Annotated in this window: 48 protein-coding genes and 1 pseudogene (2 of these 49 cut by a window edge); 21 read left to right on the forward strand and 28 right to left on the reverse strand. The window is 72.6% G+C overall.

The annotated features are described in order from the left end of the window. The 3 genes in view from ACH4J0_RS09235 to pdhA are tightly spaced (at most 15 nt apart) and all read right to left on the reverse strand, a layout consistent with a single transcriptional unit that may run on beyond the window. Positions 1 to 1,383, reverse strand: the 5' portion of a protein-coding gene (locus tag ACH4J0_RS09235; RefSeq protein WP_396237860.1) for a dihydrolipoamide acetyltransferase family protein. Its footprint begins 54 nt before the window's first position; 1,383 of the gene's 1,437 nt are visible here — the first part of the coding sequence; the start codon lies at positions 1,381 to 1,383; its stop codon lies beyond the left edge, outside the window. 15 nt (positions 1,384 to 1,398) lie between these two features. Next, complete coding sequence (locus ACH4J0_RS09240; protein ID WP_396237862.1) at positions 1,399 to 2,373, reverse strand: alpha-ketoacid dehydrogenase subunit beta; 975 nt, start codon at positions 2,371 to 2,373, stop codon at positions 1,399 to 1,401. Further along, on the reverse strand, positions 2,373 to 3,527 hold the full coding sequence (pdhA, locus tag ACH4J0_RS09245) for a pyruvate dehydrogenase (acetyl-transferring) E1 component subunit alpha (protein WP_396237864.1): 1,155 nt from the start codon (positions 3,525 to 3,527) through the stop codon (positions 2,373 to 2,375). The genes ACH4J0_RS09240 and pdhA overlap by 1 nt, the downstream gene beginning before the upstream one ends. Positions 3,528 to 3,952: 425 nt before the next feature. Here pdhA and ACH4J0_RS09250 point away from each other — a divergent pair, with 425 nt between their 5' ends. Together ACH4J0_RS09250 and ACH4J0_RS09255 are read left to right on the forward strand one after the other, a co-directional pair. Then, positions 3,953 to 4,612 carry a response regulator gene (locus ACH4J0_RS09250; protein WP_396237866.1) on the forward strand — a complete coding sequence of 220 codons (660 nt, stop codon included), beginning with the start codon at positions 3,953 to 3,955 and terminating at the stop codon, positions 4,610 to 4,612. Between the two features lie 66 nt (positions 4,613 to 4,678). Beyond that, positions 4,679 to 5,779: a phosphotransferase gene (locus ACH4J0_RS09255; RefSeq protein ID WP_396237868.1), complete on the forward strand. Its 1,101-nt coding sequence runs from the start codon at positions 4,679 to 4,681 to the stop codon at positions 5,777 to 5,779. A 4-nt stretch (positions 5,780 to 5,783) separates the two neighbouring features. Here ACH4J0_RS09255 and ACH4J0_RS09260 read toward each other — a convergent pair whose 3' ends face one another. The 11 genes and pseudogenes from ACH4J0_RS09260 to ACH4J0_RS09310 form a co-directional block, all read right to left on the reverse strand. Continuing rightward, positions 5,784 to 7,493 carry a protein kinase gene (locus ACH4J0_RS09260; protein ID WP_396237870.1) on the reverse strand — a complete coding sequence of 570 codons (1,710 nt, stop codon included), beginning with the start codon at positions 7,491 to 7,493 and terminating at the stop codon, positions 5,784 to 5,786. Between the two features lie 112 nt (positions 7,494 to 7,605). Further along, positions 7,606 to 9,048, reverse strand: a complete 1,443-nt coding sequence (locus ACH4J0_RS09265) for a protein kinase (protein ID WP_396237872.1) — start codon at positions 9,046 to 9,048, stop codon at positions 7,606 to 7,608. A 268-nt stretch (positions 9,049 to 9,316) separates the two neighbouring features. After that, positions 9,317 to 9,931, reverse strand: a complete 615-nt coding sequence (locus ACH4J0_RS09270; protein WP_396237874.1) for a bacterial proteasome activator family protein — start codon at positions 9,929 to 9,931, stop codon at positions 9,317 to 9,319. A 373-nt stretch (positions 9,932 to 10,304) separates the two neighbouring features. Further along, positions 10,305 to 11,066, reverse strand: coding sequence for a hypothetical protein (locus ACH4J0_RS09275; RefSeq protein ID WP_396237876.1), 762 nt, complete (start codon positions 11,064 to 11,066; stop codon positions 10,305 to 10,307). A 117-nt stretch (positions 11,067 to 11,183) separates the two neighbouring features. After that, positions 11,184 to 12,161 carry an NAD(P)H-quinone oxidoreductase gene (locus ACH4J0_RS09280; protein ID WP_396237878.1) on the reverse strand — a complete coding sequence of 326 codons (978 nt, stop codon included), beginning with the start codon at positions 12,159 to 12,161 and terminating at the stop codon, positions 11,184 to 11,186. Positions 12,162 to 12,197: 36 nt separating this feature from the next. Next, entirely contained in the window at positions 12,198 to 13,256 is a 1,059-nt protein-coding gene (locus ACH4J0_RS09285; protein WP_396237880.1) for a potassium channel family protein, read from the reverse strand. Positions 13,257 to 13,329: 73 nt separating this feature from the next. Further along, positions 13,330 to 14,538, reverse strand: coding sequence for a molybdopterin molybdotransferase MoeA (locus ACH4J0_RS09290; RefSeq protein ID WP_396237882.1), 1,209 nt, complete (start codon positions 14,536 to 14,538; stop codon positions 13,330 to 13,332). Continuing rightward, positions 14,535 to 14,799 (reverse strand): annotated as a pseudogene (locus tag ACH4J0_RS09295) (DUF6457 domain-containing protein); the annotation flags it as partial. The gene ACH4J0_RS09290 and the pseudogene ACH4J0_RS09295, both read right to left, overlap by 4 nt. Positions 14,800 to 15,029: 230 nt before the next feature. Then, the gene (locus ACH4J0_RS09300) at positions 15,030 to 15,614 is read right to left on the reverse strand and encodes a molybdenum cofactor guanylyltransferase (protein WP_396237884.1); all 585 of its coding nucleotides are present in this window, start codon (positions 15,612 to 15,614) and stop codon (positions 15,030 to 15,032) included. A 17-nt stretch (positions 15,615 to 15,631) separates the two neighbouring features. Beyond that, positions 15,632 to 16,645 carry an MBL fold metallo-hydrolase gene (locus ACH4J0_RS09305; RefSeq protein ID WP_396237886.1) on the reverse strand — a complete coding sequence of 338 codons (1,014 nt, stop codon included), beginning with the start codon at positions 16,643 to 16,645 and terminating at the stop codon, positions 15,632 to 15,634. A 156-nt stretch (positions 16,646 to 16,801) separates the two neighbouring features. Then, positions 16,802 to 17,449: an FMN-dependent NADH-azoreductase gene (locus tag ACH4J0_RS09310; RefSeq protein WP_396237888.1), complete on the reverse strand. Its 648-nt coding sequence runs from the start codon at positions 17,447 to 17,449 to the stop codon at positions 16,802 to 16,804. Positions 17,450 to 17,556: 107 nt separating this feature from the next. On the opposite strand from ACH4J0_RS09310, the gene ACH4J0_RS09315 reads away from it, so the two are divergent. Further along, positions 17,557 to 17,967, forward strand: coding sequence for a winged helix-turn-helix transcriptional regulator (locus ACH4J0_RS09315; protein ID WP_396237890.1), 411 nt, complete (start codon positions 17,557 to 17,559; stop codon positions 17,965 to 17,967). Positions 17,968 to 18,046: 79 nt separating this feature from the next. On the opposite strand, the gene ACH4J0_RS09320 is transcribed toward ACH4J0_RS09315, so the two are convergent. Further along, entirely contained in the window at positions 18,047 to 18,814 is a 768-nt protein-coding gene (locus ACH4J0_RS09320) for a polyprenol monophosphomannose synthase (RefSeq protein ID WP_396237892.1), read from the reverse strand. Between the two features lie 344 nt (positions 18,815 to 19,158). Between ACH4J0_RS09320 and manA the strand changes: the two genes are divergently transcribed. Continuing rightward, complete coding sequence (manA, locus tag ACH4J0_RS09325) at positions 19,159 to 20,379, forward strand: mannose-6-phosphate isomerase, class I (protein WP_396237894.1); 1,221 nt, start codon at positions 19,159 to 19,161, stop codon at positions 20,377 to 20,379. On the opposite strand, the gene ACH4J0_RS09330 is transcribed toward manA, so the two are convergent. Beyond that, positions 20,369 to 21,763 carry an acyltransferase family protein gene (locus ACH4J0_RS09330; protein WP_396237896.1) on the reverse strand — a complete coding sequence of 465 codons (1,395 nt, stop codon included), beginning with the start codon at positions 21,761 to 21,763 and terminating at the stop codon, positions 20,369 to 20,371. The genes manA and ACH4J0_RS09330 overlap by 11 nt on opposite strands. A 149-nt stretch (positions 21,764 to 21,912) precedes the next feature. Between ACH4J0_RS09330 and ACH4J0_RS09335 the strand changes: the two genes are divergently transcribed. Then, positions 21,913 to 23,121: a GNAT family N-acetyltransferase gene (locus ACH4J0_RS09335; RefSeq protein ID WP_396237898.1), complete on the forward strand. Its 1,209-nt coding sequence runs from the start codon at positions 21,913 to 21,915 to the stop codon at positions 23,119 to 23,121. 48 nt (positions 23,122 to 23,169) lie between these two features. Here ACH4J0_RS09335 and dnaB read toward each other — a convergent pair whose 3' ends face one another. Beyond that, on the reverse strand, positions 23,170 to 24,774 hold the full coding sequence (gene dnaB, locus ACH4J0_RS09340) for a replicative DNA helicase (protein WP_396237900.1): 1,605 nt from the start codon (positions 24,772 to 24,774) through the stop codon (positions 23,170 to 23,172). 451 nt (positions 24,775 to 25,225) lie between these two features. Here dnaB and ACH4J0_RS09345 point away from each other — a divergent pair, with 451 nt between their 5' ends. After that, positions 25,226 to 26,560, forward strand: coding sequence for an MATE family efflux transporter (locus tag ACH4J0_RS09345; RefSeq protein ID WP_396237902.1), 1,335 nt, complete (start codon positions 25,226 to 25,228; stop codon positions 26,558 to 26,560). A gap of 76 nt (positions 26,561 to 26,636) precedes the next feature. On the opposite strand, the gene rplI is transcribed toward ACH4J0_RS09345, so the two are convergent. From rplI to rpsF, 4 genes are all read right to left on the reverse strand, one after another. Next, a complete protein-coding gene (gene rplI / locus ACH4J0_RS09350; protein WP_030278278.1) occupies positions 26,637 to 27,083 on the reverse strand; it encodes a 50S ribosomal protein L9 in 447 nt (148 codons plus the stop codon). Between the two features lie 17 nt (positions 27,084 to 27,100). Next, positions 27,101 to 27,337 (reverse strand): 30S ribosomal protein S18, encoded by a 237-nt coding sequence (gene rpsR, locus ACH4J0_RS09355; protein WP_030059640.1) that lies wholly within the window; start codon positions 27,335 to 27,337, stop codon positions 27,101 to 27,103. 78 nt (positions 27,338 to 27,415) lie between these two features. Continuing rightward, positions 27,416 to 28,018: a single-stranded DNA-binding protein gene (locus tag ACH4J0_RS09360; protein ID WP_380419872.1), complete on the reverse strand. Its 603-nt coding sequence runs from the start codon at positions 28,016 to 28,018 to the stop codon at positions 27,416 to 27,418. Between the two features lie 96 nt (positions 28,019 to 28,114). Then, on the reverse strand, positions 28,115 to 28,405 hold the full coding sequence (rpsF, locus tag ACH4J0_RS09365; protein WP_188298654.1) for a 30S ribosomal protein S6: 291 nt from the start codon (positions 28,403 to 28,405) through the stop codon (positions 28,115 to 28,117). A gap of 321 nt (positions 28,406 to 28,726) precedes the next feature. Between rpsF and ACH4J0_RS09370 the strand changes: the two genes are divergently transcribed. From ACH4J0_RS09370 to ACH4J0_RS09380, 3 genes are all read left to right on the forward strand, one after another. Then, positions 28,727 to 29,026, forward strand: a complete 300-nt coding sequence (locus ACH4J0_RS09370; RefSeq protein ID WP_396237905.1) for a hypothetical protein — start codon at positions 28,727 to 28,729, stop codon at positions 29,024 to 29,026. A 167-nt stretch (positions 29,027 to 29,193) separates the two neighbouring features. Beyond that, complete coding sequence (locus tag ACH4J0_RS09375) at positions 29,194 to 30,312, forward strand: lipid II:glycine glycyltransferase FemX (protein ID WP_396237907.1); 1,119 nt, start codon at positions 29,194 to 29,196, stop codon at positions 30,310 to 30,312. 13 nt (positions 30,313 to 30,325) lie between these two features. Beyond that, positions 30,326 to 31,360 (forward strand): alanine racemase, encoded by a 1,035-nt coding sequence (locus tag ACH4J0_RS09380; RefSeq protein WP_396237909.1) that lies wholly within the window; start codon positions 30,326 to 30,328, stop codon positions 31,358 to 31,360. Between the two features lie 7 nt (positions 31,361 to 31,367). Here the strand turns inward: ACH4J0_RS09380 and ACH4J0_RS09385 are convergent, their stop codons facing one another. Together ACH4J0_RS09385 and ACH4J0_RS09390 are read right to left on the reverse strand one after the other, a co-directional pair. Further along, entirely contained in the window at positions 31,368 to 32,951 is a 1,584-nt protein-coding gene (locus tag ACH4J0_RS09385) for a glycosyltransferase family 87 protein (protein ID WP_396237911.1), read from the reverse strand. 168 nt (positions 32,952 to 33,119) lie between these two features. Then, positions 33,120 to 35,747, reverse strand: a complete 2,628-nt coding sequence (locus tag ACH4J0_RS09390; protein ID WP_396237914.1) for a transglycosylase domain-containing protein — start codon at positions 35,745 to 35,747, stop codon at positions 33,120 to 33,122. 353 nt (positions 35,748 to 36,100) lie between these two features. Here ACH4J0_RS09390 and ACH4J0_RS09395 point away from each other — a divergent pair, with 353 nt between their 5' ends. From ACH4J0_RS09395 to ACH4J0_RS09415, 5 genes are all read left to right on the forward strand, one after another. Continuing rightward, a complete protein-coding gene (locus tag ACH4J0_RS09395; protein ID WP_396237916.1) occupies positions 36,101 to 36,817 on the forward strand; it encodes a PadR family transcriptional regulator in 717 nt (238 codons plus the stop codon). Positions 36,818 to 36,944: 127 nt separating this feature from the next. Next, positions 36,945 to 38,027: an inositol-3-phosphate synthase gene (locus tag ACH4J0_RS09400; protein ID WP_030278269.1), complete on the forward strand. Its 1,083-nt coding sequence runs from the start codon at positions 36,945 to 36,947 to the stop codon at positions 38,025 to 38,027. A 194-nt stretch (positions 38,028 to 38,221) separates the two neighbouring features. Beyond that, complete coding sequence (locus ACH4J0_RS09405) at positions 38,222 to 39,556, forward strand: MFS transporter (RefSeq protein ID WP_396237918.1); 1,335 nt, start codon at positions 38,222 to 38,224, stop codon at positions 39,554 to 39,556. Between the two features lie 134 nt (positions 39,557 to 39,690). Beyond that, entirely contained in the window at positions 39,691 to 40,299 is a 609-nt protein-coding gene (locus ACH4J0_RS09410) for a hypothetical protein (RefSeq protein WP_396237920.1), read from the forward strand. A gap of 36 nt (positions 40,300 to 40,335) precedes the next feature. Beyond that, positions 40,336 to 41,337: a hypothetical protein gene (locus ACH4J0_RS09415; RefSeq protein ID WP_396237922.1), complete on the forward strand. Its 1,002-nt coding sequence runs from the start codon at positions 40,336 to 40,338 to the stop codon at positions 41,335 to 41,337. A gap of 68 nt (positions 41,338 to 41,405) precedes the next feature. Here the strand turns inward: ACH4J0_RS09415 and ACH4J0_RS09420 are convergent, their stop codons facing one another. Next, positions 41,406 to 42,830 (reverse strand): CCA tRNA nucleotidyltransferase, encoded by a 1,425-nt coding sequence (locus ACH4J0_RS09420; RefSeq protein WP_396238271.1) that lies wholly within the window; start codon positions 42,828 to 42,830, stop codon positions 41,406 to 41,408. Between the two features lie 364 nt (positions 42,831 to 43,194). Here ACH4J0_RS09420 and ACH4J0_RS09425 point away from each other — a divergent pair, with 364 nt between their 5' ends. The 7 genes from ACH4J0_RS09425 to trxA all read left to right on the forward strand — a co-directional run bounded on the left by ACH4J0_RS09425 (position 43,195) and on the right by trxA (position 54,113). Continuing rightward, the gene (locus ACH4J0_RS09425; protein WP_396237924.1) at positions 43,195 to 45,720 is read left to right on the forward strand and encodes a DUF6049 family protein; all 2,526 of its coding nucleotides are present in this window, start codon (positions 43,195 to 43,197) and stop codon (positions 45,718 to 45,720) included. Between the two features lie 57 nt (positions 45,721 to 45,777). Continuing rightward, the gene (gene murJ / locus ACH4J0_RS09430) at positions 45,778 to 48,258 is read left to right on the forward strand and encodes a murein biosynthesis integral membrane protein MurJ (protein WP_396237926.1); all 2,481 of its coding nucleotides are present in this window, start codon (positions 45,778 to 45,780) and stop codon (positions 48,256 to 48,258) included. Positions 48,259 to 48,562: 304 nt separating this feature from the next. After that, a complete protein-coding gene (locus ACH4J0_RS09435; RefSeq protein ID WP_396237928.1) occupies positions 48,563 to 50,683 on the forward strand; it encodes a serine/threonine protein kinase in 2,121 nt (706 codons plus the stop codon). Positions 50,684 to 50,726: 43 nt separating this feature from the next. Further along, on the forward strand, positions 50,727 to 51,497 hold the full coding sequence (gene sigM, locus ACH4J0_RS09440; protein WP_396237930.1) for an RNA polymerase sigma factor SigM: 771 nt from the start codon (positions 50,727 to 50,729) through the stop codon (positions 51,495 to 51,497). Continuing rightward, positions 51,494 to 52,492: an anti-sigma factor family protein gene (locus ACH4J0_RS09445; RefSeq protein ID WP_396237932.1), complete on the forward strand. Its 999-nt coding sequence runs from the start codon at positions 51,494 to 51,496 to the stop codon at positions 52,490 to 52,492. Before sigM ends, ACH4J0_RS09445 begins: the two co-directional genes overlap by 4 nt. 194 nt (positions 52,493 to 52,686) lie before the next feature. Then, positions 52,687 to 53,655: a thioredoxin-disulfide reductase gene (gene trxB, locus ACH4J0_RS09450; RefSeq protein WP_396237934.1), complete on the forward strand. Its 969-nt coding sequence runs from the start codon at positions 52,687 to 52,689 to the stop codon at positions 53,653 to 53,655. 131 nt (positions 53,656 to 53,786) lie between these two features. After that, positions 53,787 to 54,113: a thioredoxin gene (trxA, locus tag ACH4J0_RS09455; RefSeq protein WP_030278258.1), complete on the forward strand. Its 327-nt coding sequence runs from the start codon at positions 53,787 to 53,789 to the stop codon at positions 54,111 to 54,113. Positions 54,114 to 54,190: 77 nt separating this feature from the next. On the opposite strand, the gene ACH4J0_RS09460 is transcribed toward trxA, so the two are convergent. From ACH4J0_RS09460 to rsmG, 4 genes are all read right to left on the reverse strand, one after another. After that, positions 54,191 to 54,808, reverse strand: coding sequence for a GNAT family N-acetyltransferase (locus ACH4J0_RS09460; RefSeq protein WP_396237936.1), 618 nt, complete (start codon positions 54,806 to 54,808; stop codon positions 54,191 to 54,193). A gap of 133 nt (positions 54,809 to 54,941) precedes the next feature. Continuing rightward, positions 54,942 to 56,009 (reverse strand): ParB/RepB/Spo0J family partition protein, encoded by a 1,068-nt coding sequence (locus ACH4J0_RS09465; protein WP_396237938.1) that lies wholly within the window; start codon positions 56,007 to 56,009, stop codon positions 54,942 to 54,944. Further along, entirely contained in the window at positions 56,006 to 56,953 is a 948-nt protein-coding gene (locus ACH4J0_RS09470) for a ParA family protein (RefSeq protein ID WP_396238273.1), read from the reverse strand. Before ACH4J0_RS09470 ends, ACH4J0_RS09465 begins: the two co-directional genes overlap by 4 nt. A 288-nt stretch (positions 56,954 to 57,241) precedes the next feature. Beyond that, positions 57,242 to 57,671, reverse strand: partial view of a 16S rRNA (guanine(527)-N(7))-methyltransferase RsmG gene (gene rsmG, locus ACH4J0_RS09475; RefSeq protein WP_396237940.1) — the 3' portion only. It continues 416 nt past the right edge of the window; the window shows 430 of its 846 coding nt (coding positions 417-846); its start codon lies off the right edge, out of view — the gene reads right to left on this strand; it ends in the stop codon at positions 57,242 to 57,244.

The raw sequence follows: 57,671 nt of genomic DNA on the forward strand, positions 1-57,671 counted from the left end.
CAGCACCCTGGAGCCCAACTCCCCGTCCACCAGCCGGTGGTCGAAGGAGAGCGCGAGCGTGGTCACCTGGCGCGGGACCACCTTGCCCTTGTGCACCCACGGCAGCTCCCGGACCGCGCCGAAGGCCAGGATGGCCGCCTCGCCCGGGTTGAGGATCGGGGTGCCGGTGTCGACGCCGAAGACGCCGACGTTGGTGATGGTGACCGTGCCGCCCTGCATGTCGGCCGGCGAGGTCTTGCCCTGGCGCGCGGTCTCGACCAGCTCGCCGAGCGAAGTGGCCAGGCCGGCAAGGGTCTTGGACCCGGCGTCCTTGATGTTCGGGACGATCAGGCCGCGCGGGGTGGCCGCGGCGATGCCGAGGTTCACCTGGCCCTTGACCACGATCTCCTGGGCCGCCTCGTCCCACTGGGCGTTGATCTCCGGGTGCCGCTTGATCGCCACCAGCAGCGCCTTGGCGACCAGCAGCAGCGGGCTGACCCGGACGTCCCGGCCCAGCTCGCCGCTCTCCTTGAGCTTGCGGACGAACTTCATCGTGCGGGTCACGTCGACCTGCACGAACTCGGTGACGTGCGGGGCGGTGAAGGCCGAGGCCACCATCGCCTGCGCGGTCGCCTTGCGGACGCCCTTGATCGGCACCCGAACGTCGCCCGCGCCGGACACCGGCACCGGGGCCACGACGGCCTCGGCCGCCCCGACCACGACCGGCTCGACGGCCGGGGCCGCCGGAGCGGCCTGGGCCGCGGCGTGGGCGTGCAGGTCCTCGCGGGTGATCACGCCGTCCCGGCCGGTCGGGGTGACGGCCCGCAGGTCGATCCCGAGGTCCTTGGCCAGCTTGCGTACCGGCGGCTTGGCCAACGGCCGCTCGCCGAGCGGTACTTCGGCCACCGGGGCGGGCGCCGCCGGGGCCGGAGCCGCCGGGACGACCGGAGCCGCGGGCGCGACCGGGGCCGGCTTCGGTGCGGCGGCCTTCGTCGCGGTGGCGGTGGTCGTCCGCCGGGCCCGGCGCTGCGCGGTGCCGGTGCGCGGGCCGTAGCCGACCAGCACCTCCCGGCGCTCCGGCTCGGTCTCGGCGGCCGGCGCAGCGGCGACGGGCGCGGGCGCGGCGGCCGGAGCGGCCCCCGCCTCCCCGGCCACCGCCACCGAGATGATCACGGTGCCGACGTCGACCGTCGCGCCCTCGGGGAAGAAGAGCTGCTCGACGACCCCGTTGAACGGGATCGGCAGCTCCACCGCCGCCTTGGCGGTCTCCACCTCGCACACGACCTGCCCGTCGGTGACGGTGTCACCGGGCTTGACGTACCAGCTGAGGATCTCGGCCTCGGTGAGGCCCTCGCCCACGTCGGGCATCTTGAACTCGCGGAGCGAGCGAACTTCGGTGGTCATCTACGCTCCCCGGGATCAGTACGCGAGCGCGCGGTCGACGGCGTCGAGCACGCGGTCCAGGTCGGGGAGGAAGGCCTCCTCGACCCGGGACGGCGGGTACGGCGCGTAGTATCCGCCGACCCGCAGGACCGGTGCCTCCAGGTGGTAGAAGCACCGCTCCGTGAGCCGGGCGGCCAGCTCGGCGCCCATGCCCAGGAAGACCGGCGCCTCGTGCACCACGACGGCCCGACCGGTGCGCTTGACCGACTCCTCCAGGGTGGTGAAGTCCACCGGGGAGAGCGAGCGCAGGTCGACGACCTCCAGCCGGCGGCCGTCCTCCTCGGCGGCCGCGGCGGCCTCCAGGCAGACCTTGACCATCGGGCCGTACGCGATCAGCGTCACGTCGGTGCCGGGGCGGACGATCCGGGCGTCGTGCAGCGCCAGGTCGGCGGCGGCACCGACCTCGCCCTTGTCCCAGTAACGCCGCTTGGGCTCCAGGAAGATGACCGGGTCGTCGGACTCGATGGCCTGGCGCAGCATCCAGTGGGCGTCGTGCGCGCTGGACGGGGTGACCACCCGCAGACCGGCGGTGTGCGCGAAGTACGCCTCGTGCGACTCGCTGTGGTGCTCGACCGCGCCGATACCACCCGCGTAGGGGATGCGCACGGTGACCGGCATCTTGACGTGGCCCAGCGCACGGGCGTGCATCTTGGCCAGCTGGGAGACGATCTGGTCGAAGGCGGGGTAGACGAAACCGTCGAACTGGATCTCCACCACCGGGCGGTAGCCGCGCAGCGCGAGGCCGATCGCGGTGCCCATGATGCCGGACTCGGCCAGCGGGCTGTCGATCACCCGGTCCTCGCCGAAGTCCTTCTGCAGGCCGTCGGTGATCCGGAAGACGCCGCCGAGCTTGCCGATGTCCTCACCCATCAGGAGGGTCTTCGGGTCGTTCTCCAGCGACTTGCGCAGCGCCTCGTTGAGCGCCTTGGCGATGCTCAGCTGACCGGCCATCAGTGGTTCTCCCCCGCCTCGAAGGAGGCCGCGTACTCGACGTACTCGGCCCGTTCCTCATCGACCAGCGCGTGCGGCTCGCTGTACACGTGGTCGAAGATCAGCGTCGGGTCCGGATCCGGCATGCTGCGCACGCCCTCGCGCACCCGCAGCCCGAGCTGCTCGCTCTCGGCGTCGACGGCGGCGAAGAACTCCTCGTCCGCCAGGCCCTCCTTCTCCAGGAGGGTGCGCAGCCGCAGGATCGGGTCCTTGGCCTTCCAGGCCTCGGTCTCCTCGGCGAGCCGGTAGCGGGTCGGGTCGTCGGAGGTGGTGTGCGCGCCCATCCGGTAGGTGAAGGCCTCGATCAGCACCGGGCCGTTGCCGCTGCGGGCGTGGTCGAGCGCCCAGCGGGTGACCGCGAGGCAGGCCAGCACGTCGTTGCCGTCGACCCGGACGCCCGGGAAGCCGAAGCCGGAGGCGCGGCGGTACAGCGGGATCCTGGTCTGGGTGGTGGTGGGCTCGGAGATCGCCCACTGGTTGTTCTGGCAGAAGAACACCACCGGGGCGTTGTAGACCGAGGCGAAGGTGAAGGCCTCGTTGACGTCGCCCTGGCTGGAGGCGCCGTCGCCGAAGTACGCGATCACCGCGTCGTCGGCGCCGTCCTTGGTGATGCCCATCGCGTAGCCGGTGGCGTGCAGGGTCTGCGCGCCGATCACGATGGTGTACAGGTGGAAGTTCTTCTCGTTCGGGTCCCAGCCGCCGTGGTTCACGCCGCGGAACATCCCGAGCAGGTTCAGCGGGTCGACGTCGCGGCACCAGGCCACGCCGTGCTCGCGGTAGGTCGGGAAGGCGTAGTCGCCGGTGCGCATGGCCCGGCCGGAGCCGACCTGGGCGGCCTCCTGGCCGAGCAGCGAGGCCCACAGGCCCAGCTCGCCCTGGCGCTGGAGGGCGGTCGCCTCGCCGTCGAACCGGCGCACCAGCACCAGGTCGCGGTAGAGCGAGCGCAGCTCCTCCGGCGTGGTGGTGAGGGGGTAGTCCGGGTGCTCGACCCGCTCGCCTTCCGGCGTGAGCAGCTGTACGAGCTCCGGCTGGGCGTCCGTCCCCGTGGCGCGGAGGGTGTCAGGAACAGCGGGGGCCGCCTTCTTGCGAGCCCTCGCCGTGCTTTTGACGGTCACGTTCACTCCTCGGTCTGTCCGGCCGCCCGGGGTCGCCGGTGACCGGTCCGGTCACCGCCTCGCGGGGCGCGCGTGGGTGTGCGCACCTACTGCGTGGCAGGTGGTGATCCTGTTCCGACGGCGTCCCTCACGAGAACGTTACCCAGCGTCCGCCCTTGGCGCGCTTGCGCTAGGACGTCCTACTTGTTCAGGGCCTACAACCCCGAGGGTGCCGCGCCCGGCTCGCCGTCGGAAGGGTGGGGGTGACGGTCGACGTGACGCAGCTCTCAATTCGAGCGCCTTCAGGACACCAGCGCACGTTATCCGGGCGGAAGCCCGTGCGTAAGGGGGTTCTCGGTATCGGTTTCGGCGACCGTGGCCGGATCACGCTGGAGCGTCGCTGCGGGCGATGGGTCTTGTGTACGGTGATATGGGAGGCTTTGGGCGTGACTGATAACGGACAAATCAGGGTGTTCCTGCTCGATGATCACGAGGTCGTCCGCCGGGGGGTGCACGACCTGCTCTCGGTCGAGGACGACATCGAGGTCGTCGGCGAGGCCGGCACGGCCGCCGAGGCGCTCACCCGGATCCCCGCGGTCCACCCCGACGTGGCGGTGCTCGACGTCCGGCTGCCGGACGGCAACGGGGTCGAGGTCTGCCGGGAGATCCGCTCCCGGCTGCCGGAGATCAAGTGCCTGATGCTGACCTCCTTCTCGGACGACGAGGCGCTGTTCGACTCGATCATGGCGGGCGCCTCCGGCTACGTCCTGAAGGCGATCCGCGGCACCGATCTGATCACCGCCGTCCGGGACGTCGCGGCCGGCCGCTCGCTGCTCGACCCGGTCGCCACCAGCCGGGTGCTCGCCCGCCTGCGCGACGGCGGCGAGAAGGAGGACGAGCGCCTGTCCCAGCTCACCAGGCAGGAACGGCGGATCCTCGATCTGATCGGCGAGGGGATGACCAACCGTCAGATCGGCAACGAGTTGCACCTTGCGGAGAAGACGGTGAAGAACTACGTCTCCAGTCTGCTCGCCAAGATGGGCATGGAGCGGCGCACCCAGGCGGCGGCGTACGTGGCGCGGCACCAGGCCGACCACCAGTACTGACCGGGGCCATGACACAGTCCTGACGGTTTGTCAAGGGCCCCCACCAAGGGGCCATAACCTCTGCACGTGACTTTCAGCCAGACCCTCGCCTGCGCCCCGGCCCGCCCCGACCTCTCCGCCCCGCCGATAGGGACCCTCAGCCCACCCGTCCCGCGCAGCGCACTCGCCGAGGTCCTGGCCCGCTTCCGGGTGGGGCGGCTGCTGACCGCCGAACCGGTCGCCGAAGGCCTGCTCAACCGGGGCTACCGGGTCACCACCGAGGCCGGTGCGTACTTCCTCAAGTGCTACGTCGACGCCGCCACCGCCAACCGCCCGAAGATCCTCGCCCACCACCGCGCCATGACCGACCTGCACGCCCTGGGGCTGCCCGTGGCACCACCGCTGAGCTGCGCCGGACGCGGCGGGACGGTGGCCGGACTGAACGGCCGGCTGTTCGCGCTCTTCCCCTGGGTGGATGGCCGGCACCGGCACGGTACGGAGCTCGAACCGTCGCGGTGCGAGGCGCTCGGCGCGCTGCTCGGCCGGCTGCACGGCGCGCTCGACGACGTCTGCGCCCCCCTCGACCAACCCGCCGGGTACCACAGCGCCGACCCCCTCGACAGCGCCGAACTCGCCCGCGACCTGCGGCGCCGCGCCCGCGAGCACCGCCCGTACGACGACCTCGACGCCCTGGTCGAACAACGGCTCGGCGAACGGCTGGAACTGCTCGCCGAACACGCCCACCGCCGCCCCGACCCGCTCGACACCCCGCCCACCGGCTGGACCCACGGCGACTTCCACGGCCTCAACCTGCTGTACGACGAGGGCCCGGACAGGAATCAGGTCGCCGCCGTGCTCGACTGGGACAAGCTCGGACCGCAGCCGCGCGCCGAGGAGGCCGTCCGCGCCGCCACCCTGCTCTTCAACGACCGGACCACCGGCACCCTGGACCTGGTCCGGGTCCGCCGCTACTCACAGGCCTACCGGGCCTCCGGGGCCGCCACCGCCGAGCACCTCGCCGCCGCCGTCCACCGGGTCTGGTGGGAGCGGCTGAACGACTTCTGGATGCTGCAGTGGCGCTACCAGCGGGCCGACCACCGGGCCGACCCGCTCTATCCCGCCTCGGCGGGCCAGTTGGCGTGGTGGTGCCAGGAGTACGAACAGGTCCTGGACGCCTTCGCCAACTGATCCGTCAGGGGTTGGCGGGCAGCGTGGCCGGCGGCTTGACCGGTGTCTGGGTCGGCCCGGGGTTCGAGGTGGCCGTGCTGCCCCCGGTCGGCACCGAGGTGGGCCCACTGGTCGCCGACGAGCTGGCCGTCGCCGAGTGGGTGGCGGTCGGCGTCGGCGTCGGGGCCTGGGTGTGCTTGCTCGAACTCGGCGACGGCGGCATGTTGTTGCCGCCACCCCCGCCACTCCACCCGTACGACCCGTTGTCGGTCGGCTGCGTCGGCCGCCTGCTGCCGGAGACCGACGACGACGGCGGCTGGGTCGGCTGACCGTTCTGGGTCGGTGTGGTCGGCTCGGTGGTGCTGACCACCGGGGCGGGCGCCGGGGGCGGCGTGTGGTCCACGGTGCCGCCACCGCCGCTGAGCGCGAAGGCGATCCCGGCCCCGGCCGCGACCAGCACGGCGACCCCGCCGGCCACCCAGCCCCATGGCCCGCGCCGACGCCCGCCGTCCTCGACGTGGTCGTCCTGGCCGCCGTACGGGCTGCCGGCCGCCTGGTAGGGCGAGGGGCTGTGCTGGCCACCGGCCGAGTACGGCAGGACCGAAGTCTGGTCGCCCGCGCCGACCGCGCCGAAGGCCTGGGTGGCCGCCGCCTGGTCCGGGCGGAGCACCTGGGTGGCCCCGGTGTCGCCGGGCATCCCGGTCGCGGCGCCGACCCAGCCGGCCCCGGCCGCGCCGTGCATCTCCCGCAGCGCGTGCTGGAGGTGGGCGCGGAACTCGTCGGCGTCCTGGAAGCGGTCGTCCGGGTTCTTGGCGAGCGAGCGCAGCACCAGCGGGTCCAGGCCGACCGGCACCCGGCTGTTGGCCTGCGAGGGCGGCACCGGCGGGTCCTGGACGTGCTGGTAGACCACCGAGAGCGGGGTGTCGCCGGTGAACGGCGGGCGCAGCGTGAGCAGCTCGTAGAGCATGCAGCCGGCCGCGTACAGGTCGGAGCGGTGGTCGACCGGCTTGCCGAGCGCCTGCTCGGGCGACAGGTACTGCGGGGTGCCCATGACCATGCCGGTCTGGGTCATCGTGGTGGCCCCGCCGGTCAGCGCCCTGGCGATGCCGAAGTCCATCACCTTGACCGCGCCGGTGGTGGTGATGCTCACGTTGGCGGGCTTGATGTCGCGGTGCACGATGCCGTTGCGGTGGCTGTAGGCCAGCGCCTCCAGCACCCCGGCGATGATGATCAGCGCCTGGTCGACCGGCGGCGCCTCCTCGTCCACCAGCAGCTCGCGGACGGTCCGGCCCTCGACCAGCTCCATCACGATGTACGGCGTGGACTCGTCCCCGACGTACTCCTCGCCGGTGTCGTAGACCGAGACGATCGCGTGGTGGTTCAGCGCCGCGACGGCGTGTGCCTCGCGGGTGAAGCGCAGCCGGGCGACGTCGTCCTGCGCCAGCTCGCCACGCAGCAGCTTGATCGCGACGGTGCGGCCCAGCCGCACGTCCTCGGCGGCGAACACCTCGGCCATGCCACCGCGGCCGAGCCGGTGGGTCAGCCGGTAACGGCCGTCCCCGACGGTGCCCAGCGGCACTCCGCGCCCCGGCGTCTGCGGTCCGCCGGCCCCACCGAACGGCGGCAGCGCGGAAGTCGCGGCTTCGCTGCCCGGCTCGGGGATCCTCGGCGTGCCGCCGGTCCGTCCGACCGCTCGGACACTCGCCTCGTCGTCCGGCTGCTGCGTCTGTGCCATCGCTCCTCGCCCCGGGCGTTCGCTCGGATCGCGGTGCCCTGTCGCTTACGTATCCCCGAACGCTACCGCTTCCGGCGCGCACCCGTGACACGCGCGGAGCGGCGGGAAACCGTCAGAGCAGACCGTTCCGGTCGGCCTGCGGGCCCGCCACCACGACCGCGGCCGGCCGCTCGGAGTGGAACTTGCCGTTGGTGTTCTTCTCCGCCTTGTTGACCACGATCGCGATGATGATCCCGGCCAGCACCAGCACACCGACGATGATCGCGATCACCACGAAGGCCGTGGAGCAACCGCCGCCGCTGGGCTTCGGCTGCTGGTACGGCGGCCTCGGCTGCGGGGCCGGGGTGTGCATCGGCGGCCGCTGCGCCCCTTGCTGGAGGTACTGCGGCTGCGGCGTGTGCGGGGCCTGCGGACGCGGGGTCTGGTAGGCGGGCGGCGGCGTCCGGTACTGCGGCTGCCCGCCCTGCTGGAGGTACTGCGGGTGCGGGGTCTGCGGGGCCTGCGGGTGCGGGGTCTGGTAGGCGGGCGGCGGCGTCCGGTACTGCGGCTGCCCGCCCTGCTGGAGGTACTGCGGGTGCGGGGTCTGCGGCGCCTGCGGGGCGGCGTGCACCGAGCGCGGGCCCTCGGCGATCACCAGCGGGGTGCTGGCCTGCAGCTGGTGCCCGTTGCCGCCGCCCTTCAGCTCCGCGATCAGCCGCTCCGCCTCGTCCCGCATCGCGGCCGCGCTCTGGAAGCGGTGCGCCGGGTCCTTGCGCAGCGCCTGGGCCACGTAGGCGTCCACGGCCGGGGTGACCGAGCGGTTCAGGCTGGAGGGCGCCGGCGGCTCCTCCTGGACGTGCTTGTAGGCGATGGAGAAGGCCGAGTCGCCGTCGAAGACCAGCTGGCCGGTGAGCATCTCGAAGAGCATCACGCCGACCGAGTACAGGTCGGAGCGGGCGTCGACCGGCTTGCCGAGGGCCTGCTCGGGCGACAGGTACTGCGGGGTGCCGACCACCATGCCGGTCTGGGTCATGGAGGTGACGCCGGATTCCAGCGCCCTGGCGATGCCGAAGTCCATGACCTTGACATTGCCCTTGCGGTCGAACATGACGTTGCCCGGCTTGATGTCGCGGTGCACCAGGCCCATGTCGTGCGAGGCCTCCAGGGCGTTCAGCACGCCGATGGTGACCTTCAGGGCCTCCTCGGTGGGCACCGCGCCGTACTGGGCGACCGCCTCGTTGATCGTCTCGCGCAGGCCGTTGCCGTCGATCAGCTGCATGACGATGTACGGCGTGCTGGAGCCGTCCGGGGCGACGTCCTCGCCGCTGTCGTACACCGTGACGATGTTGGGGTGCTCCAGCCGGGCCACGGCCTGGGCCTCACGGCGGAACCGCTCCTTGAACGAGTCGTCCCGGCCCAGCTCGCTGTGCATGCTCTTCAGCGCGACCTGCCGGTCCAGCACGCTGTCGTACGCGAGGTGCACGGAGGCCATGCCGCCCTCGCCCAGCAGCCGCTGCAGCACATAGCGGCCGTTGCCCAGGGAGAAGCCCTCGACCGCGTTGCCGTGCTCGCTCATGGTCCTCTGCTCCCCCTCGGCGCGGTGGTGCTGCCGCGACCGTGACGTTCGGTCTCGTCCGTACGTGGTGGGCCCGGCCCGCTGGCCCGGCGATCCCCTGCCGCGGCGACTCGACCCGGCCGGCGACAGGGGTCAGGGTATCGGCTTCCGCCGACGGTGATCGGTCCAGGGCCGATCCTGGCCCCGGACCGTCGGCGCCGTTCTGCGGCGGTGCGGTCCGGGGCGGATCGTCGCGGTACGTCCGGCTCCGGCGGCGGGCCCGGCAGGCCTACAGGTACGGGCCGGAACGGATCCCGCGGCCCTGACCCGGGTCCTCCTCGTCCGGCTCGCCGGCGTGCGAACCGGGCGGCAGCGCGCGCCGCATCTGCTCCAGCTGCGCCCGCGCGGCCATCTGCTGGGCGAACAGGGCGGTCTGGATGCCGTGGAAGAGGCCCTCCAGCCAACCCACCAGCTGGGCCTGGGCGATCCGCAGCTCGGCCTCGGTCGGGATGCTGTCCTCGGTGAACGGCAGCGAGAGCCGCTCCAGCTCGGCGACCAGCTCCGGGGCCAGTCCGAGTTCCAGCTCCTTGATCGAACTGGCGTGGATGTCCTTCAGCCGGGCCCGGCTGGCCTCGTCGAGGGGCGCCGCCCGGACTTCCTCCAGCAGCTGCTTGATCATGCTGCCGATGCGCATGACCTTGGCGGGCTGCTCGACCATCTCGGTCACCGGGAGCTCGCGGGGCATGTCCGCCTCGTCGTCCCCCTCCATCGTGGTCCCGGCGAACCCCTGGCCCACGGGCAGGCCGTCCGGTCCGACGACCAGCACCTTCTGGCCGTCCTGCGACTGCCCGCCGGCGGCCCGGAAGGGCTCCTGCGACGAGCGCTCGTTCATCGGATTCGTCATGAACAACATTCTCTCTCACTGGGGTTGGTCGGGTGGAAGCCCCCGTGCGTCCCGCCGTCCTGCGCCACCCGTGACGACGGTACGCCTCCGCTGCCGGCCCGGGAATCCGTACGGATACTCAGTTCCGGACCACCGTGGCGGCCGGCCCGGCGCAGATCCGGCCGCCACACGGCGCGGAACCCGCGCCGGACCCGGGCCGTCCGGCCCCGGAACTCCCACCGAATCTCCACGCGGCACGCCACCCGCGCACCCGCCGGCTGGGCTCAGACCTTCCGCAACCGGTGGCCGGCCGACTCCCCGCCGGCCGACCGCCCCACCACCCCGGCGACGCCGCCCAACAGCCCCACCGCCGTGACGCCACCTCCTCCCCGTCTCAGCCCTTCCGCAGCCGAAGGCCGATCATCCCCAGGCCGCACCCGATCATCCCCAGCCCCACGCCCAGCGGGAGCTGGAGGGTGGAGGGGTCCTGCCAGTGGGCGGGGAGGACGGCCGGGACGGTCCCGACTGCCACGGGCCGGCCGGAGGCTGCCGTGCCGGTGCCCGGGTCGGTGGCGGGTGCCGAGGCGTCCGGGGCGTCCGGGGCGTCCGCATCCGAGTCCGAGTCCGGCTGGTCGCCCGTGACGTCCGGGGCCTGCTCGGGCGGCTGCTCGACGGCCTGGTCCCGAGCCTGCTCCGGCGCCTGGTCCCGAGCCTGCCCCGGTACCTGGCCCACGGCCGTGTCCGGGCGCTCCGGCGCCGAGGCCGGGCGGTGGTGGCGCATCCACAGTTCTGAGAAGTCCGGACGCGAGCGGTCGGGCGCCGCGTACGGCGGCGCCGCGTTGGGCGACGGCCCGGGGCCCCCGGGCGGATCGACCTGTTCGTCGGCACCCGAACCCGGGGATTCCGGCGCCGAGGAATCCGAACCCCAAGGGTCCGAACCCGAGGAATCGGGCACCGAGGGGTCCGCCGCCGGGGCCGAGGCGCTCGGTGACGGCTCCGCCACCGCGGTGGTCACGGCGGCCAGCGGGAGCGTCAGTCCCAGCACGGCCGCCACGAGCAGCGGCCGGGAACGGCGGTTCCGGCGGATACGGCGGATACGGCGGTGGTACGGCGCGGCGGGCAGCGGCCCGAGAACGTCGTGCGGAGTTGCGGCCACGGTCGGAGTCCTTCCGACGGCCGACCGCGCCCGGGGGCGGGTCGGCGGCGGGACAGCTCCGGACCAGCCTCACACAATCCGACGATCACGGCATTTCGGGCCCCTGCGCGGCACCGCTCAGGCCGTCAGCACGACCTTCCCGACCTGCTCCCCCGCCTCCAGCACCCGGTGCCCGTCGGCGGCGTCGGTCAGCGGCAGCACCCGGTCCACGACCGGCTTCACCACCCCGGACTCCACCAGCGGCCACACGTGCTCCCGCACCGCCGCCACGATCGCCGCCTTCTCCGCCAGCGGCCGCCCGCGCAGGTTGGTGGCGATCACCGCGGCCCGCTTGCGCAGCAGCGCGTTGAGGTCGAGCTCGCCCTTAACCCCGCCCTGCAGTCCGATGACCACCAGCCGCCCGTTGACCGCCAGCGCGTCCACGTTCCGCTGCAGGTACTTGGCGCCCATGATGTCCAGGATCACGTCCGCCCCGGCCCCGTCGGTGGCCTCCCGGAGCGCCTCGACGAAGTCCTGCTCGCGGTAGTTGATCGTGATGTCCGCACCCAGCTCGGTGCACCGGGCCAGCTTCTCCGCGCTGCCCGCCGTCACCGCGACCCGCGCGCCGACCGCCTTGGCCAGCTGGATCGCCATCGTGCCGATCCCGCTCGCGCCGCCGTGCAGCAGCACCGTCTCACCCGGCCGCAGGTGGGCCGTGAGGAAGACGTTGGACCACACCGTGCAGGCCACCTCCGGCAGCGCCGCGGCCTGCTCGGGGCTCAGCCCCTTCGGCAGCGGCAGCAGCTGTCCGCTCGGCACCGCGACCCGCTGCGCGTAGCCGCCGCCGGACAGCAGCGCGCACACCTCGTCACCGACCGCCCAGCCGGCCACGCCCGGCCCGAGCGCGACGATCCGCCCGGCGCACTCCAGGCCGGGGTAGGGCGAGGCGCCGGGCGGCGGGTTGTAGGAGCCCTGCCGCTGGAGCAGGTCGGCACGGTTGACGGCGGTGGCCGCCACCTCGACCAGGACCTCGCCCTCGCCGGGCACCGGGTCGGGCACCTCGGCCCACACCAGTGCCTCGGGGCCGCCGGGTACGGGAATCGTCATCGCATGCATGACCCGAACCTACTGCGCCGCACGGCGGTTCGGGCCTCAGGCCCCGCCCGGTCCCGTCGACCTGATGACGATCACCCGGTCGGTGAGCTGGAGCACCGCGGCCTCGGGATCGTTGTAGTTGAGCACCCGTCGGCCCCGCACCACCGCGACCACCAGGTCATCGCACTCGCGCGGCCCGTGCCCCGCCTCGGCCCGGGTGACCGGTCGTTCGACCACGTCCAGCCCGTTCCCGTACGTCAGCAGGTCCTCCATCACCGCCCCGGCGTGCGGGCTGAGCATCGACAGCCCGAGCAGCCGCCCGGCCGAACTGGAGCTGGTGACCACCACGTCGGCGCCGCTCTGTCGCAGCAGCGGCGCGTTCTCGTCCTCCCGCACGGCCGCGACCACGGTGGCTCCCTTGTTCAACTGGCGCGCCGTCAGGGTGATCAGCACGGCCGTGTCGTCCCGCTCCGGCGCGACGACGATCCGGGCCGCGGTGGGCACGGCGGCCCGCACCAGGGTGTCGGTCCGGGTCGCGTCGCCGACCACTCCGACCAGGCCGTGCTGCGAGGCGTGCTCGATCACCTTGCGCTGGGGGTCGACGACGACGATCTCCTCCTTCTTCACCCCCTGACCGAGCAGGGTGTCGACGGCGCTGCGCCCCTTCGTCCCGAAACCGATGACGACGGTGTGCTCGCGCACGGTGGACCTCCAGCGGTTCAACCGCCATTGCAGGCGGGTCCGTTCGGTGAGCACCTCCAGCGTGGTGCCGACCAGGATGATCAGGAACAGCACGCGCAGCGGGGTGATCACGAAGATGTTGATGAGCCGGGCGCTGTCGCTGTACGGGGTGATGTCGCCGTAGCCGGTGGTGGAGAGCGTCACGGTGGCGTAGTACGCGGCGTCCAGGAAGCTGAGTTCGCCGCCGGCGTTGTCGTGGTAGCCGGCCCGGTCCAGGTACACGATCACCGAGGTGACGACCAGGACGGCGAGCGCCAGCAGCAGCCGCGAGCCGACCTGCCGCACCGCGGGCGCCGTACGCCGGGCGGGCAGCACGATCCCGGCGTCCGCCCACGGCTCCGTCCCCGGCGCCGAGATGCGGCGAAGTGGGGTCATGCCCCCGCCTCACTGCGCTCGGCAGGGGCATTCGCGCACGCGCTCCCCTCGACGGTGAGCACGCCCCGCTCGCTCACGGCGCCTCCACCAACTCGACGGCCTCCCCCGCGCCCGCTCCACCGGGTGGGATCACGGCCAGCGCCTCGGCCCGGGCGAGGCCCCGCAGCATGGCGGGCCCGTCGAAGGCGAGCGGTACGACCCCCTCGGCGGTGCGCCGCACCGGCTGCAGCCGGGTGTCCACCGGGTGCCCGGGCAGCGGGACGGCCGCCGGGGCGAGCGCCGGGCCGGCGGCGGCCCGTCCGCCGCGGGCGTGGAGCAGCGGCAGGGCGAGCGTGACCATCCCGGCGACGGCGGCCAGCGGGTTGCCCGGCAGGCCCACCAGGTGGCGCCCGCCCGGGAGTTCGGCCAGCAGCATGGGGTGCCCGGGCCGGACGGCCACGCCGTCCACCAGCAGCCGGGCGCCGACCTCGGCCAGCGCCCGGTGCAGGAAGTCCACCGGGCCGGCGGCGGTTCCGCCGGTGGTGACCACCACATCGGCGATGGAGTGCCGCAGGGCGTCCCGCAGCAGCCCGAAGTCGTCCCGGACGCACCGGACTTCGGCCACCTCCGCACCGGCGGCCAGCAGCCAGGGCGGCAGCAGCGGGCCCAGCGCGTCCCGGACCAGCCCCGGGCCGGGGATTCCGGCGTCGATCAACTCGTCGCCCAGTACGAGCAGTTGGACCAGCGGACGGCGACGCACCGCGAGCCGGTCGTGGCCGCAGGCGGCGGCCAGGCCGAGCACGGCCGGCCCGACCACCGTCCCGGCGGGCAGCAGCTGCTCGCCCCGGCGGCACTCCTGGCCGCGCGGACGGACGTCCTGTCCGGTGGTCAGCCGCTGCGGTCCGTGTTCGCGCAGCAGCGCGCCCTCCGTCCTGCCGTGCTCGCGGCGCAGTACCGCGGTGGCGCCGGGCGGCAGTTGGGCGCCGGTGGCGATCTCGACCGCGTTGCCGTCGGCCAGCGGTGCCACCTCGGTACGGCCGGCCAGCACCCGTCCGGCGACCCGCCAGGGCCCGGGTCCGGCGACCGCCCAGCCGTCCATCGCGGAGGTGTCGAAGGCGGGCAGGTCGGTCAGCGCGCCGAGCGGTTCGGCGAGGACGTGCCCGAGCGCCCCGGCCAGCGGCAGCCCGACGACCGGCAGCGGGCGCAGCCCGGCCCGGCGCGCGGCCTCCCGGGCGCGCGACCAGCTCAGCACGCCGGGACGGGTGGACGGGGCGGCCACGGTGGTCTGTCCGACCGCGCTCACGGTTCCTCCGGGCCGTCAGCGGGCTTCCACCGCTCGGCGAGCGCCGTGGTCCGCCGGGCCGCCTCGGCGACGGCCTCCGGCCCGCCGCCCTTCTGCGCGGCCGCGTAGCCGATCAGGAAGGCGGTCAGCGGCGCGGCGGGCCGGGCCACTCCGTGCGCGACCACCCGGGCCACGTCGAGCAGTCCCCGGACGTCCACGTCCAGGTCGATGCCCAGGTCGGCCTTGACCCCGGCGATCCAGTCTTCCAGCGTGCGCTCCATGCGCCCATGCTGCCTGATCGCCGGTTTCGCCGAGGTGTTCGCCCCGTGTGCGGCGCGCGTCGTTTCCCTCACAGCCCGGGGGCGGCCCGGTGAGCTCGCCGCCCCGGTGCCCGGTCACCGCCGTCCTCACCGGCCCGGCACCGGCCGCCGACCGCACCGCGGCCACCGGGCGCGCCCCGCACCGTCCACGACGGCCGCGATCCCGCGCGCGCCCCACGCCGCCGGGGCCGCTCAGGACCGCTCCCGCTCCCTCGCCTGTTCCAGGTCCTCCCAGGTGTCGCAGTCGTACGCGACGTCGTCCGTGTCGGCCACCCGCAGCCGGTCCAGTCCGCCGACGAGGCGGCGCAGCGGCTGTCCGGCCGGGTCGCCGAGGGCGGCCAGCGCGGCGCGCAGCGGGGCGGTGCGGTAGGCGGCGGTGAGGAACTGGTCGCGCCCGCCCGCGTCGACCAGGACGGCGGCGTCCGTGTGCGGACCGGCCTCGTCTAGGGCGGTTGTCAGCCGCTCCACCGTCCGCCGGTCGAGGAAGGGCAGGTCGGCGGCGAGCAGCAGCACGGTGTCCGCGGTGACCAGGTTGAGTCCGGCCGCGACGGCGGCGACCGGCCCGCCGCCGGGCGGCCGCTCCCTGGTCCAGTGGACGCCCTCGCGCGTGGTCGGCCGGGCCGGGCCGACCACGACGGTGGTCCGGGCGCCCGCGCAGGCGGCGAGCACCCGGTCCAGCAGGGTGGTCTCGCCCACGGTCAGGGCGGGCTTGTCGGCCCCGCCGAGCCTCCGGGCCGCGCCGCCCGCCGGAACGATCACGTCGTACGGCGCCGTCATGCGGCCAGTATCCCGCCCTACTCGCCGTCCCGGTCCTCGTCCTCGTCCTCGTCCTCGTCCGCCCCGTCCGGTGCGGCAGCCGCTCCGGTCCCCGTTGCGGCATCCGCCCCGGTCCCCGGGGAGGCGGCCCGGGCGGTGTTCGCGGTCGCGCCCAGCTGGAGGAAGAAGGGCAGGGTCAGTTCCCCGTACCGCTCGTTCATCGCGGTGATCAGCGCCTCCGGGTCGTCCGGGTGCTCGGCCAGCAGCCGGTCGAAGTCCTTCAGGTACTCGCCGGTGAAGGCGAGCACCCGGGCGGCGTCGTCGCCCTGCTCGGGGGCGCGGTGTCCGGCGATGACCCGGTCGGCGCCGAGGTCGGCGATCCGGTCGAGGTTGTGGCCCCAGATGGTGCGCTGGGCCGGGGTGGTGTCGGCGGTCCACACGTGGGTGCCGTTGGCGGCGAAGTCCCCGGCGATCACGGTCCGGATGCTCGGCACGTGGACGACCGTGGACTCCCCGCAGTCGGCCTGGCCGAGCAGCAACACCGGGATCACCTGGTGGTCGAGCATCAGCGGCTGGGGCAGCAGCGGGGCGGGGATCAGCGGGTGGTCCGGGATGTCGTCGCCGTAGACAGGCTTCCACTGGGCGACCTTGGCCGCGACGGTGCGCCGGATGCCCTCGACCACCGCCGGTGCGGCCAGCAGCTGGGCGTCGGGGAAGAGCTTCAGCACCTCCTCTGCGCCGAAGTAGTGGTCGGGGTGCTGGTGGGTGACCACGACGGCGAGCAGTCGGCGGCCCTTGCCCGCGACCCACTCGGCCAGTTCGCGGCCGGCGCTGCGGGTGAGCTGGGCGTCCACCAGGATCGCGGTCCGCTCGCCGAGGATCAGCGTGGAGGTGGTGAAGAAGGCCGATTCGGGCCCGGTGAAGACGGCGACCTCGAGCGGCCGGGCCGTCTGCCCGGCCTCATTGACGTCACCGGCGTCACCGGCGGCCGCGACGGGCTCGGCGTCAGCCCGTTCCGCGCCGGCACTCTCGTCGGGCGGGGACGACGTCACGGGCTGCTCCCTCTGGTCGGCGGTCGGACTTCCTGCGCCCTACAGCATGGGAGCACCGGCGGCCGATTGCGCGGAAGGCGCGCCCGTCGGGGCGCGCCTGGGGCGGGTCGGACGATTCGCGCCCGGCGGGAGCCGTCGGACACGCCCTCGCGCACGTCACACCGCGGCGCGGGCGGCGAGCTCCTTGCCCCGGCGGGCGGCCAGCTCCAGCGCCTTGGCCTTGGACTCGACGGCCGCCGGGACGAACTCGGCCAGCGCCGGGACGGACGCCGCGAGGGTGAACTCCGGGACGATGAAGTCGACCTCCAGCCCGAGCCCGCCGCCCAGCACCTTCTCCAGGTAGGTGGTGACGAACTCGTACGGCTCGCGCGGGGCGCCCGGGCCGTACGAGCCGCCGCGAGCGGCGACGACGGTGACCGGGGTGCCCTTGGCGGAGGGCGCCTCGCCGGCGGTGCGGCCCATCAGGATCACCTGGTCCAGCCAGGCCTTGAGGGTCGACGGGATCGTGAAGTTGTACATCGGGCTGCCGATCAGCACCGCGTCGGCGGTCTCCAGCTCGACCATCAGCTGCTCGCGCAGCGCGAAGGCGGCGGCCTGTTCGGCGGTGCGCGCCTCGGCCGGGAGGTGTCCGGCGGTGATGCCCGCGGCGTCCAGGTGCGGTACCGGGTCGGCGGCGAGGTCGCGGTGGATCACCGTGCCGCCGGGGTGCTCGGCCTCCCAGGCGGCCCGGAAGGCGGCCGTGACCTCGCGGGAGACGGAGCCGTCGGTGAGCGCCGAGGAGTCGATGTGCAGGAGCGTGGGCATGGCGGGACCTCCAGAGAATAAGCAGCTGCTCTTTCCGTCGCAGCTGTAACTACGATAGCAGCTTACTTTTTTATAGTCACTAGGGTTCCATCGAGTACGCTTGACCCATGGCCGAGCACGAGGCAGTGACCCACGCAGCCCCGACCGCCGTCGACGCGTGCGCCGCTCCTGCGGGCCACGGCGGCTGCGGCAACGTCGACCTGGCCCTCAACCGGGTGTTCACCCTGCTCGGCAAGCGCTGGACCGGCATGCTGCTGGGCGTGCTCAACAACGGCGGCCCGGCCTACTTCTCGGAGCTACGCCGTGCCGTCCCGGGCATCAGCGAGCGCATGCTCTCCGACCGGCTGACCGAACTGAGCGAGGCCGGGCTGGTCGTCCGCGAGGTCGACCCCGGCCCCCCGCTGCGGGTCAGCTACCGGCTCACCGAGGGCGGCGTCGCGCTGAAGCCGGCCCTCACCGAGCTGGCCGTCTGGGCCGACCGCTACCTGCCGGAGAGCGCCCTCAGGGGCGGCTGCTGACCGGCCCCGACCGACCCCCCGGACACGCCGAAGGGCCCGTCCGCCGTTCAACGGCGGACGGGCCCTTCGGCACGACGGCTCAGCGCGTGGCGGCGCGACCGCGCACGCGGGCCACCCGGTCGGCGATGCCCCAGGTGGTCACCCGCCAGAGCGCCTCGATCACGATGTTGCGGCTCATCTTGGACGCGCCGAGCTCGCGCTCGACGAAGGTGATCGGGACCTCGGCGACCTTGAAGCCCGCCTTCACCGTGCGCCAGGCCAGGTCGACCTGGAAGCAGTACCCGGCCGAGGCCACCTCGTCCATGCCCAGGCCCAGCAGCGTCTCCTTGCGGAAGGCCCGGTAGCCGCCGGTGACGTCCCGGATCGGCACGCCCAGCATCAGCCGCGAGTATGTGGAACCACCGCGGGAGAGCAGCAGCCTCGACTTCGGCCAGTTCACCACCCGGCCGCCCGGCACCCAGCGCGAGCCGAGCACCAGGTCGGCGCCGCGCAGCGCGTTGAGCAGCCGGTCCAGTTCCTCGGGCTGGTGCGACCCGTCCGCGTCCATCTCGACCAGGACGTCGTAGCCGTGGTCGATGCCCCAGCGGAAGCCCGCGAGGTAGGCGGCGCCCAGGCCCTCCTTGCCCTTGCGGTGCATGACGTGGACGTTCCGGTCCTCGGTTGCCAGCTTGTCGGCCAGCTCGCCGGTGCCGTCGGGGCTGTTGTCATCGGCGACCAGCACGTGCGCGTCGGGCACCGAGGCACGGACCCGGCCGACGATCCGCTCGACGTTCTCCGCCTCGTTGTAGGTCGGGATGATCACCAGGACCCTGCCGAGATCAGCAAAACTCTGCTGGTTCACGGTCACGTACAAACCTCTCGGCCGATGGCGGGGAGTGTCAGAACACCGTCGCCCGCACTCTGGAACGCGGCCCCGCCGACAGCCCGCCGACGGGATGACCACGGTGGAGAATGCTGCGCAGGGCGGAGACTACTGCGTCCTGGCATCCTACTACCGCGCCCGGGAACCGCTGGTCGGACCACCGCACTCCCACCTGGCGACCACCGTTTCCCCGCGGGCGACCAGGGTCGGCTAGGGTCGATGCCCTTGCTCGTGCCCGGACCCGCCCGTACCCCGCCGGGCCCGCCCCGGCGATCCGGACTCGGGACGTCCGGGGGCCGCCCCGTCAGCGAAGGAGTAGGACCGCGCGCATGGACAGGCTCGTCAACACCGTCCGCCCGTACGCCTGGGGGTCGCTCACGGCCCTGCCCGAGCTGCTGGGCCAGGAGCCCACCGGAGAACCGCAGGCCGAGCTGTGGATGGGCGCCCACCCCGGCGACCCGTCCCGCGCCGACCGCGGCGACGGCCCGCGACGGCTGGACGAGCTGATCGCGGCCGACCCGGAGGGCGAGCTCGGGGCGGCCAGCACGGCCCGCTTCGGCCCGCGCCTGCCGTTCCTGTTCAAGGTGCTCGCCGCGGGCCTCCCGCTGTCCATCCAGGCCCACCCCACGCTGGACCAGGCCCGGGCCGGCTTCGCCGCCGAGAACGCCCTCGGCCTCCCGCTGGACGCCTCCGAGCGCAGCTACCGCGACGCCAACCACAAGCCCGAAATGGTCTGCGCGCTGGGCGAGTTCGAGGGGCTGTGCGGCTTCCGCCGACCCGCCGACGCGGCCGCGCTGATGGCCGCCCTCGCGGTGCCCGCGCTGAAGCCGCTGATCGAGCTGCTGTCGGTCGAGGAGACCGGGAACACCGAGGACGGCGGTGACGCCGAGGCGGAGGCGCTGCGCGGTGCCCTGGCCACCGTGCTCACCATGGACGACGCGACCGCCGAGCGGGCCGTCCGGGAGACGGTCGCGGCGCTCGCCGGGACGGACCCGGACGGCGAGCACGCCCCGTACGCCCGGATCGCCGAGGACTTCCCGGACGACCGCGGCGTGATCGTCGGCATGCTGCTCAACCACGTCCGGCTGCGGGCCGGCGAGGCGCTCTACCTGGGCGCCGGGGTGCCGCACGCCTACCTGTCCGGCGTCTGCGTGGAGCTCCAGGCCAACTCGGACAACGTCTTGCGGGCCGGGCTGACCCCCAAGCACATCGACGTGCCGGAGCTGCTCAAGGTCGTGCTCTTCGAACCCGGCGCCCCCGAGGTGGTGCGCCCCGTCCCGGTCCCGGCCACCCCCGGCGAGCAGCTCTACCCCGTCCCGATCGACGAATTCCGGCTCTCCCGCTTCGAGTTGGACGGCGTCGAGCGCGAGGTCGACGGCCGCACCCCGCAGATCCTGCTCTGCACCGAGGGCGCCGTACGCCTCACCGCCGCCGACGGCGCGGTGCTCGACCTCGCCCGCGGCCAGTCCGCCTTCCTCCCGGCCACCGGCGCCACGACCCGCCTCTCCGGCACCGGCAGCACCCTCTTCCGCGCCACCGTCACCGTGTGACGGCGGCGGCCTCCGGCTCGACCTGAACCTCCTGGACCCGCACTTCCCGGGTCGGTCCGCCCTGGAACGGCGCCTCCTGGACCGGCGCTTCCTGGACCGGCCCCGCCGACGGGGCCGGCAGGAGCCGTTCGAGCGTCTTCAGCGCCTTCCGGCCGAGCTTCTGGAACGGGAGTTCCACCAGTCGGTACAGCAGGTAGGAGGCGACCAGCGCCACGGTCAGGAACTCGACGCCCCAGAGCACCTTGGCCCCGGTCGCGGTGGGCCGCGGCGGCACGCCGACCAGCGGGCCGAGCGTGTGCACCACGTGGACGTGCAGCAGGTACAGCGAGAAGCTCACCGCGCCGAGCCAGGTCAGCACCCTGGGGAAGCGCCGCTTGCGCAGCGCCATCGCGCCGAGGAAGGTCGCCCAGGCCCCGGCGTACGAGATGCACCACGACATCCAGCCCGACGTCCAGGTGCCCTGTTCCATGCCGTTGCGGTTGTACATCCACCCGATGGCGACGCCGGAGACCACCACGAAGCCGCAGGCCAGCGTGGCCTGCATCCGGTCGATCTGCCCGTGCTCGGCCCGGTGGAGCACCGTGCTGGCGAACATCGTGGCGAAGATCGTCAGCGTTTCGAAGACCGGCGCCCGACTGTTGGTGAACAGCAGGACGACGCCCAGTCCGCCCACCAGCAGGGCTCCCAGCCGGGTCAGCGCCGGGTTGCCGCTGAGCATGCAGACGAAGCCCATCAGCACGATCAGCGCCGCCGCCAGGACCAGGTGCCGGGTGGAGCCGACGTCGTGGCCGAACACACCGGCGGTCAGCGTGCCGCCGAACACCAGGCCCACCGCGGCGAAACCCACCGCGAACGCGCTGCTGCGCTTGTGCCAGCCCAGCGTGAACAGCCCGGTGACCAGGAAGTAGAAGATCATCTCGTAGGTCAGCGTCCAGGCGACGCCCATGCCGTTCACCACGTTCAGCATGTCCTGGAGCATGGTGGCGTTGGCCGTCAGCGAGATCAGGTCGTGTCCGGTGCGGAACAGCGCGACCGAGCCGTCGCCCTTGGGCAGCACCAGGATGGCCACCACGTAGGCGGCGATGAGCGCCGGGTAGATCCGGAACAGGCGCCCCATCCAGAACGCCCGCACGTCACCCCGGCGCTCCAGCGAGGCCGGAATGATGTACCCGCTGACCAGGAAGAACACCATGACCCCGTAGAGACCGAGGTCGAAGTGCGCCCACACCGCCCCGCCGAACGGCAGCAGTTCGAGGATGCCGAAGTGATGCATCGCCACCATCAGCGCGGCCACGCCCCGCAGTGCGTCGAGCCAGCCGAGCCTGGCGGTCGGCCGCTCGGTGCCCCGGCTCCGGCGGGCGGACAGCCGTCGTATCGTCTCCACCACAGGGACAGTAGCCGATCGCACCGCCGCCTCCGTACGGCCTCGTAGCCCCGCCCCGCCTAAATCGTTTGACCCCGTCCCGCGCCACCGCTGGACTGTCGCGGGTGCCACGCAGCGTGGGGCCGTACCCAGGGGAGGCAGCGGCAGCCATGGAGATCCGTTCCACGACCGATCAGGACCTCGACGTCTTCGTCGACACGCTCCACGCGGCGTTCGGCCGCTTCCCTGAGACCCCGGCCGAGGACGGCAGCGGGGTCTGGTGGTCGGCGACCGAGCTGGACCGCAGCCTGCTCGCCGTGGCGGCCGACGGGAGACCGGTCGGCACCGCCGGCGCGTACTCCTTCGAGCTCACCCTGCCCGGTCAGGTCATCACCCCGGTCTCCGGGGTGAGCAACGTCGGCGTCCTGCCCACGCACCGCCGCCAGGGCACACTGACCGCGCTGATGCGGCACCAGCTCGCGCAGCTGCGGGCCCGCGGGGAGTTCCTCTCGGTGCTGCTGGCCTCCGAGGCCCTGATCTACGGCAGGTTCGGCTACGGTCCGGCGACGTACACCGGGCGGCTGACGGTGCCGCGCCACCGGGCCGCCCTCGCCGGCCCGCGGGCCGGCGGCGCGGACACCGGTTCGGTCGAGGTGCTCCGGCGTGCCGAGTGCGGGGAGCTGCTGGAGCAGGTCTACGACCGGTACCGGCGTGTCCAGCCCGGTGCGCTGTCCCGGCCGCACCGCTGGTGGGCCCTGGGCGCGGGGCAGCCCCCGGTCGCCGCGGCGCCGCGCTACATCGCCGTCCACCGGGACGCCGACGGCGCCCCGGACGGGTACGCCAGTTACGCACTCGACGGGGACACCCTGACGGTCGACGAGACCGTCGCCGTCGACGACGCCGTCTCCGCGGCGCTGACCCGGTTCCTGCTCGGCCACGACTTGGTCGGTCAGGTCGTGTTCAAGCACTTCCCGGCCGAGCACCCGCTGCGCTGGCAGCTCGCGGACTTCAGCGCCGCCCAGGTGGGCAACAGCACCGACTGGCTCTGGGTGCGGCTGCTGGACGTACCGGGCGCGCTGACCGCACGCGGCTGGTTGACCGACGGTGAGCTGGTCCTCGACGTCGACGACCCGTTCCTCGGCGAGCGCGCCCGCCACCTGCTGACCGTCCGGGAGGGCAGGGCCGAGTGCGTCCCGACCGACCGGGAGCCCGACCTCTCACTGGACGTGCGGGACCTCGGTTCGATCTACCTCGGCGGCACCGCCCCGAGCACCCTGGTGCGCGCCGGGCACGTCCGGGCCCACCGCCCGCAGGCGGCCGCCCTGGCCGACGCCCTGTTCCGCGCCGAGCGCCCGCCGCACTGCCTGCACTGGTTCTGACCTGCGTGCGCCGCGGTGGTCGCCCGTCCGGGTGACCACCGCGGCGGGTCAGTCCCTGGTCATGTCGACGAAGCGCGAGTAGTGGCCCTGGAAGGCCACCGTGATGGTGGCGGTCGGACCGTTGCGGTGCTTGGCGACGATCAGGTCGGCCTCGCCCGCGCGCGGGGACTCCTTCTCGTAGGCGTCCTCGCGGTGCAGCAGGATGACCATGTCGGCGTCCTGCTCGATCGAGCCGGACTCTCGCAGGTCGGAGACCATCGGCCGCTTGTCGGTGCGCTGTTCGGGACCACGGTTCAGCTGGGACAGCGCGATGACCGGGACCTCCAGCTCCTTGGCCAGCAGCTTGAGGTTACGGGACATGTCCGAGACCTCCTGCTGACGGTTCTCGGCCCGGCGGGAGCCGCCGGACTGCATCAGCTGGAGGTAGTCGATGACGATCAGCTTGATGTCGTTGCGCTGCTTGAGCCGGCGGCACTTGGCGCGGATCTCCATCATCGACAGGTTCGGCGAGTCGTCGATGAACAGCGGCGCCTCGCTGACGTCGGGCATCCGGCGGGCGACCCTGGTCCAGTCGTCATCCGTCATGTTGCCGGAGCGCATGTGGTGCAGCGCGACCCGGGCCTCGGCGGAGAGCAGGCGCATGGCGATCTCGTTGCGGCCCATTTCGAGCGAGAAGATCACGCTCGGCAGCTTGTGGTGGATCGAGCAGGCGCGGGCGAAGTCCAGCGCGAGGGTGGACTTGCCCATCGCGGGACGGGCCGCGATGACGATCATCTGACCGGGGTGCAGGCCGTTGGTGAGCTGGTCGAAGTCCGCGAAGCCGGTCGGCACGCCGGACATCTGGCCGTTGCGGGAGCCGATCGCCTCGATCTCGTCGAGGGCGCCCTCCATGATGTCGGCCAGCGGCGCGTAATCCTCGTTGGTGCGCTGTTCGGTGACGGCGTAGATCTCCGCCTGGGCGGCGTTGACGATCTCGTCCACGTCGCCCTCGGCCGCGTATCCCATGCCGGCGATCCGGGTGCCGGCCTCGACCAGTCGGCGGAGCACGGCCCGCTCGTGGACGATCTGGGCGTAGTACTCGGCGTTGGCCGCCGTCGGGACGGAGTTGACCAGGGTGTGCAGGTAGGAGGCGCCGCCGACGCGCTGCAGCTCGCCGCGCTTGGTGAGCTCGCCGGCCACGGTGATCGGGTCGGCCGGCTCGCCGCGGGCGTAGAGGTCGAGGATCGCGCCGTGGATCATCTCGTGCGCGGGCCGGTAGTAGTCGGCCGGCTTGAGCACCTCGACCACGTCGGCGATGGCGTCCTTGGACAGCAGCATGCCGCCCAGGACGGACTGCTCGGCGGCGAGGTCCTGCGGGGGGACCCGCTCGAAGCCGTCGACGCCGCCCCGGCCCTCGTCGTCCCGGCGGTCGCGGTCGTCCCGGCGGTCGCCCTTCGTGAAGCCGCCGCCCTTGCGGAAGCCCTCGCTCCGCGCGCCGCCCGGGCCGTTGCCCCCCTGGCCGTTGCCGCGGTTGCGGGAGACCGGGAGCCGGTCGCCGGGGCCGTCCGGGAAGGGCGCGTCGTCGAAGGCGCTGGCCGGGAAGGGGTCCTCTGAGGTCTGCCAGTCCTCCTCCGGCGGCGGGGCGTCGTGGTCGTCGTACTGGGGGCCGGTCACGCGTGTTCCCCGATCAGCGAGTGGTGCGAAGTTGGAGCGGGCTTGCCGGTGGCTGGGTGGAGCGGGGCCGCTCCTTTTGTACGCCACGGCACCGACAAATCGGACGCCGGGGCCGGTGGGAGTGTCGGGTGGAGGGCCAACGCTAAGGCGCTGGGCGCCCTCGCGCCAAGGCGGTTATCCACAGGGGGTGTGGACGAGCGGCCCCGGGCTGTGGAGAACTGCCGCAAAGCTGTGGACACCCCTGTGGAAGCTCCTGTGGATAACCGGACCATCGATCCACCGTCAACCTGTTGACCTGCGATTACCTCTTCCCGGGCCTGTGCATGAGAAATTCTTCACACACAGCCGGACAGCTGTGGGCGCGGACCGGGCGGAGTGCGTTGCCCGCTCTTTCGAGTAATGATCAAACTCGCCTTTGGCCTGTTACCTGTGGATGAGTACCCTGGAGCGCATGAGCGCCGCCCCCTCCGAGCCCTCCAGACGCGGCCACGACCGCGAGATCCTCGCCCTGGCGGTGCCCGCCTTCGGCGCGCTGGTGGCCGAGCCGCTGTTCCTGATGGCCGACTCCGCGATCGTCGGCCACCTCGGCACCCCCCAGCTCGCCGGGGTCGGCGTCGCCTCCGCCGCCCTCACCACCGCGACCGGGGTGTTCGTCTTCCTCGCCTACGCCACCACTGCGGCGGTGGCCCGCCGGATCGGCGCCGGGGACCGCCGGGGCGCCGTCCAGCAGGGCGTCGACGGCCTCTGGCTCGCCCTCGGCCTGGCCGTCCCGGTGGTCCCGCTCGTCCTGCTGCTGGCGCCCTGGGCCGCCGGGGTGCTGGGCGCCTCGCCGACCGCGGCGCCGTACGCCGTGACGTACCTGCGGATCAGCTCGCTGGGGATCCCGGCGATGCTCCTGGTGCTGGCCGCCACCGGCGTGCTGCGCGGCCTCCAGGACACCCGCACGCCACTGGTGGTGGCCGTGGCGGGCTTCACCGCCAACCTCGGCCTGAACGCGGGCCTGGTGTACGGCGCCGGGCTCGGGGTGGCCGGCTCGGCCTGGGGCACCGTGCTGGCGCAGACCGGGATGGCCGCCGCCTACCTGGTCGTGGTGGTCCGCGGCGCCCGCCGGGAGCAGGCCTCGTTGCGGCCGGACCCCGCCGGCATCCGGGCCGGTGCCCGGGCGGGCGGCCCGCTGCTGGTCCGGACGGTCAGCCTGCGCGCGGTGCTGATGATCGCCACCGCGGTGGCCGCCCGGCTCGGCGACGACCAGGTGGCCGCGCACCAGATCACGATGACGCTGTTCAGCTTCCTGGCCTTCGCACTGGACGCCATCGCGATCGCCGGGCAGGCCGTCATCGGCCGCTACCTGGGCGCCTCGGACGCCCAGGGCGCCCGGGCGGCGACCCGGCGGATGGTCCAGTGGGGACTCGGCTCGGGGGTGGTGCTCGGCCTGCTGGTGGTGCTCGCCCGCCCGCTGTACGTCCCGCTGTTCACGCCCGATCCGGTGGTCCAGGGGCAGCTGGCCACCGCCCTGCTGCTGCTCGCGCTCAGCCAGCCGGTGGCCGGCCTGGTCTTCGTGCTGGACGGCGTGCTGATGGGCGCCGGCGACGGCCCGTACCTCGCCCGGGCGGCGCTGGCGACCCTGGCGGTGTTCGCCCCGGTGGCCTTCGCGGTGCCGGCCACCGGCGCCGGGCTGCCCGGGCTCTGGTGGGCGATGAACCTGTTCATGCTGGTCCGGGCGGTCTTCCTGGTCAGCCGCGCCCGCGGCGGTCGCTGGCTGGTCACCGGGGCCGTCCGGAGCTGACCTCGCGTCCGGCTCCGGGAACGACCGAGGGCCGGACTCCTCGCGGAGTCCGGCCCTCAGGCCACTGCTACGGAACTCAGGCAGCCACGACGGCGACGTCGAGGTTGGCCACGACGTCCGAGTGCAGCTTGACCGAGACCTTGTGGGTGCCCACGGTCTTGATCGGCGAGGCGATCGCGACGGCGCGCTTGTCCACGGCCGGGCCGCCGGCGGCCTTGATGGCCTCGACGACGTCGGCCTGGGTCACCGAACCGAACAGACGGCCGGCGTCACCCGAGCGGACGGCCAGCTTGACCTGGACGCCCTCGAGCTTGCCCTTGACGTCGTTGGCGGCGTCGAGGGTCTGGATCTCGTGGATCTTGCGGGCGCGACGGATGGCGTCGACGTCCTTCTGGCCGCCCTTGGTCCAGCGGATGGCGTAGCCACGCGGGACCAGGTAGTTGCGGGCGTAGCCGTCCTTGACCTCGACGACCTCGCCGGCGGAGCCGAGACCCGGCACCTCGTGCGTGAGGATGATCTTCATTACTCGGTCACCCTCTCTTAGCGCGCGGTGCTGGTGTAGGGCAGCAGCGCCATCTCACGGCTGTTCTTCACGGCCGTGGCGACGTCACGCTGGTGCTGGGTGCAGTTGCCGGTGACCCGGCGGGCACGGATCTTGCCGCGGTCGGAGATGTACTTCCGCAGCAGGTTCGTGTCCTTGTAGTCAACGTAGTTGACCTTGTCCTTGCAGAAGACGCAAACCTTCTTCTTCGGCTTGCGAGCAGGCGGCTTCGCCATGGTGTGCTCCATTTGGGGTTCACGGCCCGACCGGCGTCCGGGGACGCCTGCGGCCGGGCCGCACGAAATCTGTCAGCTCTAGAACGGGGGCTCTTCCGAGTAGCCGCCGCCGGACGGGGCACCGCCCCAGCCGCCGCCGCCCTGGTTGCCACCACCGGACGGGGCGCTGGACGCCCACGGGTCGTCGGAGGGGCCGGACTGGCCGCCGCCGGAGTTTCCACCCCAGCCGCCGCCGCCCTGCTGGCCGCCACCGCCGCCCCAACCGCCCTGGCCGCCGCCCTGCTGGCCGCCGAAGCCGCCACCGGGACCGCCGGACCGGTTGGCCCGGGTGACCTTCGCGGTCGCCGAGCGCAGGCTCGGGCCGACCTCGTCGACCTCGACCTCGAAGACCGTCCGCTTCTCGCCTTCCTTGGTCTCGTAAGACCGCTGGCGCAGCCGGCCCTGCACGATGACGCGCATGCCCCGCTGCAGCGACTCGGCCACGTTCTCCGCCGGCTGACGCCAGACGTTGCACGTGAGGAAGAGGCTCTCGCCGTCCTTCCACTCGTTCGTCTGACGGTCGAAGGTGCGGGGGGTGGACGCGATGCGGAACTTCGCGACCGCCGCACCCGACGGGGTGAAGCGCAGCTCGGGGTCGTCGACGAGATTGCCGACGAGGGTGATGACGGTCTCGCCTGCCATGGTGGTGATGACCTCTCGGGAAGATGTCCGTTCACCGCTGTTTCACGTGAAACAGCGGACGCGAGCTACCCGAGACCCGAAGGCCTCAGAGGTGGCTCAGTGGGTGTCCGGGCGCAGGACCTTGGTCCGCAGAACCGACTCGCTCAGGCCCAGCTGGCGGTCGAGCTCCTTGACGACCTCAGGCGTGGCCTTGAGGTCGATGACCGAGTAGATGCCCTCGGACTGCTTGTTGATCTCGTAAGCCAGACGGCGACGACCCCAGGTGTCGACCTTCTCGACCTTGCCGCCGGCGTTGCGGACGACGGCGAGGAAGGACTCGATCAGGGGGGAGACAGCGCGCTCCTCGACCGAGGGGTCGAGGATGACCATCAGCTCGTAGTGACGCATGAGTAACCCACCTCCTTTGGACTCAGCGGCCACGGTCTCTCCGTGGCAGGAGGGTTGTGCGTAGCGTCGGCACCGGTGCGGTGACGACTCCGGCCCACCGTAGCGGCCGGGTCGGACAGTCGGGCCCCGCACACCCGGAAGGGGGTGTCACCCGGAAGAGGGCGCAAGGGGGCACAACTACACCAGTGCAGACGGCACAGCCTACCTGCACCCGGACGGCCGAACAAAACGCATAGGGGTTGTGAGACGGACCCAACCCCCGCAATCTGGACGGAACGGGATTCCTGCCCGTTCGTCTCTCCACGCCAGGAGGTGGGACTCATGGCCCAGTCCGTCCACCGCATGCCCGCCCTCACGCTGAACACCGACGGCCACCCGCACCCCCGCGAGAACACCCTGGTGGCCCTGACCGCCGTACTGGGCGTGATCGCCTTCACCACCTCGTTCTTCTACAACCTGCACCTGCTGACCTCGTGGACCGGCCTGGCCGGGATCGTCACGGGTCTGTGGGGCATGTTCGTCTCCGTGACCACCGCCGAACGCTTCGTCCTGATGATCACGCTCGGCGCCGCCGCGATCGGCTTCTACCTCGGCGTCGCCCGCGGCGGCCTCTGGGGCTGACCTCCCCGCCCAGGAACCCTCGGCGCCCCCGTCGCGTATCTGCAAGGAGACAGGTACCCGACGGGGGCGCCGTCGTGCCCGCAGCAGCGGGCCCCCGGGCCCCGGACGATAAGGTCAGCCCGAGAACCTGGGGCCACCGCAGCCCGACCGACGAGGAGCACCGAGCAATGAGCCTTCGCCTGAGGACGATCACCCGCGAGGAGCACCTCGCCTTCATCAGGAGCCGCGCCTCGGCCAGCCACATGCAGGTGCCGGCCTGGGGTGACGTGAAGGCCGAGTGGCGCTCCGAGTCGATCGGCTGGTTCGACGAGCACAACCAGCTGGTCGGCGCCGGTCTGGTCCTCTACCGCCAGCTGCCGAAGGTCAAGCGCTACCTGGCCTACCTGCCCGAGGGCCCGGTGATCGACTGGTTCGACCGCGACCTCGACCGCTGGCTCTCCCCGATGCTGGCGCACCTGAAGTCGCAGGGCGCCTTCTCGGTGAAGATGGGCCCGCCGGTGGTCATCCGGCGCTGGAACGCCGCCACCATCAAGGAGGCCATCGCCGCCAAGCAGGCCAAGCGGCTGCGCGACGTCGAGGCCGACTGGTACGAGGCGCGCGCCTTCGAGGTGGCCGACCGGCTGCGCAAGGCCGGCTGGCTGCAGGGCGAGGACGGCGGGGCCGGCTTCGGCGACGTCCAGCCGCGCTACGTGTACCAGGTGCCGCTGGCCAACCGCTCGCTGGACGACATCCAGAAGGGCTTCAACCAGCTCTGGCGCCGCAACATCAAGAAGGCCGAGAAGAGCGGCGTCGAGGTGGTCCAGGGCGGCTACGACGAGCTGCCGATCTTCCACCAGCTCTACCTGGTCACCGCCGAGCGCGACAAGTTCACCCCGCGCCCGCTGGCCTACTTCCAGCGCATGTGGAACGCCCTCAACTCCGAGGACCCGAACCGGATGCGGCTCTACATCGCCTACCACGAGGGCGAGCCGCTGGCCTCGACCACGATGCTGGTGGTCGGCGAGCACGTCTGGTACTCCTACGGCGCCTCGGCCAACCACAAGCGCGAGGTCAAGCCCTCCAACGCGATCCAGTGGCGGATGATGCGCGACGCCTACGCCCTCGGCGGCGGGGTCTACGACCTGCGCGGCATCAGCGACACCCTGGACGAGAACGACCACCTGTTCGGTCTGATCCAGTTCAAGGTCGGCACCGGCGGCCAGGCGGCCGAGTACCTCGGCGAGTGGGACTTCCCGCTCAACAAGCTGCTGCACAAGGCCCTCGACCTCTACATGTCCCGCCGCTGAGGAGGCTGACCCGATGACGCTGTCGCTCTACCTCGACACCGAACGCTGGCGCACCCACCAGCGCTCCGTCCTCGCCGAGTTCCCCGGCCTGGTGCCGGTCGCCAAGGGGAACGGCTACGGCCTGGGCAACCACCGGCTGGCCGAGGAGGCGACACTGCTCGGCACCGGTGTGCTGGCCGTCGGCACCGCCTACGAGGCGGCCGACGCCGCCGAGTGGTACGGCGGCGAGCTGCTGGTGCTCACCCCCTACCGGGTCGGCGAGGAGGTGCTCCCGCTGCCGCACGCCCGGGTGATCCGGACGGTGGCCAGCGTGGACGCGCTGCGCTCGCTGCACGGCGCCCGGGTGGTGCTGGAGTGCATGACCACCATGCGCCGGCACGGCGTGAGCGCGGCGGACCTGCGCACGGTCGCCGCCGAGCTGGACGGCGTCTCCTTCGAGGGCCTCGCGCTGCACCTGCCGATGGACCGGCCGGACGGCTCCAGCCCGGTCGAGGAGGTCGCGTACTGGGTGGACACCGCCCTGGCGGCCGGCATCCCGGTGCACACCGTCTGGGTCAGCCACCTCGGTGCGGCCGGCATGGACCAGCTGGCCCAGCGCTACCCCGGCACGGTGTTCCGGGCCCGGATCGGCACCCGGCTCTGGCTGGGCGACCACGGCGCCCTGGAGGTCCGGGCCACGGTGCTGGACGTCACCCCGGTGAAGAAGGGCGACCGCTACGGCTACCGCCAGCACCCGGCGCCCGCCGACGGCCACATCCTGGTGGTCGCCGGCGGCACCGCGCACGGCATCGGCCTGGAGGCGCCCAAGTACGTGGCCAGCATGGGCGCCCGGGCCAAGGGCATCGCCCGGGCCGGCCTGGCGACCGTCAACAAGACCAAGTCGCCGTTCCACTGGGCGGGCAAGCAGCTCTGGTTCGCCGAGCCGCCGCACATGCAGGTCTCCCTGCTGTTCCTGGACGGGGAGACCGCGCCCCCCGCGATCGGCGAGGAGCTGGGCCTCCAGGTCCGGCACACCACCACCCACTTCGACCGCGTGGTGGACCGCTAGGCACGTCCTAGGACTCCCTCTCGGCCGGCTCCGACAGCCGTGGCTCGTCCAGCCACTGCTCGAAGGAGCCGGCCGACGCGTGTCCGGCGTAGCCCTCGCCCTCGTGCAGGTGGCGGGCGGTGCCGAGGGTGAACGCGTCCGGTGCGTGGTCGAGCACCCCGCCGGAGGGGTCGTCGCTGCCGTCCCAGCGGACCGGGTCGCGGTCCGGGTGGAGGGCGTCACGGACCACCAGCACGACCAGGTAGAGCGTGCCGAGCAGGTGCAGCACGATCGCGAAGTGGTACCACGGCTCGCCGATCCCGTGCTGCTTGGGCCCGGTGACGAAGCCCAGGTGCGACCAGATGCCGAGGGTGTACAGCACCTCGCAGGCCTGCCAGATCAGGATGTCGCGCCAGCGCGGCCGGGCCAGTGCCGCCAGCGGCAGCAGCCAGAGCGCGTACTGCGGCGAGTACACCTTGTTGACCAGCACGAACAGCGCGACCACCAGGAAGGCCAGCTGCGCGAACCGCGGCCGGCGGGGCACCGAGAGGCCGAGCCACGCTATGGCCGCGCAGCCCAGCACCATCAGTACGCCGATGTAGAGGTCGAGGTCGGCCAGACCCACCCCGCGGTTCTGCATCAGGATCAGCCAGAACGAGCCGTAGTCCTCGCCGCGGTGCTCGCTGAAGACGTAGAACGTCGACCAGCCCTGCCAGTTGGCCAGCATGATCGGCAGGTTGACCACCAGCCAGGCGCCCACGGCGCCGCCGAGCACCACGCGGAACTCGCGCCACTTCCCGGCCCGCCAGCAGAGCACCAGCAGCGGCCCGAGCAGCAGCAGCGGGTAGAGCTTGGCCGCGGTGGCCAGGCCGATGAAGACGCCGGCCCAACCCGGCCGGGAGTGGGCCCACCAGGCCATCGCCACGGCGGCCAGGGCGACCGCGAGCAGGTCCCAGTTGACGGTGCCGTTGAGCAGCACGATGGGCGAGAGCGCGAACAGCATCGCGTCCCAGGGGCGGCGGCGGTGGGTGCGCGACAGCGCGACCGCGGCGACCACCGCGCAGGCCATCAGCAGCCCGGCGTTGATCATCCAGAACCACTGCTCCTGGGCCTGCTCGGTGCCGCCGCCGGGCGTCAGCCAGGCCGCGACCTGCATGAACAGGCCGGTCAGCACCGGGTACTCGAGGTACTGGAGGTCCCCCGTGGTGCCGGGGATGCGGTCCACGTACGGGTGCAGCCCGGCGGAGAAGCCGCGGCCGGAGAACAGGTGCGGGATGTCGCTGTAGCAGGCGTGGATGTACTGCGGCGACCCCGGCTGGAACCAGGCCTGGTCGTAGCAGGGCAGGTCGCGCACCATGCCGAGCGCCGAGACCACGATCACCACCAGCGCCAGGACGCGCACCGGGATCCACCAGGAGACGCCGAGCAGCGCCCGCCGGCCGGGCGGGCCGCCGAACACCTCGCTGCCGGCCGCCGCCACCCGGTCCTCGTCGGCCGGGACGACCACGGTGTTGGCCGGTGGCGCGGCCGTGGCGACGGCTGCCGGGGTGGGCCCTGCGGCGGCGCCGGGCCCGTGCGGGCCGGCGGTTTCGTCACGATCGCTCGACGTCATGCCGGACATCCTGCCGCACCGGCCGCGCCGGGACGAGGAGGACCCCGCGGGGGCCCGGCGTGCGGACGGGGCGCGGGCGGCGAATCGTGACGAAAACGGCGGTGGCGGCCCTCCGAGGAGGACCGCCACCGCCGTTCTACCGTCTCGCCCCACCGGCCGGCCGGGCTGCTACCCGGCCGCTCCGCCGCCCTGGGCGCCGCCGGTACTGGTCGGGGACGGCTTGCCGCCGCCCGTACTGCCACCGCCGTTGCCGCCGCCGGGGCCACCGGGGGGCTGCGTCGACGGACAGTTGAAGATCAGGCAGGTGTTCGACGGCTTCGGGGTGTGGGTGGTGGCGGTCACCGTCGGGGTCGGCTGGCAGTCCACGCCCGGCACGCAGTTCCCGCCCGGGCCGGGCTGGGTCGGCTGCTGGGTCGGCTGCTGGACCGGCGCCTGGGTCTGGGCCGGGGCCGACGGGGTCTCCGACGCGGTCTGGGTGGGCATCGCCGAGGCCGTGGAGGGCGCGCCCGAGGAGTCCACCTCGGTGCCGACCGGCTGCGGGGTCGGGAAGTCCATCTTCTTCTCGTTGGCCAGCGCGGCCTTCATGTACCGGGTGAAGATGTCGGTGGGGATGTCACCGCCGTGGATGGACTTCTGGCCGCCGGTGCCGTTGAGCGACTCCCGGTCGTGCTTGCTCGGGTCCTCGCGCCACATCGCGACGCTGGTGACCAGCTGCGGGGTGTAGCCGACCCACCAGGCCGACTTGTTCTCGTCGGTGGTACCGGTCTTGCCGGCCACCGGGCGGCCCAGGGCGTTGGTCTTCGAGCCGGTGCCGTTCTTGGCCACGTTCACCAGCACGTCGGTGACGTTGTCGGCGACGGCCGGTTCCAACGCCACCTTGACGTCCTTCTTGCCGAAGCCCGGGCGCTCCTTGCCGTCCACCTCGACCTTGGTGACCGAGTAGGGCTCGGCCTCCTTGCCGCTGGCCGCCAGGGTGCCGTAGCCGGTGGCCATCCGGATCGGGCTGATGGTGGAGGTGCCCAGCGGGAAGGTCGCGGTCTTCGGGTCGGCCAGGCTCTCCCGCTTGATGCCCATCTGCACGGCCATGTCGGCCACGGCGGGGCCGCCGACGTCCTGGTTGAGCTGGACGAAGGGGACGTTGTACGACCACTGCATGGCCTGCCGCAGCGAGACGTAGCCGCGCTTGCCGGCGTCCTCGTTCTTCTGCCGGTAGGGCTTGCCGTCGTCGCCGATCACCAGCGAGCCGTCCGGCTTGCGGATCTCGGACATGTCGTCGGCGAGGTAGCGGCTGTCGGCGTTGATCCGCTTCGGCTTGCCGTCACTGTCCTTCGCGGTCTGCACGCCGACCTGCATCGCGGTGGCGAGCACGAAGGGCTTGAAGGTCGAGCCGACCTGGACACCGCCGGCGTTGGCGTTGTTGTCGAAGTGGCCGTTCTCCACGCCGTCACCGCCGTAGATGGCGACCATCGCGCCGTCGCCGGGGCGCAGGCTCGCGGCGCCGAACTGGACGAAGGTGTCGTTGTTGGGGCGCTTCTGCGGGTCGAGGTTCTCGGCCTTGACGTCGTCGACGGCCTTCTTCAGGGCGTCGACCTTGTCCTTCTCGAAGGTGGTGTAGATCTTCAGGCCGCCCTTGTCGATCATCTGCTGGGTGATCGACTTGTCGGTGGTCATCACGTACTGGTTGGCGGTGTCGACCAGGTAGCTGATCTCACCGTTCATGTTGGAGCTGGCCTTCACCGGGATCGGTTCGGGGAAGGTGGTGCACTTCGCCCGCTCCTCCGCAGTGGCGTTGTGGGTGATCACCATCCGGTCCAGGATCCACTTCCAGCGCTCCACGGCCCGGTCGTGGTTGCCCGGCCTGGAGGGGTCGTAGTAGTTCGCGCCCTTCAGCAGTCCGGCGAGCATGGCGCTCTGGCAGAGGTTCAGGTCCTTGGCGTTGACTCCGTAGTACGCCTGGGCGGCGGCCTGGGCGCCGTTGGCGTTGCGGCCGAACCAGCTGGTGTTGAGGTAGCCCTTGAGGATGTCCTCCTTGCCCATCGTCTGGTTGATCTTCAGCGTGATGAAGAACTCCTTCAGCTTGCGGCTGATGGTCTGTTCCTGGCTGAGGTAGGCGTTCTTGACGTACTGCTGGGTGATCGTCGAGGCGCCCTGGGTCTCGCCGCCCTTCGCCATGTTGTAGACGGCGCGCAGCATGCCCTTGGGGTCGATGCCGCTGTCGGTGCGGAAGGTCTCGTTCTCGGCCGAGATGACGGCGTTCTGCAGGTTGGGGCTGATGTCGTTGAGCTCGACGATCTGGCGGTTGGTGTCGCCCTTGCGGGTCATCTCCGTGCCGTCGGCCCAGTAGTAGATGGTGTTCTGCTCCTTCACCAGGTCCTTGAGCTGCGGGACCGTGGTGGTCTGGTAGAGGTAGAACACGACGCCCACGCCGGTGGCGAAGAACAGCAGGAAGGCGCTCAGCCACTGCTTCCAGGACGGCAGCCAGCGCCGGATGCCGGTCTTGCCGAACCGCGGGTAGTCGATGAAGCGCTTCTTGCCGGGGCCGGCGGCGGCCGCGGCGGAAGCGGCGGCGGCACCGCGCCGGCCACCGCCCTTGCCCTTCTTCTGCGCGGCCTTGCGCATCTCGGCACGGCCCATCCGGGGCTGCTGGGCGGTCTCCCGGACACCGGGCTGGCGTCGGCGGGCGAGCCCGTCCGAGCCCAGCTCGTCGGGTCCGGGACCACCCCGACGACCTCCGCCTCCCGGGGGCTGCTGCCCGTCACCGCCCGGGTTGGGCGTCCTTCGCCGTCGCTCGCTCATGTTCTCAGCCGCTCCTCGCCAGGCCTTTTCGGCCTGAAGGCAGGGTTCCTGTCCGATGCCCGGACCGCCCTAACCCCGGAGGTTGGTCCTCGTGCACACGCGACAGCGTACGCAGCGCTGAAATACAACTAATCGGGCATCAGTCGCCAATAACCGCAAAACGGCGACAGATCATTACATGCCCGTTGCCAAGCCCACCCGCGCGTCGGCTTGTGATCACATTCACGCGTGCCCCCCTTGCCCGTTCCGGGGGTCGGGTTTACTGTTCTCGATATATCGAGCCGATACATCGAAGCGGTATACCGCCGGTGCAGCGGCCGCAGCGAAGGTCGAGAGGGAGGAGGACGACGGCAGTGGGCAGGCGCTCAGGAGTGCTGGAGTTCGCCGTTCTCGGTCTGCTCCATGACGCCCCGATGCACGGTTACGAGCTGCGCAAGCGGCTCAACATCCTGCTCGGCGCGCTGCGGGCGCTCTCCTACGGAACGCTCTACCCGTGCCTGAAGAGCCTCGTCGCCCAGGGTTTCCTGGTCGAGGACAACCCGGACGTCGAGTACGTCCCGGCCACCGCGCTCAACGGCAAGCGGTCGAAGATCGTCTACCGGCTCTCCCCCGAGGGCAAGCAGCGCTTCGAGGAGCTGCTCGCCGACTCCGGCCCGGACGCCTGGGAGGACGAGCGCTTCGGCGTCCACTTCGCCTTCTTCGGCCAGACCGACCGGGCCGTCCGGATGCGCGTCCTGGAGGGACGCCGCAGCCGGCTGGAGGAGCGGCTGGAGCGGATGCGCGGCTCGCTGGCCCGCGCCCGTGAGCGGTTCGACGACTACACCGTCGAACTCCAGCGGCACGGCCTGGAGTCGGTGGAACGCGAGGTCCGGTGGCTCAACGAGCTGATCGAGACCGAACGGGCCAACCGCACCGGGCGGACCGGGCCCGCCACCGGCGCGCCCGCCGGTAGCCCCGGTACCACCGCCGTACCCCACACGACTTCGGACGGCCGTGGCCAGGAGACCGGGTCGCGCGACCCGTCCGGGCCACCGTACGACCGCCCGGGGCGCTCCGCCCAGGAGCGCTGACACCGCGTCAGCCCCGTGCCGCGCGGCAGGAGTGGGCGCCTCGCGCCCGTACAAGCAGTCATTCGGAGAAGCAGGACGAGTGCCGTCGACCCCGACGGCCCTCATGAGATCACAGGGAGCAACCGGAATGGGTTCGGTTCGCGTAGCCATCGTGGGCGTGGGCAACTGCGCCGCGTCGCTGGTGCAGGGTGTCGAGTACTACAAGGACGCCGACCCGGCCGGCAAGGTCCCCGGGCTGATGCACGTCCAGTTCGGTGACTACCACGTCCGTGACGTGGAGTTCGTCGCCGCCTTCGACGTCGACGCCAAGAAGGTCGGCTTCGACCTGGCCGACGCCATCGGCAACAGCGAGAACAACACCATCAAGATCTGCGACGTCCCGCCGACCGGCGTGACCGTCCAGCGCGGCCACACCCTCGACGGCCTGGGCAAGTACTACCGGGAGACCATCGAGGAGTCGGACGAGGCCCCGGTCGACGTCGTCCAGGTCCTCAAGGACAAGCAGGTCGACGTCCTGGTCTGCTACCTGCCCGTCGGTTCCGAGGACGCGGCGAAGTTCTACGCCCAGTGCGCCATCGACGCCAAGGTCGCCTTCGTGAACGCCCTGCCGGTGTTCATCGCGGGCACCAAGGAGTGGGCGGACAAGTTCACCGAGGCCGGCGTGCCGATCGTCGGTGACGACATCAAGTCCCAGGTCGGCGCCACCATCACGCACCGCGTGATGGCCAAGCTGTTCGAGGACCGCGGTGTCATCCTCGAGCGCACCATGCAGCTGAACGTCGGCGGCAACATGGACTTCAAGAACATGCTCGAGCGCGAGCGCCTGGAGTCCAAGAAGATCTCCAAGACCCAGGCCGTCACCTCGCAGATCCGCGACCGCGAGCTGGGCGCCAAGAACGTCCACATCGGTCCCTCGGACTACGTGGCCTGGCTGGACGACCGCAAGTGGGCCTACGTCCGCCTCGAGGGCCGCGCGTTCGGCGACGTCCCGCTGAACCTGGAGTACAAGCTCGAGGTCTGGGACTCCCCGAACTCCGCCGGTGTCATCATCGACGCCGTGCGCGCCGCGAAGATCGCCAAGGACCGCGGCATCGGCGGCCCGATCCTGTCGGCCTCCTCGTACTTCATGAAGTCCCCGCCGGTGCAGTACTTCGACGACGAGGCCAAGGAGAACGTCGAGAAGTTCATCCGCGGCGAGGTCGAGCGCTGAGCGCAGCTCGGTTCGCGACTGTCGGACACCTTGCGCTGAGCGCAGCTCGGTTCGCGACTGTCGGACACCTTGCGCCGAGCTGACCGCTCATAACGCGACCGAAGGGCTCACGATCATCCGATCGTGAGCCCTTCACGTTTCCGCAGCGAATGTTTCACGTGAAACGGCGACCGGATCCATGGCACTCTGGGCGGGTGGCGATCACCGAGAACGGCAGCATCCACCAGTCCGCGCACCGCGCCACGCTCCTCGGTCTGCTCCGCGGCCGGGACTTCCGTCGGCTGCTCACCGCCCGGGTGCTCTCCCAGCTCTCGGACGGCGTCTTCCAGGTCTCGCTCGCCGCCTACGTGGTCTTCTCCCCCGAGAAGCAGTCCTCCCCCGCCGACATCGCCTCGGTGCTGGCCGTGATGCTGCTGCCGTTCTCGGTGATCGGCCCGTTCGCCGGGGTGCTGCTGGACCGCTGGCGCCGCCGCCAGGTGCTGTACTTCGGCAACCTGGCCCGCTTCGGACTGGGACTGGGCACCGGTGCCCTGCTCCTGGTCGAGGCTCCGACCTGGATGTTCTTCGCCTCGGCACTGCTGGTCACCGCGCTCAACCGGTTCATCCTGGCCGGCCTGTCCGCCGCCCTGCCCCGGGTGGTCGAGCAGGACACCCTGGTCACCGCCAACGCCCTCTCCCCCACCCTTGGAACGGTCGCCGCCGCCTCGGGCGGGGGCATCGGCTTCCTGCTGCACCAGGTGATGGCGCCCGGGCCGAAGGCGGACGCGGCGCTGGTCACCGTCGCCTCGCTGCTCTACCTGTCGGCCGCGCTGGCCGCCCGCAGGATGGACCGTGACCTGCTCGGCCCGGAGCGGCACGGCGACCACCCGGCACTCGGCCAGGCACTGAAGCGGGCCGCCGTCGAACTCGGCGCCGCCGTGCGCCACCTGGTGCGGGACCGCCGCCCCGCCGTGCACGCGCTGGCCGCCGTCACCGCGGCCCGGTTCTGCTACGGCGTGCTGATCGTGGTCGTGGTGATGCTCGCCCGGTACACCTTCAACGACCCGACCGACAGCGCCGCCGGACTGGCCACGCTCGGCCAGGCGGTCGGCCTGTCGGCCGCCGGGTTCTTCATCGCCGCGCTGGTCAGCCCCTGGTGCACCCGCCGGCTCGGTCTGGCCGGCTGGATGACGGCCTGCCTGCTCGCCCCGGTGGTCTTCGTCCCCGCGCTGGGTCTGTTCTTCGCCCCGATCCCCTGCCTGGCCGCCGCCCTGCTGCTCGGGGTGGTCACCCAGGGCACCAAGATCTGCGCCGACACCGTGGTGCAGGAGTCGGTCGAGGACGAGTTCCGCGGCCGGGTCTTCGCCATCTACGACGTGCTGTTCAACGTCGCCTTCGTGGCCGCCGCCCTGGTCACCGCACTGGTGCTGCCGCTGTCCGGCCGCTCGGTCACGGTGGTCGTCGGGGTGGCCGTGGTGTACGCGCTGACCGCGGTGCTCTACCTGCGGGCCGCCCGCCGGTCCGCACCGCTGCCCGGCGACGGCCACTGAAACCGTCCGGTACCGGAACCGCAACCACCGTGTCCCGATGTCCCTTGTGGACGCCGGACCGATTGCGTCCGACCGAGTCGCTAAGGTACGTAAACCTGTCGGAGCGACAGCACTCGGTCTCGGGGGACGAACTGATGAGCACACCGACCGGCCCGTACGGGCCGCCGCCACCCGCCACGCCCGGGTACGGTCCGCCCCCGCCCACGTACGGCGCCCCACCGCCCTACGGGCAGCAGCCGCCCGCCCCGCAGCCGTACCCGCAGAACCCGTACGCCCAGAACCCGTACGCCCAGGCGCCGCAGCCGCAGCAGCCGTACGCGCAGCAGCCGCCCGCCGGGCCGTACGGCTACCCGCAGCCCGCTCCGGTGGCCGCGCCGCCCCCGGCCAAGCGCACCGGGCGGTCCAAGCTGCGGATCGCCGGACTGGTCGGCGGCTGCGCCGTGCTCGCGGCCGGCTACTTCCTGAGCGGCCCGAGCGTCAGCAGCGCCAAGCCCGGTGACTGCGTCCGGGTGAGCGGCTCGCGCGATGTGGAAGTCGTCAACTGCACCGACTCCAAAGCCAATTACAAGGTGCTGTCGAAGTTCACCGGCACCACCGACGTGACCCGCTGCCGACAGACCCCGCAGACCACCAGTGCCGTATCGGGCAAGAGCGGACGCCGCTGGAACAAGACGCGGTACGTGCTCTGCCTCGGCCCGCTGACCCCCACCACCGGCGGCTACCCGCCGGTCAAGAAGTCCTGACCCCTTCCGCCACCATCCTGCTCCCGGGGGACCCCCTTGTCCGTTCCGCCTCCGCCCCAGACGCCCTACGGCCCGCCACCCGGTGACGGCAACCCGTACGCCGGCGGTCCGTACGGCGCACCGCCCCCGCCGGGGTACGGCTACCCGGGCCCCCCGCCCCCGGAGCAGCCCTACGGCGCCCAGCCGGCCGGCTACGGCTACCCTCCGCCTTACCCGATGGACGGGGAGCACTGCCGCTTCTGCGGCGGCTTCCCCGCCGTACGCGCGACCGTCCGCGGCCACCAGGGCCTGGTAGTCGCGTTCCGGATGCTGCGGATGCACGGACCGTTCTGCCACACCTGCGGAACGGCCACCGTGCGCGACATGTCCGCCCGGACGCTCGTCCAGGGCTGGTGGAGCTGGGTGTCACCGCTGCTGACCCTGATCACCCTGCTGATGAACCTCGGCGCCCACAACCGGATCAAGCGGCTGCCCCCGCCGGTGCCGGGCACCCACGGACCGCAGCTCGACCCGGGCGCCCCGCTGGGCAGCCGCCCGCACATGGCGATGCTGCTGGTGCCGCTCTCCCTGCTGACCACCGGGATCCTGGTCGTCACCGGCGTGATCGGCCCGAAGGGCGGCACCCCGGTCGCCTCGCCGACGTCGATCGACACGGTCACCTCATCGCCGTCACCGTCGCCGTCGCCCACCTTCGGCTACACCCCGCCGCCCCCGCTGCCGTCCTTCACCATGCCGTCCTTCACCATGCCGAGCATCACCCTGCCGCCGGTCTCCACCCCGACCGATCCGAGCGACGCGGTGGACGACGCCAAGGCCGGCGACTGCCTGCGCAACGACGGGACCAGCGCCGACCACCCGAAGATCACCGTGATGCCCTGCACCGACGCCAAGGCGCAGTACAAGGTGGTCTACAAGTACCCCGCCACCTCGGACGAGAAGGTCTGCCAGAAGCAGCCCAAGTCGGACAGCTCGTACACCCGCACCTACTCGAACTTCCCCGCGCTGGACTACGTGCTCTGCCTCAAGCACCTCAAGTGATCCCGCGCACGGACGAGGGGCGGCACCCGCATCGGGGCCGCCCCTCGCCGCGTCGTCGCCGCGTCGTGTCAGCCCTGCTGCTCGGCCCACCAGGCCCGCAGCGCCGCGACCGCCTGGTCGGGCTCCATCGGGCCGTGCTCCAGCCGCAGTTCGAGCATGTGCTTGTACGCCTTGCCGACCTGCGGGCCGGGCTTCAGTCCGAGCAGCTCCATGATCTGGTTGCCGTCCAGCGCCGGCCGGACGGCGTCCAGCTCCTCCTGCGCCTTCAGCTCGGAGATCCGCTGCTCCAGGCCGTCGTAGGTGCGCGACAGCGCGGCCGCCTTCTTCTTGTTGCGGGTGGTGCAGTCGGAGCGGGTCAGCTTGTGCAGGCGCTCCAGCAGCGGTCCGGCGTCGGTGACGTAGCGGCGCACCGCGGAGTCGGTCCACTCGCCGCCGCCGTAGCCGTGGAAGCGCAGGTGCAGCTCGACCAGGCGCGAGACGTCCTCGGTGAGCTCCTTGGAGTACTTGAGCTCGCGCATCCGCTTGCGGGTCATCTTGGCGCCGACCACCTCGTGGTGGTGGAAGGAGACCCGGCCGTCCGACTCGAAGCGGCGGGTGCGCGGCTTGCCGATGTCGTGCAGCAGCGCGGCCAGCCGCAGGGTGAGGTCCGGGCCGTCCTGCTCCAGGTCGATGGCCTGCTCCAGGACGGTCAGGGAGTGCTCGTAGACGTCCTTGTGCCGGTGGTGCTCGTCCCGCTCCAGCTTCAGCGCGGGCAGCTCCGGCAGCACGTGCCCGGCCAGGCCGGTGTCGACCAGCAGCCGCAGGCCCTTCACCGGGTGCTCGGCCAGCAGCAGCTTGTTCAGCTCGGCCTGCACCCGCTCGGCCGAGACGATGGTGATCCGCTCGGCCATCGCGGTCATCGCGGCGACCACCTCGGGCGCCAGGTCGAAGTCCAGCTGCGCGGCGAAGCGGGCGGCCCGCATCATCCGCAGCGGGTCGTCGGAGAAGGACTCCTCGGGGGTGGCGGGGGTGCGCAGCACCCGGGCCTCCAGGTCCTCCAGGCCGTGGTGCGGATCGACGAAGCCGCGGCCCGGCAGGTCGACGGCCATCGCGTTGACCGTGAAGTCCCGGCGGACGAGGTCCTGCTCGATGGTGTCGCCGTAGGTCACCTCGGGCTTGCGGGAGGTGCGGTCGTACGCCTCGGAGCGGTAGGTGGTGATCTCGATCAGGAAGGAGCCCTCGGGGGTGTCCTTGCGGGCGCCGACGGTGCCGAAGGCGATGCCGACGTCCCAGACCGCGTCCGCCCAGCCCTTGACCAGCTTGAGCACCTGCTGCGGGCGGGCGTCGGTGGTGAAGTCCAGGTCGTTGCCGAGCCTGCCGAGCAGCGCGTCCCGCACCGACCCGCCGACCAGGGCCAGCCGGTGACCGGCCGCGTGGAACCGGCGGGCGATCTCGTCGGCCACCGGCGAGACCCGCAGCAGCTCTTGCAGCCCCAGGGCCTGGGCCTCGCTCAGGCCTGGGACGACCTGGGTCGCGGTGCTGGAACGATCGGTGCGCGCGGTGGACTCATTGGCAGTGGACACGGCTCACAAGGGTACGTGCCCCGGAAGGTCAACCGCCCGCGCGTTTCGGGCGTCTCATCCCACAGCCCGCAACACTGCACGCCAGGCTGGATCGTTACCATGCCGGTGGACGGATCGCGGACACCGGAACCGGGGATGCGGTGTCGCGTGCCGCCGCCGTGCCGACGGGATCTCCCGCGGCAGCCGGGTGGCGTACAGCGTCGAGCGAAGAACATCGAGCGGGAACGTCCGGCACCAGCGCCGGGCGGACAGCATCAGCAGCGAGCGATCGAACAGAACGGCGAGGGCGAATCGAGTGAGTGAGCCGGCACGGCACTCGGGCCTGGGGGCGCACCGACGGCCCGGACGGGCCACGGGCCCCGACGGACGTCCCGCCGACGGAGGGAGCCCGGGCCGCCTCGCCCGCCGCTTCGCCGCCGCCTGCGCGGCCGCCCTGACCCTGTTCACCGCCGCCCCCGCGACGGCGCTGCCGACCGGCGGCGACATCCGCCCGGCCGCCGACGCCGCGGCCACCGCGGAGTACCCGGTGACGCTGACCATCGAGACGGTGACCCCGCAGCTGGCCGTCCCCAACGGCACCGTGTCCATCACCGGCCACGTCGCCAACGCGGGCAAGTCGGCCCTGAAGGGCGCCCACGCGGCGGTCCGCAAGCCGGTCTCCAGCAAGCCCCTGCAGCGGCGCAGCGAGCTCCAGGGCGTGGCCTCCCGCACCACGCCGAGGGGCGACGACGGCACCGAGCTGGACAGCCCGCAGTACGCGCTGCCGGAGCTGAAGCCGGGCCAGAGCCTGCCGTACACCCTGAGCGTCGCGGTGAGCGACCTCGGGCTGTCCGAGAGCGGCGTCTACGAGCTCGCGGTGGACGCCTGGGGCTCGACCGCCGACAACCCGCGCGACCGGGCCCTGGGCATCGCCCGGACCTTCCTGCCCTTCACCACGGGCGGCACCGACGCCCAGCCGACCAAGGTCACCACGCTCTGGCCGCTGGTGCACGCGCCGGTGCTGGCCGCGCAGACCGCCGCCGACAACGACCAGACTCTCCCGGTGCTGCGCGACGACAGCCTGGCCGCCGAGTTCGCACCGGGCGGCCGGCTGTACGAGCTGGTCGACACCGGCTCCAAGCTGCCCGGGCTGACCTGGGTGATCGACCCGGACCTGCTGGACGCCGCGTTCGCGATGACCGGCAAGTACCGGGTGCAGAAGCCGGGCAGCGAGGCGGCGGGCAAGCCCGCCAAGGAGGACAACACCGTCTCCCACGACGCCTCGCCAGCCGCCGAGGCCTGGCTGAACAAGCTGCGCGCGGCCGTCGCCAAGTCCGGCAACCAGGTCATCGCGCTGCCGTACGCCGACCCCGACCTCGCCTCGATCGCCCACAACGGCGCCGACCTGGCCGGCATGGGCACCGCCCTGGACAAGGCGGCCACCGCCGGCCGGCTGACCGTCGAGGGCCGACTCTCCGTGGACACCCGCTCCGACGTGGCCTGGCCGTACCAGGGCTACCTCGACCAGCAGATCGCCGGCATCGCCCGGCAGGCGGGCAGCAGCCTGGTGCTGGTCAACGGCGCGAGCATGCCCGAGCCGGACTCGATCAACTACACCCCGACCGCGGTCCGCCCGATCGGCAACGGGCAGAGCGCCGTCGTCGCCGACGACACGGTCTCCTCGCTCTTCCAGAAGGACCTGAGCGCCCCGAAGGACCAGACCGACACGACCCAGCGCTTCCTGGCCGAGACCTTCACGATCACCCACGAGCAGCCGCAGAACCAGCGCGGCCTGCTGGTCATGCCGCCGCGCGAGATGACCGCCGCCACCGCCAAGGTGCTGGCGGGCGCGCTGCAGACGGCGACCGACAAGTGGCTGACCCCGGTGAAGCTGGACGCGCTGGCCCAGTCCGCGCCGGACCCGAAGGCCAACACCGCCGTCCCGTCCTCCGCCGACTACCCGACCCAGGCCCGGGTCTCCGAGCTGCCGGCCGACGCCCTGAGCGGCACCGACACGATCCAGCAGAACCTGGACGTCCTGATGCGGGTGCTGACCCTGCCCCAGCGGGTGCGCGGCCCGTTCAGCGCCGCCATGGTCCGCTCGCTGTCCACCGAGTGGCGCCCCCAGACGCCGGCGGGGGAGAACTACCGCCGGGGCGTCGACAAGTACCTGACGGAGCTCACGAACGCCGTCCAGGTGCCGCCGAAGAAGGTGGTCACCCTGGCCGGGAACACCGGTCAGCTCCAGGTCAGCGTGCGCAACGACCTCACCCAGACGGTCACCAACCTGAAGCTGCAGCTCACCTCGTACCAGCCGAACCGGCTGTGGGTCGGCAAGCCGGAGGAGCTGGTCCTCCCCGCCTCGCAGAGCATCACCCTGCGCTTCAACGCCGAGGCCCGCAACAACGGCCCGGTCACCATGATCGCCCAGCTGTACACCACCGGCCCCGACTCCAAGCCGTACGGCGCCCCCCAGATGTTCAGGGTCGAGGTGACCTCGGTGACCAACGGGGTGCTGTACGTCTTCGCCGGCGCCGCCGTGCTGCTGGTGCTGGCCGCGCTGCGCTTCTTCCGCCAGCGCAAGCGGCGCGGCGGTCAGCCGCACGAGGACGGCGACCAGCCGGTCGGCGACGGCCCGGCGACGGACGGCCCGGACGGCGCCGCCGAGGCCGAGCCGGAGGGCCCGGAGGAGCCGGGGGCCGCCGTGCCGGACCGCGCCGAGGACCCGGCCGAGGACCCCGTCGAGGACGACTCCGCGGCCGACGGTCCCGCGCAGACACCGCGCGCCAGCAGCCCGGATGGCCGGGATCGGACCGCCGGTGATGAGAAGGTTGGTCCTTGATACCGCCGACACCCCGCAACGCCGGGCCGGCCTCCCCCACGACAGCGAAGAGGTGACATGACCGGGCGCAGCGAGGAGCGGCCGCCGGGCCGCGGTGAGAGCCGGCCGGGCGCCGAGTCGCCGTCCGGCGACTGGTACGTGGCCGACACCTACGCCCAGGACCCGTACGCGGCAGAGGCGTACGGGACCGCGCAGGACGGCCAGGACCCGTACGGAATGCAGGCCGGGCGGCCCGCCGCGGCGCCGCCGCCGGCCACCGCGTACGACGTGCCGCCGCAGCTCCCGCCGCAGGGCGGCGGCTACCCGACCCCGGTGCCGTCGACGCCGTTCTCGCCCCCGGTGCCGCCCGTGCAGCCCGGTTGGGACACTCCCTCCGCGCAGAGCGGCTGGCCGCAGCAGGCCGGTCCGGCCGCCGCGCAGTGGGGCGGCGTCGAGCAGCCGCAGCCCCAGTGGCAACCGGGTCCGGCGCACTCCGCCTGGGACAGCGAGACCACCGAGTACGTCGGGGTGGACGCGCTGTTCGGCGGCGGCCAGGCCGAGGCCACGGGCCCGCAGCCGGTGCCCCAGCCCTCCCCGGTGCAGCCCGTCCAGCCGGTGCAGCCGGTGCAGCCGGTCGCGCCGGTGCCCCCGGGCGCCCAGATGCCCCCGGGCGCCCGCGCGCCGTACCCGTCGGTCGGCGGCGGCTACCCAGGGCAGCCCCAGCACGGCGCCCCGGAGGGGCAGCGCCCCTTCGTGCCGCCGATCGAGTTCGACCCGCCGCTCTCCGAGGACGAGGCCACCATGCAGGTGGCCGCCGTCGCGGTGCCCCCGGCGGTCGAGCCGCGGGCGGACCTCGCCGAGGACCGGACCGCGGAACCCACGGCCGCGCCCGGGTCCGCTCCGGCGGCCGGCGGCGGCAAGGTCGCCAGCCTGCTGAACTCCAGCGCGATCATGGCGGCCGGCACCCTGGTCTCCCGCGGCACCGGCTTCCTGCGCACCATGGTGATCGCCGGCGCGATCGGCATCTCGGTCATGGGTGACTCGTACAACGCGGCGAACACCCTGCCGACCCTGCTGTACATCCTGATCGGCGGCGGCGCGCTGAACGCGGTCTTCGTGCCGCAGCTGGTGCGCAGCATGAAGAACGACGAGGACGGCGGCACCGCCTACGCCAGCCGGCTGCTCACCCTGGTGATGGTCGGGCTCGGCGCGGTGGTGGTCCTCACGGTGGCCGCGGCGCCGCTGCTGGTCCAGGTCATCTCGCACGAGATGATGACCGACCCGTCCCGCGCGGACACCACGGTGGCACTGGCCAGGTACTGCCTGCCGACCATCTTCTTCATGGGCATCCACGTGGTGATGGGCCAGATCCTCAACGCCCGCGGCCGGTTCGGCGCGATGATGTGGACCCCGGTCCTCAACAACATCGTGGTGATCTTCACCTTCGGCGCGTACATCTGGGTCTACGGCGGCTACGGCACCACCGGGGTCTCCCCCGGGACCATCAGCCCCGAGGGCATCCGGTTGCTCGGCCTCGGCACCCTGATCGGCCTCGCGGTCCAGTCGCTGGCGATGATCCCGTACCTGCGGGCGGCCGACTTCCGCTTCAGGCCGCGCTTCGACTGGCGCGGCCACGGCCTGGGCAAGGCCGCCCGGCTGGCCAAGTGGACCTTCTTCTTCGTGCTCGCCAACCAGGCCGGCTACCTGGTCATCACCCAGCTGGCCACGGCGGCCGGCAACGCCGCCGAGAAGACCGGCCACCAGGGCGTCGGCCTCTCGGCCTTCTCCAACGCCCTGCTGATCTGGCAGCTCCCGCAGGCCGTCATCACCGTCTCGATCATGAGCGCGGTGCTTCCCCGGCTCTCCCGGGCGGCAGCCGACGAGGACGCCGGAGCCGTCCGCGACGACCTGTCGTACGGGCTGCGCACCACCGCGGTGGCGGTCGTCCCGGCGGCCTTCCTGTTCCTGGCTCTCGGCCCGGCGATCGGCCGCTCGATCTACGCGGTCGGCGGCGGCAGCACGGCGCTGGACAACGCGACCAACCTCGGTCTGATGCTCTCGGCCTTCGCGCTCGGGCTGATCCCGTATTCGGCCCAGTACGTGATGCTGCGCGGCTTCTACGCCTACGAGGACACCCGGACGCCGTTCTCCAACACCGTCTGGGTGGCGGCCTGCCAGGCCGGCTTCTCGCTGATCTGCTGGGTCGCGCTGCCCTCCCAGTGGGTCGTGACCGGGATGGCCTTCGGATACGGCCTCGCGTACGCCGTCGGAGTGACGGTCGCGCTGCCCAAGTTGAAGAAGCGGATCGGCGGGCTGGACACCAAGCGGATCGGCAAGACCTACAGCCGGCTGGCCACCGCCTGCGTCCCGGCGGCGCTGGTCGGGCTCGGCGTCAGCCTGGCGGTCCAGCAGGTGCTCGCGGGCTGGGCGGGCAGCGTGCTGTCGGTGGTCCTGGCCGGCGCACTCCAGATGCTGGTGTTCGTGTTCATCGCGAAGCGCCTGCGGATCGAGGAGCTGAACGCCATGCTGGGCATGGTCCGCGGCCGGCTGGGCCGCTGACCGACCGGCCAACCGCCCGGACGGGCGGGCGCCCTGACCGGGCGTCAACCTCGGAGACCACCGCCTCCGCCCGTCCGGCCGGTTTCCGGGCCGCCCCCGCTGCCGGGAACGCCCGAGCCGCGACGTGGCGGCCCGGTGTCCGATCTGCACGACATCTCTCCACCCGTGGGCAACCGAGCGGACGTCTCAGCGGTCGTACCCGGTGGAGAAGAGTGGGCACAATTGTCCTGGAGCACCGGGCGGCCTATCCGCGCGCTCCAGCGACTCTCTCGGCCGGGGCGACACAAGGGGAGGCAGGACCACGGTGGCTGATGGCACCAAGGCGGTCGTCGACACGTCAGCAGCTGACGCGGCGGCGGACGAGGCCGCGCTGGCTGCGGCGATCGACGAGCTCGGGGGCGGGAAGACCGCCCCGGCGGGCACCGCCGACGCCCCCTCCGCGGACACCCCGACGGCCGGCACCACGGCCGACACCACGGCCGGCTCCACGGCGACCTCCGAAACCGGCTCCACGGCCCGCTCCGAAACCGGCTCCACCGCCGGCTCCGAGGACGGTTCCGAGGCCACCGCCGAAGCCGGTCCCGAGTCCGGGCCCGAGGCCGGGTCCACGGCCCGCGACGAGGACGCTCCCGCCGACGACGACCGGGACGCCGAGCCGGCCCGGGAGGCCTCCGTCAGCGAGGAGACCTCGGAGATCACCGCCCCGCTCTCGGTCCACGAGATCGCCGCCGAACTGGCGGCCGGCACCCCGCGGAAGAAGCCCGCCCCCGCGCCCGAGCCCGCCTCCGACAAGCGCCGCCCGACCGACCCCCAGCCCACGGTCGACCCGCGCGACACCGCCACTCTCCCGCGCACCCTCCCCGCGCCGATGCGGCACAGCGGCGACAAGATCGGCAACCGCTACCTGCTGGAAGAGTGCATCTCCCAGACCGAGACCTTCAGCAGCTGGCGCGCCGTCGACGAGAAGCTGCGCCGGGCCGTCGGCGTCCACCTGATGGCCTCCGGCCACCAGCGCGCCCGCAAGGTGCTGGCCGCCGCCAAGTCCGCCGCCCTGCTGGGCGACCCGCGCTTCGTCCAGGTGCTGGACGCCGTCCAGGAGGGCGAGCTGGTCTTCGTCGTGCGGGAGTGGCTGCCGCACGCCTCCGACCTCGCCAAGCTGCTCGCGAACGGGCCGATGGAGCCGCACGAGGCGTACCAGATGGTCCGCCAGGTCGCCGACGCCGTCGCCGCCGCCCACCGCCGCGGCCAGGCCCACCTGCGGCTCACCCCGCGCTGCGTGCTGCGCACCGACAGCGGCCAGTACCGGATCAACGGCATCGCGGTGGACGCCGCCCTGCGCGGACTGCCCCCGGAGGACTCCACCGAGGACGCCCAGCGCACCGACACCCGGGCGATCGGCGCCCTGCTGTTCGCCGCGCTCACCCACCGCTGGCCGTACCCCGAGGACCGTTACGACCTCAAGGGGCTGCCCAGGGGCCTGCAGAACGCCGCGCCGGACCAGGTCCGGGCGGGCGTCCACAAGGGCCTGTCCGAACTCGCGGCGCGCGCCCTGTTCGACCACCCGCCGCACCACGCCGAGCCGATCACCACCCCGGAGGAGCTGGTCCGGGCGATCGCGCAGATGCCCCGGATCCGCCAGCCCGAGCCCGAGCTGCCGGCCTACCCGGCCCCGCCCCGGCACAACACCCACGCCCTGCCGACCGCGCCCAACCCCACCCGGGTCGCCGACACGACGGTCGCCCCGCTGCCGGCCTCCTCCCGGCCGACCGCCGCCCGGCGCACCAAGCGCCGGCTGCGCCGGGTGGTCAAGGCCACCGCCTGGACGGTCGCGCTCGGCGCGATCGGCGTCGCCTCCTGGCAGTTCGTCGGCAGCCTGCGCAACGCCGGCCAGGCCGTCGCCACCCCCCAGCCCTCGATCAGCAGCGCCGCACCGAGCCCGCACGGGACGACGACGCACGCACGGGTTCCGATCGCCATCAAGGACGCCCAGGTGTACAACCCGGAGGGCGACGGGGCCCAGGGCAGGGACACCCTCGGCAAGGCCTTCGACGGAGACCCCAACACCTCCTGGAACACCGGCTGGTTCCGCGACCAGCTCGGCCCCAAGCTGCCCTCCCTCCAGTCGGGCATCGGCCTGCTGGTCGACCTCGGCTCGCAGCAGTCGGTCTCCTCGGTGAACGTGCAGTTCCTCGGCGGGGAGCAAGCCGCGGAGTTGCGGGTCCCCACCGCCGGCGCCGCGACCAATCCCGCGGGGGCCAAGCTGGACGCCTTCACCGTCGTCGGCAAGAAGAGCGGCCCCGACGCCGAGTACACCCTCGACTCACCGATCACCACGCGTTACCTCTTGATCTGGCTGACCGCTCTGGCCAAGGATGACGACGGCAACTACCGCGGCCACGTCGCCGAGGTGAAGGTCTCCGGCTGACCGCACGGTCCGCGGACCGGAACGACTTCGAGGAGTCCGAGGGGTGACGGTGGCGGACGACGACGCGACGCTGCTCGCCCGGCACGTCGCCGGTGACCAGCAGGCCTTCGGACTGCTGGTGAACCGCCACCGCGACCGGCTCTGGGCGGTCGCCCTGCGCACCCTGGGGGACCGCGAGGAGGCCGCGGACGCCCTCCAGGACGCCCTGGTCTCCGCCTTCCGCGCCGCCCCCGGCTTCCAGGGCCGCTCGGCGGTCACCACCTGGCTCCACCGGATCGTGGTCAACGCCTGCCTGGACCGCGCCCGGCGCAGCGCCACCCGGCGCACCACCCCGCTGGGCGACGACCCGCAGCGGCTGGACAACCTGGTCGGCACCGCCGAGCCGGCCGACTCCCCGGTGGTCCGCGCCGAGGTGCACCGCGAGCTGACCGCGGCCCTCGCCGAGCTGCCCGTCGAACAGCGGGCCGCGCTGGTCCTGGTCGACATGCAGGGCTACCCCGTCGCCGAGGCCGCCGAGCTGCTGGGCGTCCCGGTGGGCACGGTGAAGAGCCGCTGCGCGCGGGGCCGGGCCCGACTGCTGCCGCTGGTCCGACACCTGCGCGAAACGGACGGCGGAGCGCGCGGCGGGCCGGATGTTTCACGTGAAACGCCGGGGCGCGGAACGCCGGAACGCCGGGTCTCCGGCTCACCCGGCGCGGCCCCGCCGCCACGCCACGACGCCGCCCGGGGGAACCCGACCGGCCCCCGCACCGTCACAGGGACAGGCCCGAGCACCGGCCGCACGATGCTGGAAGGAGATGCGAGCACGCGATGACCGCCCCCCTCTCCTCCCCCGAGCCCGGCGCCCACCCCTCCGTCGACGAACTCGCCGACCTCGCCGAGGGCCTGGTCGAGTCCGCCGAGGCCGCCCGCGCGCTGCACCGGCACCTGGACGGCTGCACGGAGTGCCGCGCGACCGCCGACGCCCTGACCGAGGTGCGGGCGCTGCTCGGCGCCGACGAGCCCGAGCCGATGCCCGCCGACGTCGCCGCCCGGCTGGACGCCGCCCTCGCCGAAGCGGCCCGCACCGACCACCACTCCGCGGCCGGGACGGCGCAGCACCCGCAGGCGAGCCCCCGGCAGGCCCCCGCCACCGGCCCACGGACGGACGCCCCCGCCGCACCCGTACGGGCCGCTCCGGCGCCCTCCGCGCCCCCGTCCCGCCCCGCCTCCCCCTCCGGCCCCGTCTCCTCCTCCGGCCCCGGTCCGTCCGGGCCCGGCCGGCCCCGGCCCCGCCGCCGACGGTTCGCCGTGCTGCTCGGCGCGGCCGCCGCGCTGGCCGCCTTCGGCCTCGGCGGCGCCCTGCTGCTGGACCACTCGGAGCACTCCGGTTCCTCGGCCGCATCTGCCGCATCGGCCGCCTCGGTCGGCGTCCCCGGCGACCAGAGCGCCCGCACCCCGCACTTGGCGGGCCCGGGCACCGTCTACCGGGAGGACCAACTAGCCGCGCAGGTCCAGCAGTTGCTGGACCGGTCCGGCACCGATCCCGGTCTGCGCGCCACCGGGCCTGCCAGGTCCGGCGCCGCCCCCGCCGAGGGCGTCCGGCCGGAGCTCTCCGGTCCGGCCTCGCCGACCGTTCCCGCCTCCCCCGCCTCCTGCCAGGCCCCAGCCCCCGGCACCCCGCTGGTCACCGACCGGGGCAGCTACCAGGGTTCCCCGGTCGAGGTCCTGGTCTACCCGGCGCCCGGCCGGCCCGGGTTCGTGGACGTCTACCTGCGGTCCCCCGACTGCGGGCCGGTCGTGCTGCACCGGACCGTCCCCGGCCACTGAGCGACCGTTCCCAGCCACCGGCAAGCCGTTCCCATGCGATCGACGACCAGGACGCCACGCCGCTTCCGGAGTTCGGGCGCCTGGTACTGATCCGCCTGGGAATGCGAGAGACTGGTCAGTCGTTGTCCCGGGCGGCGGAGCAGGACCGCCCTCCCCGCAGCAAACGCGGGTCGCGATGCGAACCAGGAGAAGCAGTGAGCGACGTCCGTAACGTGATCATCATCGGTTCCGGCCCGGCCGGGTACACGGCTGCGCTCTACACGGCCCGTGCCTCCCTCAAGCCGCTGGTCTTCGAGGGGGCCGTCACCGCCGGTGGTGCGCTGATGAACACCACCGAGGTCGAGAACTTCCCGGGCTTCCGGGACGGCATCATGGGCCCCGAGCTGATGGACAACATGCGGGCGCAGGCCGAGCGCTTCGGCGCCGAGCTGATCCCGGACGACATCGTCGCGGTCGACCTCACCGGTGACATCAAGACCGTCACCGACTCCGAGGGCAACGTGCACAAGGCCCGCGCCGTGATCGTCACCACCGGCTCCCAGCACCGCAAGCTGGGCCTGCCGAACGAGGACAAGCTCTCCGGCCGCGGCGTCTCCTGGTGCGCGACCTGCGACGGCTTCTTCTTCCGCGACCAGGACATCGCGGTGGTCGGCGGCGGCGACACGGCCCTGGAGGAGGCGACCTTCCTCTCCCGCTTCGCCAGGAGCGTCACGATCATCCACCGCCGTGACACCCTCCGCGCCTCCAAGGCGATGCAGGAGCGCGCCTTCGCCGACCCGAAGATCCGCTTCGAGTGGGACAGCGCGGTCGAGGCCATCCACGGCGACCCGAAGCTGACCGGCGTCACCCTGCGCGACACCACCACCGGCGAGACCCGCGAGCTGGCGGTCACCGGCCTGTTCATCGCGATCGGCCACGACCCGCGCACCGACCTGTTCAAGGGCCAGCTGGAGCTCGACGCCGAGGGCTACCTGAAGGTCGACGCCCCCTCGACCCGGACCAACGTGGAGGGCGTCTTCGGCGCCGGCGACGTCGTGGACCACACCTACCGTCAGGCCATCACCGCCTCCGGCACCGGTTGCTCCGCCGCGCTGGACGCCGAGCGCTACCTGGCCGCGCTGGACGACGCGGAGAACAAGGCCGCCGCCGCCGTCGCGGTCTGACCCCCAAGCCGAACGAACCCCGCGGGGGTGTTCCACGTGAAACACCCCCGCCCCGGCCAGGCAGAAACAGAACGGGCCCGCCCGTTGTTCACCTGGCAGCAGCCCCCTCCGTCCTAACCCGAGGAGTTCCCGTGGCCGGCGCCACCACCACCGTCACCGACGCGACGTTCAAGTCCGACGTCCTGGAGAGCGACAAGCCCGTACTGGTCGACTTCTGGGCCACCTGGTGCGGCCCGTGCCGCCAGGTCGCCCCGATCCTGGAGGAGATCGCGGCCGAGCAGGGCGACAAGCTGACCGTTGCCAAGCTCGACGTGGACGCCAACCAGGTGACCGCCGCCGAGTACAACGTCATCTCGATCCCGACCCTGATCCTCTACAAGGGCGGCCAGCCGGTGAAGCAGATCACCGGTGCCCGTCCGAAGGCCGCGCTGCTGCGCGAGCTGGACGGCCTGATCTAGGTCCACCGGTCACCGGTCGAACGGCGGCGGGGGGGCCCCCGGGGGGGGGCCCCCCGCCGCCGTCTTCGCAGCACCGCTCAGAACGGCCGCAGCGCCGGTTCCTTTCGCCCGCCGCCGAGCAGCCGCTCCAGCGCCCCCTCCACGTCCCCGCGCCAGAAGAGCGTGGTCCGGGCCTCCAGCCGCAGCCTGGGGTAGCGCGGGTGCGGCCGTACGGTCTTGAAGCCGACCGCGAGCAGGTGGTCCGCCGGCAGCACGCAGCTGGTCGGCACCCGGCCCGCCGAGCCGAAGGCCTCGATCGCCCGCACCCCGCGCCCCAGCAGGTCCTTGGCGACGGTCTGCACCAGCACCCGGCCCAGCCCCTGCCGCTGGTAGCCCGGGAGCACCCGGCTGACCATCAGCTGAACGGCGTCCGGCGAGACCGGACTGGTCGGGAAGGACTGGGAGCGGGGCACGTACGCGGGCGGGGCGTAGAGCACGAAACCGGCGGGCCGGTCGTCCACGTAGACGATCCGGCCGCAGGACCCCCACTCCAGCAGCACCGCGGAGATCCACCCCTCCTTCTCCAGCTCCGGCTTCCCCGACTCCACCGCTTCCTTGGCGCTGACCGGGTCCAGCTCCCAGAACACGCAGGAGCGGCAGCCCGTCGGCAGGTCCGCGAGGTTGTCCAGCGTCAGCGGAGCGATCCGGCGTCCCATGGCCCGCACCTCCTCCTCCCTCTCAGGGTCGAGCATTCCCCCGCGAACGCCGATGGGTGCATGTTTCACGTGAAACAGCGCTCACGTGGCACATGCACCCATCGGGTCGTCGCCCTCGGTCCGGACGGTCGGCTCAGCCCTGCGACAGCCGCAGACCGTCCTCGCCGGGGGCCATGCTGTCCAGGATCCGGTTGAGGTCCTCCACCGAACCGAACTCCAGCACCACCTTGCCCTTGCCCAGCTTGCCGCCGCGCTGCGACACCTCCACCTTGACCCGGGTGTCGAAGCGGTCCGACAGCCGGCTCGCCAGGTCGTTGAAGGCCGGGGAGATGATCTTGCCCGCCTTCGGCGTCTGGCGCGAGGGCTTCTCCGGCTCCTGGAGCATCACCCGGACGATCTCCTCGGTGGTCCGCACCGAGAGGCCCTCCGCGGGGATCCGCCTGGCCACCTCCTCCTGCCGCGAGCTGTCCGGCAGTGCCAGCAGCGCCCGGGCGTGGCCGGCCGTCAGTACTCCGGCGGCGACCCGCTTCTGGACGGCCGGCGAGAGGTTCAACAGCCGCAGGGTGTTGGAGACGTGCGCGCGCGAGCGGCCGATCCGGTCGGCCAGCTCCTCGTGGGTGCAGGAGAAGTCCCGCAGCAGCTGGTCGTAGGCGGCCGCCTCCTCCAGCGGGTTCAGCTCGGCCCGGTGGAGGTTCTCCAGGAGGGCGTCCAGCAGCAGCTTGTCGTCCTCGGTGGCCCGGACGATCGCCGGGATCCGCTCCAGACCCGCCTCACGGGAGGCCCGCCAGCGGCGCTCGCCCATGATCAGCTCGTAGCGCCCGGCCTCGATCTGGCGCACCACGATCGGCTGGAGCAGGCCCACCTCCTTGATGGAGGCGACCAGCTCGGCCAGCTTGTCCTCGTCGAACACCTCACGCGGCTGACGCGGGTTGGGGGTGATCGCCTCCAGCGGCAGCTCGGCGAAGGAGGCGCCGGGGACCGGCGCCGGCTGCTCCGGCCGCCGCCCGACGGCCGCCCGGGCCGCCACCGTGGCGCGACCGCCCGGCAGCACCGGCATCGAGGCCGGCGACGTCGCGCCGGTCGTCACCGCCGGGGTCGGCGCGGGCGTGGCCGCGACGGGCTGCGCCACCTCGCCGTCCGACGGCACGGCCGGGCCGATCAGCGCCCCAAGCCCTCGTCCCAGACCCCTGCGACCACTCACTGATGACCCTCCGTCGTACCGTGCTGTGCCACCGGGGCGCCGTGCCCCGTACCGCTGTCGCCCCGCTGCTGACCCACCAGCGGGCCGCCCTGCCCGACCGCGCGGAGCGCGAGTTCGCGGGCGGCCTCCAAGTACGACAGCGCCCCGGTCGAGCCCGGGTCGTAGGTCAGCACCGTCTGCCCGTAGCTGGGCGCCTCCGAGATGCGGACCGAGCGCGGGATGGCCGTGCTGAGCACCTCGTTCCGGAAGTGGGTCCGGACCTCCTCGGCGACCTGGGCGGCCAGCCTGGTCCGGGCGTCGTACATGGTGAGCAGGATGGTCGAGACGTGCAGCGTGGGGTTGAGGTGCGCGCGCACCAGCTCGACGTTGCGCAGCAGCTGGCCGAGGCCCTCCAGCGCGTAGTACTCGCACTGGATCGGGATCAGCACTTCCTGACCGGCCACCAGGGCGTTGACCGTCAGCAGGCCCAGCGAGGGCGGACAGTCGATCAGGACGTAGTCCAGCGGCTGCTCGTAGGCGGCGATGGCGCGTTGCAGCCGGCTCTCCCGGGCCACCAGCGAGACCAGCTCGATCTCGGCACCGGCAAGGTCGATGGTGGCGGGGACGCAGAACAGTCCCTCGACGTCCACGACCGGTTGGACCACGTCGGCCATGGGCTTGCCCTCGACCAGGACGTCGTAGATGGACGGCACGTCGGCGTGGTGGTCGATGCCGAGGGCGGTGGAGGCGTTGCCCTGCGGGTCGAGGTCGACCACCAGGACGCGCAGCCCGTGCATGGCCAGCGAGGCGGCCATGTTCACGGTGGTGGTGGTCTTGCCCACCCCGCCCTTCTGGTTGGCGACCACGATCACCCGGGTGGCGGCGGGCCGGGGCAGCCCCTCCCCCGCTCGGCCGATCGCCTGGACCGCAGCCTGGGCAGCCCGTGCGATGGGCGTGTCATCGATCTGGTCGATGGTCTCCGAGTCCTGCATGGAGCTCAGTGTTTCACGTGAAACCGGAGCGGCAACAGTCGCCGCCCGGAAGAGGCCGAGCCCGCGGCGGGGCCGCCAGTCGAAGCTGTCGGAGAGCAAGGAGCGACGTTTCACGTGAAACACCATGCCCGCTATGTCGGAAATCTGACGTTGCGACACTCCGATGTCCGGATGTCGGCCCGCCCGTCACCCGAACGACGACGGGCGGACGGTTCCCCTTCCGAGGAGGACCGTCCGCCCGCTGTCACGGCTGTTCGGGGATCAGCGGCCGCGGCGCCGACCGCCCCGGCCGGTGGTGCCGTTCTTGGCGCCCGCGTTGCGACCGGCCCGGGCCACCTTGGCCCGCCGGGTCGCGGCCTTCACACCGCCGGGGCTCTCCCCCGCCTTGACCTGGACCACCCGGGTCGAGGTCTCCAGAGTGCCCTCGCCGACCGAGATCACGCTCCACTCGACGGCGCCCAGCTTGGCCAGTCCGGCGCGCGAGTCGGCCAGCTCCTGCTCGGCGCTGTCGCCCTTGAGCGCCAGCATCTGCCCGTGCGGGCGCAGCAGCGGCATGCCCCAGCCGGCCAGCCGGTCCAGCGGCGCCACCGCCCGGGCGGTCACCACGTCCACCGCGAGCTTGCCGACCATCTCCTCGGCGCGGCCGCGCAGCACCGTGACGTTCTCCAGCGACAGCTCCCGGACGACCTCC

The organism is Kitasatospora sp. NPDC017646 (genome assembly GCF_044329365.1).
In the GTDB taxonomy this organism is placed as follows: Bacteria; Actinomycetota; Actinomycetes; order Streptomycetales; family Streptomycetaceae; genus Kitasatospora.

Excerpts from the sequence above, each read along its gene's own strand:
- ACH4J0_RS09260 (WP_396237870.1), bottom strand. The coding sequence starts at position 7,493 with ATGGCACAGACGCAGCAGCCGGACGACGAGGCGAGTGTCCGAGCGGTC.
- ACH4J0_RS09360 (WP_380419872.1), bottom strand. The coding sequence starts at position 28,018 with ATGGCAGGCGAGACCGTCATCACCCTCGTCGGCAATCTCGTCGACGAC.
- ACH4J0_RS09240 (WP_396237862.1), bottom strand. The coding sequence starts at position 2,373 with ATGGCCGGTCAGCTGAGCATCGCCAAGGCGCTCAACGAGGCGCTGCGC.
- rpsF (WP_188298654.1), bottom strand. The coding sequence starts at position 28,405 with ATGCGTCACTACGAGCTGATGGTCATCCTCGACCCCTCGGTCGAGGAG.
- ACH4J0_RS09315 (WP_396237890.1), top strand. The coding sequence starts at position 17,557 with ATGGCCGAGCACGAGGCAGTGACCCACGCAGCCCCGACCGCCGTCGAC.
- ACH4J0_RS09410 (WP_396237920.1), top strand. The coding sequence starts at position 39,691 with ATGAGCACACCGACCGGCCCGTACGGGCCGCCGCCACCCGCCACGCCC.
- ACH4J0_RS09270 (WP_396237874.1), bottom strand. The coding sequence starts at position 9,931 with ATGACGAATCCGATGAACGAGCGCTCGTCGCAGGAGCCCTTCCGGGCC.
- ACH4J0_RS09265 (WP_396237872.1), bottom strand. The coding sequence starts at position 9,048 with ATGAGCGAGCACGGCAACGCGGTCGAGGGCTTCTCCCTGGGCAACGGC.
- murJ (WP_396237926.1), top strand. The coding sequence starts at position 45,778 with ATGACCGGGCGCAGCGAGGAGCGGCCGCCGGGCCGCGGTGAGAGCCGG.
- ACH4J0_RS09380 (WP_396237909.1), top strand. The coding sequence starts at position 30,326 with ATGACGCTGTCGCTCTACCTCGACACCGAACGCTGGCGCACCCACCAG.
- ACH4J0_RS09335 (WP_396237898.1), top strand. The coding sequence starts at position 21,913 with ATGGAGATCCGTTCCACGACCGATCAGGACCTCGACGTCTTCGTCGAC.
- manA (WP_396237894.1), top strand. The coding sequence starts at position 19,159 with ATGGACAGGCTCGTCAACACCGTCCGCCCGTACGCCTGGGGGTCGCTC.
- ACH4J0_RS09385 (WP_396237911.1), bottom strand. The coding sequence starts at position 32,951 with ATGACGTCGAGCGATCGTGACGAAACCGCCGGCCCGCACGGGCCCGGC.
- rplI (WP_030278278.1), bottom strand. The coding sequence starts at position 27,083 with ATGAAGATCATCCTCACGCACGAGGTGCCGGGTCTCGGCTCCGCCGGC.
- ACH4J0_RS09390 (WP_396237914.1), bottom strand. The coding sequence starts at position 35,747 with ATGAGCGAGCGACGGCGAAGGACGCCCAACCCGGGCGGTGACGGGCAG.
- ACH4J0_RS09300 (WP_396237884.1), bottom strand. The coding sequence starts at position 15,614 with ATGACGGCGCCGTACGACGTGATCGTTCCGGCGGGCGGCGCGGCCCGG.
- rpsR (WP_030059640.1), bottom strand. The coding sequence starts at position 27,337 with ATGGCGAAGCCGCCTGCTCGCAAGCCGAAGAAGAAGGTTTGCGTCTTC.
- ACH4J0_RS09310 (WP_396237888.1), bottom strand. The coding sequence starts at position 17,449 with ATGCCCACGCTCCTGCACATCGACTCCTCGGCGCTCACCGACGGCTCC.
- ACH4J0_RS09280 (WP_396237878.1), bottom strand. The coding sequence starts at position 12,161 with ATGCATGCGATGACGATTCCCGTACCCGGCGGCCCCGAGGCACTGGTG.
- ACH4J0_RS09345 (WP_396237902.1), top strand. The coding sequence starts at position 25,226 with ATGAGCGCCGCCCCCTCCGAGCCCTCCAGACGCGGCCACGACCGCGAG.
- ACH4J0_RS09370 (WP_396237905.1), top strand. The coding sequence starts at position 28,727 with ATGGCCCAGTCCGTCCACCGCATGCCCGCCCTCACGCTGAACACCGAC.
- ACH4J0_RS09445 (WP_396237932.1), top strand. The coding sequence starts at position 51,494 with ATGACCGCCCCCCTCTCCTCCCCCGAGCCCGGCGCCCACCCCTCCGTC.
- ACH4J0_RS09400 (WP_030278269.1), top strand. The coding sequence starts at position 36,945 with ATGGGTTCGGTTCGCGTAGCCATCGTGGGCGTGGGCAACTGCGCCGCG.
- ACH4J0_RS09460 (WP_396237936.1), bottom strand. The coding sequence starts at position 54,808 with ATGGGACGCCGGATCGCTCCGCTGACGCTGGACAACCTCGCGGACCTG.
- ACH4J0_RS09375 (WP_396237907.1), top strand. The coding sequence starts at position 29,194 with ATGAGCCTTCGCCTGAGGACGATCACCCGCGAGGAGCACCTCGCCTTC.
- ACH4J0_RS09285 (WP_396237880.1), bottom strand. The coding sequence starts at position 13,256 with ATGACCCCACTTCGCCGCATCTCGGCGCCGGGGACGGAGCCGTGGGCG.